This window comes from Streptomyces sp. NPDC024555, from assembly GCF_055559335.1.
In genome coordinates this window covers 1-57,671 of sequence record NZ_JBVHKV010000002.1, presented here as the reverse complement: position 1 = coordinate 57,671, position 57,671 = coordinate 1, and the positions used below count along the sequence as shown (strand labels likewise).

Annotated in this window: 47 protein-coding genes (1 of these 47 running past the window's edge); 32 read left to right on the top strand and 15 right to left on the bottom strand. The window is 73.0% G+C overall.

Annotated elements, in window-relative coordinates:
* The 10 genes from ACZ4FH_RS02890 to ACZ4FH_RS02845 all read left to right on the top strand — a co-directional run.
* Positions 1-1,098, top strand: the 3' portion of a protein-coding gene (locus ACZ4FH_RS02890; protein WP_467301805.1) for an aldehyde dehydrogenase family protein. The gene continues 348 nt to the left of window position 1, outside the view; 1,098 of the gene's 1,446 nt are visible here — the last part of the coding sequence; its start codon lies off the left edge, out of view; it ends in the stop codon at positions 1,096-1,098.
* Positions 1,099-1,461: 363 nt separating this feature from the next.
* Positions 1,462-2,733 carry a 3-phosphoshikimate 1-carboxyvinyltransferase gene (gene aroA, locus ACZ4FH_RS02885; RefSeq protein WP_467301804.1) on the top strand — a complete coding sequence of 424 codons (1,272 nt, stop codon included), beginning with the start codon at positions 1,462-1,464 and terminating at the stop codon, positions 2,731-2,733.
* A gap of 11 nt (positions 2,734-2,744) precedes the next feature.
* The gene (locus ACZ4FH_RS02880) at positions 2,745-3,239 is read left to right on the top strand and encodes a nucleotidyltransferase domain-containing protein (protein WP_467301802.1); all 495 of its coding nucleotides are present in this window, start codon (positions 2,745-2,747) and stop codon (positions 3,237-3,239) included.
* Between the two features lie 92 nt (positions 3,240-3,331).
* Positions 3,332-4,117 carry a hypothetical protein gene (locus ACZ4FH_RS02875; protein WP_467301801.1) on the top strand — a complete coding sequence of 262 codons (786 nt, stop codon included), beginning with the start codon at positions 3,332-3,334 and terminating at the stop codon, positions 4,115-4,117.
* 82 nt (positions 4,118-4,199) lie between these two features.
* Positions 4,200-5,453: a 1-deoxy-D-xylulose-5-phosphate reductoisomerase gene (gene dxr / locus ACZ4FH_RS02870; protein WP_467301800.1), complete on the top strand. Its 1,254-nt coding sequence runs from the start codon at positions 4,200-4,202 to the stop codon at positions 5,451-5,453.
* Entirely contained in the window at positions 5,450-6,760 is a 1,311-nt protein-coding gene (locus ACZ4FH_RS02865) for a M50 family metallopeptidase (protein ID WP_467301798.1), read from the top strand. The genes dxr and ACZ4FH_RS02865 overlap by 4 nt, the downstream gene beginning before the upstream one ends.
* Before the next feature lie 192 nt (positions 6,761-6,952).
* On the top strand, positions 6,953-8,107 hold the full coding sequence (gene ispG, locus ACZ4FH_RS02860) for a flavodoxin-dependent (E)-4-hydroxy-3-methylbut-2-enyl-diphosphate synthase (protein ID WP_383644081.1): 1,155 nt from the start codon (positions 6,953-6,955) through the stop codon (positions 8,105-8,107).
* A gap of 159 nt (positions 8,108-8,266) precedes the next feature.
* Positions 8,267-9,109: a GNAT family N-acetyltransferase gene (locus tag ACZ4FH_RS02855; RefSeq protein WP_467302409.1), complete on the top strand. Its 843-nt coding sequence runs from the start codon at positions 8,267-8,269 to the stop codon at positions 9,107-9,109.
* Between the two features lie 49 nt (positions 9,110-9,158).
* Positions 9,159-9,722 carry a GNAT family N-acetyltransferase gene (locus ACZ4FH_RS02850; protein ID WP_467301797.1) on the top strand — a complete coding sequence of 188 codons (564 nt, stop codon included), beginning with the start codon at positions 9,159-9,161 and terminating at the stop codon, positions 9,720-9,722.
* A gap of 96 nt (positions 9,723-9,818) precedes the next feature.
* Positions 9,819-11,519 carry a proline--tRNA ligase gene (locus ACZ4FH_RS02845; RefSeq protein WP_467301795.1) on the top strand — a complete coding sequence of 567 codons (1,701 nt, stop codon included), beginning with the start codon at positions 9,819-9,821 and terminating at the stop codon, positions 11,517-11,519.
* Positions 11,520-11,590: 71 nt separating this feature from the next.
* Here ACZ4FH_RS02845 and ACZ4FH_RS02840 read toward each other — a convergent pair whose 3' ends face one another.
* The 3 genes from ACZ4FH_RS02840 to ACZ4FH_RS02830 are packed head-to-tail and all read right to left on the bottom strand — an operon-like array spanning position 11,591 to position 13,607.
* On the bottom strand, positions 11,591-12,529 hold the full coding sequence (locus ACZ4FH_RS02840) for an aminoglycoside phosphotransferase family protein (protein WP_467301793.1): 939 nt from the start codon (positions 12,527-12,529) through the stop codon (positions 11,591-11,593).
* A gap of 29 nt (positions 12,530-12,558) precedes the next feature.
* Positions 12,559-13,086, bottom strand: a complete 528-nt coding sequence (locus ACZ4FH_RS02835) for a ferritin-like domain-containing protein (protein WP_467301791.1) — start codon at positions 13,084-13,086, stop codon at positions 12,559-12,561.
* On the bottom strand, positions 13,083-13,607 hold the full coding sequence (locus ACZ4FH_RS02830; RefSeq protein WP_467301789.1) for a hypothetical protein: 525 nt from the start codon (positions 13,605-13,607) through the stop codon (positions 13,083-13,085). Before ACZ4FH_RS02830 ends, ACZ4FH_RS02835 begins: the two co-directional genes overlap by 4 nt.
* Before the next feature lie 177 nt (positions 13,608-13,784).
* On the opposite strand from ACZ4FH_RS02830, the gene rimP reads away from it, so the two are divergent.
* The 9 genes from rimP to ACZ4FH_RS02785 all read left to right on the top strand — a co-directional run bounded on the left by rimP (position 13,785) and on the right by ACZ4FH_RS02785 (position 25,479).
* On the top strand, positions 13,785-14,282 hold the full coding sequence (gene rimP / locus ACZ4FH_RS02825; protein ID WP_467301788.1) for a ribosome maturation factor RimP: 498 nt from the start codon (positions 13,785-13,787) through the stop codon (positions 14,280-14,282).
* Positions 14,283-14,284: 2 nt separating this feature from the next.
* Positions 14,285-15,325 (top strand): transcription termination factor NusA, encoded by a 1,041-nt coding sequence (gene nusA / locus ACZ4FH_RS02820; RefSeq protein ID WP_147971225.1) that lies wholly within the window; start codon positions 14,285-14,287, stop codon positions 15,323-15,325.
* Positions 15,326-15,423: 98 nt separating this feature from the next.
* The gene (locus tag ACZ4FH_RS02815; protein ID WP_450680688.1) at positions 15,424-15,702 is read left to right on the top strand and encodes a YlxR family protein; all 279 of its coding nucleotides are present in this window, start codon (positions 15,424-15,426) and stop codon (positions 15,700-15,702) included.
* A gap of 147 nt (positions 15,703-15,849) precedes the next feature.
* Positions 15,850-18,915, top strand: coding sequence for a translation initiation factor IF-2 (infB, locus tag ACZ4FH_RS02810; protein WP_467301785.1), 3,066 nt, complete (start codon positions 15,850-15,852; stop codon positions 18,913-18,915).
* 137 nt (positions 18,916-19,052) lie between these two features.
* The gene (locus ACZ4FH_RS02805; RefSeq protein WP_383644054.1) at positions 19,053-19,349 is read left to right on the top strand and encodes a DUF503 domain-containing protein; all 297 of its coding nucleotides are present in this window, start codon (positions 19,053-19,055) and stop codon (positions 19,347-19,349) included.
* Between the two features lie 22 nt (positions 19,350-19,371).
* A complete protein-coding gene (rbfA, locus tag ACZ4FH_RS02800) occupies positions 19,372-19,824 on the top strand; it encodes a 30S ribosome-binding factor RbfA (protein ID WP_383644051.1) in 453 nt (150 codons plus the stop codon).
* Positions 19,821-20,717, top strand: coding sequence for a tRNA pseudouridine(55) synthase TruB (gene truB / locus ACZ4FH_RS02795; RefSeq protein ID WP_467301783.1), 897 nt, complete (start codon positions 19,821-19,823; stop codon positions 20,715-20,717). The genes rbfA and truB overlap by 4 nt, the downstream gene beginning before the upstream one ends.
* Positions 20,718-20,846: 129 nt before the next feature.
* A complete protein-coding gene (locus tag ACZ4FH_RS02790; protein WP_467301782.1) occupies positions 20,847-24,482 on the top strand; it encodes a trypsin-like peptidase domain-containing protein in 3,636 nt (1,211 codons plus the stop codon).
* Between the two features lie 43 nt (positions 24,483-24,525).
* The gene (locus ACZ4FH_RS02785) at positions 24,526-25,479 is read left to right on the top strand and encodes a bifunctional riboflavin kinase/FAD synthetase (RefSeq protein WP_383644042.1); all 954 of its coding nucleotides are present in this window, start codon (positions 24,526-24,528) and stop codon (positions 25,477-25,479) included.
* A 55-nt stretch (positions 25,480-25,534) separates the two neighbouring features.
* Here ACZ4FH_RS02785 and ACZ4FH_RS02780 read toward each other — a convergent pair whose 3' ends face one another.
* The 8 genes from ACZ4FH_RS02780 to eccE all read right to left on the bottom strand — a co-directional run bounded on the left by ACZ4FH_RS02780 (position 25,535) and on the right by eccE (position 37,157).
* Positions 25,535-26,539: an oligopeptide/dipeptide ABC transporter ATP-binding protein gene (locus ACZ4FH_RS02780; protein WP_467301781.1), complete on the bottom strand. Its 1,005-nt coding sequence runs from the start codon at positions 26,537-26,539 to the stop codon at positions 25,535-25,537.
* Positions 26,536-27,558, bottom strand: a complete 1,023-nt coding sequence (locus tag ACZ4FH_RS02775; protein ID WP_467301779.1) for an ABC transporter ATP-binding protein — start codon at positions 27,556-27,558, stop codon at positions 26,536-26,538. Before ACZ4FH_RS02775 ends, ACZ4FH_RS02780 begins: the two co-directional genes overlap by 4 nt.
* On the bottom strand, positions 27,555-28,523 hold the full coding sequence (locus ACZ4FH_RS02770; protein ID WP_467301778.1) for an ABC transporter permease: 969 nt from the start codon (positions 28,521-28,523) through the stop codon (positions 27,555-27,557). Before ACZ4FH_RS02770 ends, ACZ4FH_RS02775 begins: the two co-directional genes overlap by 4 nt.
* Positions 28,520-29,605: an ABC transporter permease gene (locus ACZ4FH_RS02765; RefSeq protein WP_467301777.1), complete on the bottom strand. Its 1,086-nt coding sequence runs from the start codon at positions 29,603-29,605 to the stop codon at positions 28,520-28,522. The genes ACZ4FH_RS02770 and ACZ4FH_RS02765 overlap by 4 nt, the downstream gene beginning before the upstream one ends.
* A gap of 113 nt (positions 29,606-29,718) precedes the next feature.
* Positions 29,719-31,599 (bottom strand): ABC transporter substrate-binding protein, encoded by a 1,881-nt coding sequence (locus tag ACZ4FH_RS02760; protein WP_467301776.1) that lies wholly within the window; start codon positions 31,597-31,599, stop codon positions 29,719-29,721.
* 197 nt (positions 31,600-31,796) lie between these two features.
* On the bottom strand, positions 31,797-34,784 hold the full coding sequence (locus ACZ4FH_RS02755) for an SCO5717 family growth-regulating ATPase (protein ID WP_467301774.1): 2,988 nt from the start codon (positions 34,782-34,784) through the stop codon (positions 31,797-31,799).
* A gap of 343 nt (positions 34,785-35,127) precedes the next feature.
* Positions 35,128-35,844, bottom strand: coding sequence for a hypothetical protein (locus ACZ4FH_RS02750; protein WP_467301773.1), 717 nt, complete (start codon positions 35,842-35,844; stop codon positions 35,128-35,130).
* Positions 35,844-37,157 (bottom strand): type VII secretion protein EccE, encoded by a 1,314-nt coding sequence (gene eccE / locus ACZ4FH_RS02745; protein ID WP_467301772.1) that lies wholly within the window; start codon positions 37,155-37,157, stop codon positions 35,844-35,846. Before eccE ends, ACZ4FH_RS02750 begins: the two co-directional genes overlap by 1 nt.
* Positions 37,158-37,362: 205 nt before the next feature.
* Between eccE and eccB the strand changes: the two genes are divergently transcribed.
* The 4 genes from eccB to ACZ4FH_RS02725 all read left to right on the top strand — a co-directional run bounded on the left by eccB (position 37,363) and on the right by ACZ4FH_RS02725 (position 40,973).
* Entirely contained in the window at positions 37,363-38,880 is a 1,518-nt protein-coding gene (gene eccB, locus ACZ4FH_RS02740) for a type VII secretion protein EccB (protein ID WP_467301771.1), read from the top strand.
* 41 nt (positions 38,881-38,921) lie between these two features.
* Entirely contained in the window at positions 38,922-40,133 is a 1,212-nt protein-coding gene (mycP, locus tag ACZ4FH_RS02735; protein ID WP_467301770.1) for a type VII secretion-associated serine protease mycosin, read from the top strand.
* 130 nt (positions 40,134-40,263) lie between these two features.
* A complete protein-coding gene (locus tag ACZ4FH_RS02730; protein WP_467301769.1) occupies positions 40,264-40,617 on the top strand; it encodes a hypothetical protein in 354 nt (117 codons plus the stop codon).
* Positions 40,618-40,667: 50 nt separating this feature from the next.
* Positions 40,668-40,973: a WXG100 family type VII secretion target gene (locus tag ACZ4FH_RS02725; protein ID WP_383644011.1), complete on the top strand. Its 306-nt coding sequence runs from the start codon at positions 40,668-40,670 to the stop codon at positions 40,971-40,973.
* Positions 40,974-41,049: 76 nt separating this feature from the next.
* Here the strand turns inward: ACZ4FH_RS02725 and ACZ4FH_RS02720 are convergent, their stop codons facing one another.
* Both ACZ4FH_RS02720 and eccCa read right to left on the bottom strand, forming a co-directional pair.
* Positions 41,050-41,283, bottom strand: coding sequence for a DUF397 domain-containing protein (locus tag ACZ4FH_RS02720; protein ID WP_383644008.1), 234 nt, complete (start codon positions 41,281-41,283; stop codon positions 41,050-41,052).
* A 131-nt stretch (positions 41,284-41,414) separates the two neighbouring features.
* Positions 41,415-45,359, bottom strand: a complete 3,945-nt coding sequence (gene eccCa, locus ACZ4FH_RS02715; RefSeq protein WP_467301766.1) for a type VII secretion protein EccCa — start codon at positions 45,357-45,359, stop codon at positions 41,415-41,417.
* Between the two features lie 179 nt (positions 45,360-45,538).
* Between eccCa and eccD the strand changes: the two genes are divergently transcribed.
* The 6 genes from eccD to ACZ4FH_RS02685 all read left to right on the top strand — a co-directional run bounded on the left by eccD (position 45,539) and on the right by ACZ4FH_RS02685 (position 52,644).
* Entirely contained in the window at positions 45,539-47,029 is a 1,491-nt protein-coding gene (gene eccD, locus ACZ4FH_RS02710; protein WP_467301765.1) for a type VII secretion integral membrane protein EccD, read from the top strand.
* A gap of 176 nt (positions 47,030-47,205) precedes the next feature.
* Positions 47,206-47,496, top strand: a complete 291-nt coding sequence (rpsO, locus tag ACZ4FH_RS02705) for a 30S ribosomal protein S15 (protein WP_018551846.1) — start codon at positions 47,206-47,208, stop codon at positions 47,494-47,496.
* A gap of 270 nt (positions 47,497-47,766) precedes the next feature.
* Positions 47,767-49,980 carry a polyribonucleotide nucleotidyltransferase gene (locus tag ACZ4FH_RS02700; RefSeq protein ID WP_467302407.1) on the top strand — a complete coding sequence of 738 codons (2,214 nt, stop codon included), beginning with the start codon at positions 47,767-47,769 and terminating at the stop codon, positions 49,978-49,980.
* Positions 49,977-51,356 carry a M16 family metallopeptidase gene (locus ACZ4FH_RS02695; protein WP_467301761.1) on the top strand — a complete coding sequence of 460 codons (1,380 nt, stop codon included), beginning with the start codon at positions 49,977-49,979 and terminating at the stop codon, positions 51,354-51,356. The genes ACZ4FH_RS02700 and ACZ4FH_RS02695 overlap by 4 nt, the downstream gene beginning before the upstream one ends.
* 46 nt (positions 51,357-51,402) lie before the next feature.
* Positions 51,403-52,155, top strand: coding sequence for a 4-hydroxy-tetrahydrodipicolinate reductase (gene dapB / locus ACZ4FH_RS02690; protein WP_467301760.1), 753 nt, complete (start codon positions 51,403-51,405; stop codon positions 52,153-52,155).
* Positions 52,156-52,167: 12 nt separating this feature from the next.
* Complete coding sequence (locus tag ACZ4FH_RS02685; RefSeq protein ID WP_467301759.1) at positions 52,168-52,644, top strand: hypothetical protein; 477 nt, start codon at positions 52,168-52,170, stop codon at positions 52,642-52,644.
* An 82-nt stretch (positions 52,645-52,726) separates the two neighbouring features.
* Here the strand turns inward: ACZ4FH_RS02685 and ACZ4FH_RS02680 are convergent, their stop codons facing one another.
* Together ACZ4FH_RS02680 and ACZ4FH_RS02675 are read right to left on the bottom strand one after the other, a co-directional pair.
* Positions 52,727-53,278 carry a hypothetical protein gene (locus tag ACZ4FH_RS02680; protein ID WP_467301758.1) on the bottom strand — a complete coding sequence of 184 codons (552 nt, stop codon included), beginning with the start codon at positions 53,276-53,278 and terminating at the stop codon, positions 52,727-52,729.
* Between the two features lie 94 nt (positions 53,279-53,372).
* Positions 53,373-53,612: a hypothetical protein gene (locus ACZ4FH_RS02675; protein WP_467301756.1), complete on the bottom strand. Its 240-nt coding sequence runs from the start codon at positions 53,610-53,612 to the stop codon at positions 53,373-53,375.
* A 188-nt stretch (positions 53,613-53,800) separates the two neighbouring features.
* On the opposite strand from ACZ4FH_RS02675, the gene thyX reads away from it, so the two are divergent.
* The 3 genes from thyX to ACZ4FH_RS02660 all read left to right on the top strand — a co-directional run bounded on the left by thyX (position 53,801) and on the right by ACZ4FH_RS02660 (position 57,407).
* On the top strand, positions 53,801-54,538 hold the full coding sequence (gene thyX / locus ACZ4FH_RS02670; RefSeq protein ID WP_467301754.1) for an FAD-dependent thymidylate synthase: 738 nt from the start codon (positions 53,801-53,803) through the stop codon (positions 54,536-54,538).
* A 152-nt stretch (positions 54,539-54,690) separates the two neighbouring features.
* Entirely contained in the window at positions 54,691-55,590 is a 900-nt protein-coding gene (dapA, locus tag ACZ4FH_RS02665; protein WP_383643982.1) for a 4-hydroxy-tetrahydrodipicolinate synthase, read from the top strand.
* A gap of 131 nt (positions 55,591-55,721) precedes the next feature.
* Positions 55,722-57,407, top strand: a complete 1,686-nt coding sequence (locus ACZ4FH_RS02660) for a ribonuclease J (protein WP_383643979.1) — start codon at positions 55,722-55,724, stop codon at positions 57,405-57,407.
* Positions 57,408-57,671: the final 264 nt, after the last annotated feature.

Sequence of the window (57,671 nt, the reverse complement as noted above, 5' to 3'; positions counted from 1 at the left end):
CGCTTCAACAGCGGCGACGCCCAGCGTCTGGACACCGACGCCGGAGGCACCGGCCGGCTCGGTCTGACCCGCCGCTTCCCGCGCGGCACGGTCCTCGGGATCGCGCCGTTCAACTTCCCGCTCAACCTGAGCGCCCACAAGGTCGCCCCGGCCATCGCCGTCGGCGCCCCGATCATCCTCAAGCCCGCCCCGGCCACCCCGATCTCCTCGCTGATCCTGGGCGAGCTGCTGGCCGAGACCGACCTCCCGGCCGGCTCCTGGTCGGTCCTCACGGTCCCCAACGACCGGATGCCCGCCCTCGTCCAGGACGAGCGGCTGCCCGTGATCTCCTTCACCGGCTCCGCCCCGGTCGGCTACGCGATCATGGACTCGGTGCCCCGCAAGCACGTCACCCTGGAACTCGGCGGCAACGGCGCCGCCGTCGTCCTCGGCGACTACGCCTCCGACGCGGACCTCGACTGGGCCGCCACCCGCATCGCCACCTTCTCCAACTACCAGGGCGGCCAGTCCTGCATCTCGGTGCAGCGCGTCATCGCCGACGCCGCCGTCTACGACCGGCTGCTGCCCCGGATCGTCGCGGCCGTCGAGGCCCAGGTCACCGGCGACCCCTCGGACGCCGCCACCGACGTCGGCCCGCTGGTCGACGAGAAGGCCGCCCAGCGCGTCGAGTCCTGGGTCGACGAGGCCGTCCGGGCCGGCGCCGAACTCCTCGCGGGCGGTACGCGCGACGGGGCGACGTACGCCCCGACCGTCCTCGCCGGACTCCCCGACGACGTCACCCTCGCCCACGAGGAGGTCTTCGGCCCGGTCCTCTCGGTGCGGAAGACCGACGGCGAGGACGAGGCCTTCGCCGCCGTGAACTCCTCCAAGTACGGCCTCCAGGCAGGCGTGTTCACCCACGACATCCAGGCCGCCTTCCGCGCCCACCGCGCCCTGGAGGTCGGCGGCGTGATCATCGGCGACGTCCCCTCCTACCGCGCCGACCAGATGCCGTACGGCGGCGCCAAGCAGTCCGGCGTCGGCCGCGAGGGCGTCCGCTTCGCCATGGACGACTACACCTACGAGCGCGTCCTGGTCCTCACCGGCCTCGCCCTCTAGGTCCTGTCGTCACACTGCCGTCGTCGCCCGAAGGGCGGCCCTGCGGGGTCAGGTGCGTGCTCTCGGTGTGCCGGGTGCGGGTCCTCGTACCGGACGTACTCGGGCCTGTGCCCGGTGCGGCGAGAGCGCGTGCATGGCCCCGCGGGGCAGGCGGCAGTGTGACGGCAGGGCCTAGGAGCACCCCAGGCCCTGCCGGCCGCCGCACGCTTCCGCCCGGACAGTGAGACGGCGGCGGCGGACGGCAGGGGAGCGGCCCGAACCCGGAACTGTGCGGGGGTTCGGGCCGCTCCGGTGCCCGGCCGGGGCGTCCACCCGATGGACGCGCGCCGCCGCCGCGCGCCCCGCACGGCAGGATGGACGCCCGTGACCGTCATCCATGTCCCCGGTTCCAAGTCCGTCACCGCGCGCGCCCTCTTCCTGGCCGCCGCCGCGCACGGCACCACCACCCTCGTACGCCCGCTGGCCTCCGACGACACCGAAGGCTTCGCCGAGGGCCTCGGGGCACTCGGCTACCAGGTGGAGCGCGGGCCGGACGGCTGGCGGCTGACCGGCCGTCCGTCCGGGCCCTCCGCCGCCGAGGCCGACGTCTACTGCCGGGACGGGGCGACCACCGCCCGGTTCCTGCCGACCCTGGCCGCCGCGGGCGAACGCGGCAGCTTCCGCTTCGACGCCTCGGCCCAGATGCGCCGCCGCCCGCTCGGCCCGCTCACCGAGGCGCTCCGCGCCCTCGGCGTCGACCTCCGCCACGAGGAGGCGGAAGGCCACCACCCGCTGCGCATCGAGGCCGCCGGGATCAAGGGCGGCGCGCTCACCCTGGACGCCGGCCAGTCCAGCCAGTACCTCACCGCGCTGCTGATGCTCGGGCCGCTGACCGAGAACGGCCTCACGATCACCGTCACCGATCTGGTGTCCGCCCCGTACATCGAGATCACCCTCGCGATGATGCGGGACTTCGGCGTCGAGGTCGCCCGGAGCGGCCCCGGCGGCACCGTCTTCACCGTGCCGCCCGGCGGCTACCGGGCCACCACCTACGCCGTCGAACCGGATGCCTCCACCGCCAGTTACTTCTTCGCGGCGGCGGCCCTCGCGGGCGGCGAGGTCACCGTGCCCGGCCTCGGAGAGGGGGCCCTCCAGGGCGATCTGGCCTTCGTCGACGTGCTGCGGCGGATGGGCGCGGACGTCCGGACGACCGCCGGGGGCACGACGGTCCGCTCCACCGGCCGCCTCGACGGCCTCACCGTCAACATGCGCGACATCTCCGACACCATGCCGACCCTCGCCGCGATCGCCCCCTTCGCCTCCGGACCGGTCCGCATCGAGGACGTCGGCAACACCCGGGTCAAGGAGTGCGACCGGCTGGAGGCGTGTGCGGACAACCTCCGGCGCATGGGCATCACCGTCACCACCGGCCCCGACTGGATCGAGATCCTGCCCGGCACCCCGGCGCCCGCCCGGATCGAGACCCACGGCGACCACCGCATCGTCATGTCCTTCGCCGTCACCGCGCTGCGCACGCCGGGCGTCACGTACGACGACCCCGGCTGCGTCCGCAAGACCTTCCCCGGCTTCCACGACGCCTTCGCCGCCTTCGCCGGGCGGCTGGAGCGGGAGACCCCGCGGGGCACGGGAGGATAGGCTCCGGACCCATGATGTCCGCGTCCGAAGTGCTGTCCGTACTCGCTCTGTTGGAGGAGGCCGGTACGGAGGTGGCGCTGGCCGGCGGCTGGGGGGTCGACGCCCTCGTCGGCGAGGAGACCCGCGCGCACGGCGACCTCGACCTGCTGCACCGGCGGGAGCAGGAACCGGCCGTCGTGGCCGCGCTCGCCGCCGCCGGGTACACCGAGACGCTGGACCAGCGTCCCGTGCGCTTCGTCATGAGCCGCCCCGACGGCGCCTCGGTCGATCTGCACCCGCTCCGCTTCGCCGCCGACGGCTCGGCCGTCCAGTCCTCGTTCGACCCGGAGAAGCCGTTCGCCTACCCGGCGGACTGCTTCGTCGGCGGCACGGTCGGCGGGCGCGGGGTGCGCTGCATCTCGGCCGCCCGGCAGGCCGACTTCCACCGCGGCTACGAGCCGCGCCCGCAGGACCTGCACGACACGGCCCTGCTGCGGGACAGGTGCGGTGTGACGACGCACTTCTGAGACCGCGCGGCCCGGCGGACCCCGGACCGCGGACATCCAGCACAATCGACCGTCGGCCGGCGGCGCGAGCGCGGGCGCCGGAGGATCAGGAAATGGGGACAGGCATGCACGGGGTGAGGAACCAGCGGGTCCGGTGGCGCCGGACGGCGGCCGTCGGGATCGCCGTCGCGACGGTGCTCGGGGCGTCGGCCTGCGGCAGCGACAAGGACGAGGACGCCGGGGCGGCCAAGGACGCCAAGGCGTCCGCCCCGGCCACCGGGACCCCGGCGCCGACGGACGGCGCGCCCGACGAGGCCCGGCTGACGGCGGCCTCCCTGACCGACGGCCAGAAGATCGGCCGCTACACGGCCTCCGAGTACATCCTCGACGGCCCGCTCGGCGACGGCTACACCGCGTCCCCCGCCGTCTGCCAGCCGCTCGTCAGCCTCGCCGCCGAGGCCGCCGACCCGGACCCCGCCGCACAGGTCCAGCGCAAGGTCGACATCCCGGACGAGATGCTCGGTCTCACCGTCGACGTCACCCTGCGCGGCTACGGCGGCGACGGGGCGGCCACCGTGATGAAGTCCCTCGACAAGGCGGGGAAGGACTGCGCCGGCGGATTCACCGAACAGCGCGCGGTCGCCTCCGCGAAGTACCTGAAGGTCGAACCGGCCGAGGCCCCCGCCTTCGCCTCCGAGGCCGACGAGGCGAAGGCGTACCGCTTCACGATCCTCGACGTGAAGGGGAAGGCCACGCTCTACGAGTACCTCACGGTGGTCCGCTCCGGCTCCACGACCCTCGCCTTCCGCGGGGAGATCACCGGCACCCGGGACATCGGCGGGGTGCCCCCGGAGATCATGACCGCGGCCTGGACCGCGTTCCGTTCGGCGAAGGGCTGAGGACACCGTGAGCGAACCGTCCCGACGCGGCGCCGGGGGCGCCCTGTCCGCGCACACAGCCGATGCGGCAACAATGGGGGGCATGAGCGACAGCCCCGCCCCCCTCGCCGACCCGCACCTCCGCTTCGACACCGCGGAGGGCCGCCGGGATCTCGTCGTCCTCGGCTCCACCGGATCCGTCGGAACGCAGGCCGTCGACCTGGTCCTGCGCAACCCCGACCGCTTCCGCGTCACCGCGCTCTCCGCCGCGGGCGGACGCGTCGCCCTCCTCGCCGAACAGGCCCGCCGCCTGCGGGTGCGCACGGTCGCGGTCGCCTCCGCCGACGCGGTGCCCGCCCTGCGCGAGGCGCTGGCGAAGGAGTACGGCACGGGCGAACAGCCCCCCGAGATCCTCGCCGGACCCGACGCCGCCGCCGAACTGGCCGCGAGCGACTGCCACACCGTGCTCAACGGCATCACCGGCTCCATCGGCCTCGCGCCGACCCTGGCCGCGCTGAAGGCGGGCCGCACCCTGGCGCTCGCCAACAAGGAATCGCTCATCGTCGGCGGACCCCTGGTCAAGGCGCTCGCCGCGCCCGGCCAGATCATCCCCGTCGACTCCGAGCACGCCGCCCTCTTCCAGGCGCTCGCCGCCGGCACCCGCGCCGATGTGCGCAAGCTCGTCGTCACCGCCTCCGGCGGACCCTTCCGGGGCCGTACCCGCGACGAACTCTCCGGCGTCACCCGGGAACAGGCGCTCGCCCACCCGACCTGGGCCATGGGCCCGGTCATCACGATCAACTCGGCGACCCTGGTCAACAAGGGCCTGGAGGTCATCGAGGCGCACCTCCTCTACGACATCCCCTTCGAGCGGATCGAGGTCGTCGTCCACCCCCAGTCGTACGTGCACTCCATGGTCGAGTTCACCGACGGCTCGACCCTCGCCCAGGCCACCCCGCCCGATATGAGCGGCCCCATCGCGATCGGACTGGGCTGGCCGCAGCGGGTGCCCGACGCCGCCCCCGCCTTCGACTGGACCAAGGCCTCCACCTGGGAGTTCTTCCCGCTGGACACGGAGGCCTTCCCGTCCGTCGGGCTCGCCCGGCACGTGGGAGCCCTGGGCGGCACCGCGCCCGCCGTGTTCAACGCGGCGAACGAGGAGTGCGTGACCGCGTTCCTGGACGGGCGGCTGGCGTTCAACGGGATCATGGACACGGTCACCGCCGTCGTCGAGGAACACGGCACACCGGCGGCGGGAACCTCACTGACGGTCGCGGACGTCCTTGAGGCGGAGGCCTGGGCGCGGACCCGGGCCAGGGAACTCTCGGCCGAGGCCACCGCGGAGGCGCGCGCATGAGCACGACGACGATCCTGCTGACGATCCTCGGCATCGCGGTCTTCGCCTTCGGCCTGCTCTTCTCCATCGCCTGGCACGAACTCGGCCACCTCTCCACGGCCAAGCTCTTCGGCATTCGCGTCCCCCAGTACATGGTCGGCTTCGGCCCGACGATCTGGTCGCGGAAGAAGGGCGACACGGAGTACGGCATCAAGGCCATCCCGGCCGGCGGCTACATCCGCATGATCGGGATGTTCCCGCCGGGCCCGGACGGCCGGCTGGAGGCCCGCTCCACCTCGCCGTGGCGCGGCATGATCGAGGACGCCCGCTCCGCCGCCTTCGAGGAACTGGAACCGGGCGACGAGACCCGCCTCTTCTACACGCGCAAACCGTGGAAGCGCGTCATCGTGATGTTCGCCGGACCCTTCATGAACCTGGTCCTGGCCGTGGCGATCTTCCTCGGCGTCGCCATGACCTTCGGCTTCCAGACCCAGACGACCGATGTCGCCGGGGTCCAGAAGTGCGTGATCGCGCAGAGCGAGAAGCGTGAGACCTGCAAGGCCTCCGACCCGGTCTCGCCCGCCCAGGCCGCCGGGCTCAAGGTGGGCGACAAGATCGTCGCCTTCAACGGCGAGAAGGTCGACGAGTGGTCCACGCTCTCCGACCGGATCCGCGACACGATCGGCCCCGCCACCATCACCGTGCAGCGCGACGGGCAGGAGCAGACCCTGCACGCCGTACTGAAGCGGAACGCGGTGGCGAAGAAGGACTCCGACGGCGAGGTGATCCCCGGGAAGTTCGTCGACGCCGGCTACCTCGGCTTCGCGGCCAAGACGGAGATCCTCCCGCTCACCTTCGGCGAGTCCGTCGTCCGCATGGGCGACATGATCGAGAACGGCGTGGACTCGATCATCGCCCTGCCCTCCAAGATCCCGGACCTCTGGGACGCGGCCTTCAGCGACGGCGAGCGCGCGGCGGACTCCCCGGTGGGCGTCGTCGGCGCCGCCCGGATCGGCGGCGAGGTGATGACGCTGGACGTCCCGGCGCAGAACCAGATCGCGATGATGCTGTTCCTGCTGGCCGGCTTCAACCTCTCGCTGTTCCTCTTCAACATGCTGCCGCTTCTCCCGCTGGACGGCGGACACATCGCGGGCGCCCTCTGGGAGGCGCTGCGCCGCAACCTTGCCAAGGTCTTCCGGCGCCCCGACCCGGGCCCGTTCGACGTGGCCAAGCTGATGCCGGTCGCCTATGTCGTCGCCGGGGTGTTCATCTGCTTCACCCTGCTCGTCCTGGTCGCCGACGTCGTCAATCCGGTCAAGATCTCCTGACCGCTCCCGGACGCGCCGCGCGAGTCCCCGTGCACCCCGAGTGACGGGTGGTGCGCGCGGTGCGTCCGGGCCGCTGATTTTTCCCGGGCTCCCGGACGCGGTGTGCTCCGGGCCGCACGGGGTGACGTAACCTCGAAGGCCGGAGCCCGCCGATCTCGGGACCTTGATCCACACCTTGGGGATGCTCAGCGCATGACTGCGATTTCTCTCGGAATGCCCGACGTTCCGACCAAGCTCGCCGACCGGAGGGTCAGCCGCAAGATCCAGGTCGGCTCCGTGGCGGTCGGCGGGGACGCACCGGTCTCGGTGCAGTCGATGACCACGACGCGCACCTCGGACATCGGCGCCACCCTCCAGCAGATCGCCGAACTGACCGCCTCGGGCTGTCAGATCGTGCGCGTGGCCTGTCCGACCCAGGACGACGCGGACGCCCTGGCGACCATCGCCGCGAAGTCCCAGATCCCGGTGATCGCGGACATCCACTTCCAGCCGAAGTACGTGTTCGCCGCGATCGACGCCGGCTGCGCGGCCGTCCGCGTCAACCCGGGCAACATCAAGCAGTTCGACGACAAGGTCAAGGAGATCGCGCGCGCGGCCAAGGACGCCGGCACGCCGATCCGCATCGGCGTCAACGCCGGATCGCTGGACGCCCGTCTCCTCCAGAAGTACGGCAAGGCCACCCCCGAGGCCCTGGTCGAGTCCGCGCTCTGGGAGGCGTCGCTCTTCGAGGAGCACGACTTCCACGACATCAAGATCTCGGTCAAGCACAACGACCCGGTCGTCATGGTCAACGCCTACCGCCAGCTCGCCGCCCGGTGCGACTACCCCCTGCACCTCGGCGTCACCGAGGCCGGCCCCGCCTTCCAGGGCACCATCAAGTCCGCCGTCGCCTTCGGCGCCCTGCTCAGCGAGGGCATCGGCGACACCATCCGGGTCTCCCTCTCCGCCCCGCCCGCGGAGGAGGTCAAGGTCGGCATCCAGATCCTGGAGTCGCTCAACCTTCGCCAGCGCCGCCTGGAGATCGTCTCCTGCCCCTCCTGCGGCCGCGCCCAGGTGGACGTCTACAAGCTCGCCGACCAGGTCAGCGCCGGCCTCGAAGGCATGGAGGTGCCGCTGCGCGTCGCCGTCATGGGCTGTGTCGTCAACGGCCCCGGCGAGGCCCGCGAGGCCGACCTCGGTGTCGCCTCCGGCAACGGCAAGGGCCAGATCTTCGTCAAGGGCGAGGTCATCAAGACCGTCCCCGAGTCGAAGATCGTCGAGACCCTCATCGAAGAGGCCATGAAGATCGCCGAGCAGATGGAGAAGGACGGCATCGCCTCCGGCGAGCCCGAGGTCTCCATCAGCTGACCCCGTGTCCCTCCCGACCGCGCCCCGCCGGAGCACCGCTCCGCGCGGGGCGCCGTCCGTGAGCGGGGCCGGCGGCCGATCCCGGCCACGAGCGGCGGTCCACAGCCTCTGCGGGTACAGTGCGGAAATCAGCAGACCGTATGGTGAGGCCCCCTCGTGTTGACGCAGACCACCACCCGGGTCCTCGAACCCAGCGACCTCGGCGCCGCCCTCGCGGTGCTGGAGAGCGACCCCGTAGCCAACGCCTTCGTGACCTCCCGGGTCCAGATCGCCGGCCTCGACCCCTGGCGCCTCGGCGGCGAGATGTGGGGCTGGTACGCCGACGGGCACCTGCGCTCCCTCTGCTACTCCGGCGCCAATCTCGTCCCCATCTGCGCCACCCCCGAGGCCGTCCGCGCCTTCGCCGACCGCGCCCGCCGGGCCGGCCGCCGCTGCTCCTCGATCGTCGGTCCCGCCGAGCCCACCGCCCAGCTCTGGCGGCTGCTGGAGCCGGGCTGGGGCCCCGCCCGCGAGGTCCGCGCCAACCAGCCGCTCATGGTCACCGAGAGCCCTTCCGCCGAGATCGCCCCCGACCCGCTGGTGCGCCGCGTCCGCAAGGACGAGATGGAGGTGCTCATGCCGGCCTGCGTCGCCATGTTCACCGAGGAGGTCGGCATCTCCCCGCTCGCCGGTGACGGCGGCCTGCTCTACCAGGCCCGGGTCGCCGAGCTGATCGGAGCCGGCCGCTCCTTCGCCCGGATCGACGACGGCAAGGTCGTCTTCAAGGCGGAGATCGGCGCCACCACCCCGCAGGCCTGCCAGATCCAGGGCGTCTGGGTCGCCCCGGAGTTCCGCGGCCGGGGCCACTCCGAGACCGGCATGGCCGCCGTCCTGCGCTACGCGCTCGCCGATGTCGCCCCGGTCGTCAGCCTGTACGTCAACGACTTCAACACCCCCGCCCGCAAGGCGTACCGCCGCATCGGCTTCCGGGAGACCGGCGCCTTCATGAGCGTCCTGTTCTGACCCGCCCGGACCGTACCCGGCGCCGCGCCGCGGACAGTAGGGTCGGTTCATGGCAGCACTTCCCGGGGGAGGCCCCCGCACTCCCGGCGTCCGGATCGCACCGATCGATCTCGCCGCACGCGTGGACGAGGCGCTCGCCGTGCAGGCCGTCGCCTTCGGACTCGGACCCGACGAGGTCAACGTCCGCCGCCACATCGTGCTCCGGCACCTGGAGCACCCGCAGGCACGCGCGCTCGGCGCGCTGACCCCCGCCGGCGACCTGGCCGGCTTCGTCTACGGCATGCCCAACGAACGCGGCCACTGGTGGTCCACCGTCGTCGAGCCGTATCTGCGCGCCACCGGCTCGGCCGGCTGGCTCGACGACGCCTTCGTCATCACCGAACTGCACGTCCACCCCGACCACCAGAACCGGGGCATCGGCCGCGCGCTGATCACCACCGTCACCGACGGCGTGGACGAGCCCCGCTCCATCCTCTCCGCCATCGACACGGACAGCCCCGCCCGCGGCCTGTACCACTCGCTCGGCTACCGCGACCTGGCCCGGCAGGTGTTCTTCCCCAGCGCCCCGCTGCCGTACGCGGTCATGGGAGCGCCGCTTCCGCTGGCCCGGTGAGGGGCCGTCCGGGACCTGCCGGGACGAATCGATTTCCGCCCGCCGCCGCTGCCCGGCTAACCTCCTGCACATCACCCTTCCGAGCAGGAGTTCATCATGGCCCAGGTCCAGCGCATGTCCCGATTGATGATCAAGACACTGCGCGACGACCCGGCGGACGCCGAGACGCTCAACCACAAGCTCCTCGTCCGCGCCGGTTACGTACGCCGCACCGCGGCCGGCATCTGGTCCTGGCTGCCGCTCGGCAAGAAGGTGCTGGAGAACATCACCCGCGTCGTCCGCGAGGAGATGGACGCCATCGGCGGCCAGGAGGTGCTGCTCCCCGCCCTGCTGCCCAAGGAGGCGTACGAGGCGAGCGGACGGTACGACGAGTACGGCGACCTGCTGTTCCGCCTCAAGGACCGCAAGGGCGCCGACTACCTCCTCGGCCCCACGCACGAGGAGATCTTCACCCAGGTCGTCAAGGACATGTGCTCGTCCTACAAGGACCTGCCCGTCATCCTGTACCAGATCCAGACGAAGTACCGCGACGAGGCCCGCCCCCGCGCCGGTGTGCTGCGCGGCCGCGAGTTCCAGATGAAGGACTCGTACTCCTTCGACACCAGCGACGAGGGCCTGGCCGAGGCCTACCAGCTGCACCGCGCCGCCTACATCCGGATCTTCGAGCGCCTCGGCCTCGACCACCGGATCGTCTCCGCCGTCTCCGGCGCCATGGGCGGTTCCGCGTCCGAGGAGTTCCTGGCCCCCGCCCCGGCCGGCGAGGACACCTTCGTCGACTGCCCGAACTGCGACTACGCGGCGAACACCGAGGCCGTCACCTTCGTCGCCACCGAGGTGGACGGTTCGGCGACCGGCCCCGTCGAGGAGCTGGACACCCCCGACACCCCGACCATCGAGACCCTCGCCGCCCACCTCGGCGTCCCGGCCTCCGCCACGCTGAAGAACCTCCTGGTCAAGGTCGACGGCGAGATCGTCGCCGTGGGCGTCCCCGGCGACCGCGAGGTCGACCTCGGCAAGCTGGGCGAGCACCTGGCCCCCGCCGTCGTCGAACTCGTCACGGCCGAGGACTTCGTGGGCCGCCCCGACCTGGTCCGCGGCTACGTCGGCCCCCAGGGCCTGGAGAAGGTCCGCTACATCGCCGACCCCCGGGTCGCCGCCGGCACCGCCTGGATCACCGGCGCCAACAAGGACGGCAAGCACGCGAAGAACGTCGTCGCGGGCCGCGACTTCGAGGTCGACGACTACCTCGACGTCGTGGTCGTCGAGGCGGGCGACCCCTGCCCCAAGTGCGGCACCGGCCTCCAGGTGGACCGCGCCATCGAGATCGGCCACATCTTCCAGCTCGGCCGCAAGTACGCCGACATCTTCTCCCTCGACGTCCTCGGCCAGCAGGGCAAGCCGGTCCGCGTCACGATGGGCTCGTACGGCATCGGCGTCTCGCGCGCGGTGGCCGCCCTCGCCGAGCAGACCGCCGACGACAAGGGCCTGTGCTGGCCCCGCGAGGTCGCCCCGGCCGATGTGCACGTCGTCGCCGCCGGCAAGGCGCTCCAGACCGAGCTGGCCCTCGACGTCTCCGAGAAGCTGGGCGCCGCCGGTCTGCGGGTCCTGGTCGACGACCGCCCCGGCATCTCGCCCGGCGTGAAGTTCACCGACTCCGAGCTGATCGGCGTCCCCCAGATCCTGGTCGCCGGCCGCCGCTCGGCCGAGGGCGTCCTGGAGCTGAAGGACCGCCGCACCGGCGAGCGCGAGGAACTGACGGTCGAGGAGGCCATCGCCCGCCTGACCGCGCGCGACTGATCCCGCCGTACGCCGAAGGGCCCCGCACGGACGACCGTGCGGGGCCCTTCGGGTGTACGGGAGAGGTCCGGCTACAGCCAGCCGGCGAACTCCAGCGTCACCTCGCCCTCCTCGCGGCGGCCCGCGGCCAGCGCCCGGGTGCCGGACTCGACCGCGCGGAACAGCGTCCAGCCGTACAGCCGGTCCTGGTCCACGTCCAGGGAGTCGGCGAGCTTCCGGATCCGGCGCCGCGCGGTCCCCGCTCCACTGGGCGAGGCGATCAGGTCCTCGACCCGGTCCCGCACCAGCCGCGCCAGATCGTAGGCGCGTTCCCCGACGACCGGCTCCGGGCCGACCGTCAGCCAGGGCGCGCGTTCGCCCGAGAGCACCTTGCTCTGGCGGAAGTTGCCGTGCAGCAGCAGCGTCTCGGGGGAGTGCGCGACCAGTTCCTCGCGGGCCGCGAGCGCCGCCGCGACCATGTCCGCGAGCGCGGGATCGGCCTCGGCGGCCTCCCGCATCGGCGCGGTCCTGCGCCCGGTCCGCTCGGCGACCGTCTCGAAGCCGTGCCCGGCGGGCGGTTCCACCCAGAGCCGCCGCACCGTTCCGGCGGCCTCCAGCAGCGCCTTGGCCTCCGGCAGCGAGCGCAGCGACATCTCGGGGTGCAGCCGCTCCAGCAGCAGCGCCCCGCCGGCCTCCCGCCCGGTGGCCGCGGGCTCCTCGCCGGGCCCCGGGAGGAGCATCACCGAGCCCCAGCCGTTCCAGTGCGCCAGCGCCGCCCGTTCGCACTCCGGCGCCGCCCCCGAGGGGGCGAGCTTGAGCGCCGCGGGGGTGCCGTCGGCCGCCCGGACCAGCAGGACCAGGCTGGAGCGTCCGCCGGGCGCGGCGACCCGTTCCACGGTCAGCTCCCGTCCGCCGGCCGCCAGGGCCCGCGCGGTCAGTTCCGGAAGCCGTGCGAGCCAGTCCCCGGCGGCCGTATCCCCGTACGACTCGCCGAGCGCTCGCACCAGACGCTGCGGCGGTTCAAAACCCATACGTGCCGTGTTCCCTTTCAGAGCCTTCTTCAGTGCGTCGCGCCGTCCCGGGCCTTCGCATCGGACCCGGCCCGGGTGCCGGGCCCGGCCGCCTTCCTCTCCGCCGTCCCGTCCTTCAGGGACCCGTCCGGGGCCCGCTCGGCGAGCCCGGGAAAGGCTACGCCGCCGCCCCGCCAGCGCACGGCGCGCACCGCGGCCTCCCGCAGGGCGTCCGCCGCCGACCGCCGCAGCGGCCCCCGGGAGGCCCGTACGAGGTCGGAGTAGACATCGGCCACCCCGTCCTCCAGCGCGGCGGCGAGCCGGACGGCCGAGGCCGCGTCCGGTACCGCGAAGGGCAGAGCGTACGCGGCGGCCGCCGCCACCGGTTCACCGCCCAGGTCCCGGACCGTGCGCACCAGCGCGTCGCGCCGGGCCCGGTGGGCGTGGTGCGCGGCGGTCGCCTCCGGGCGGCGGGCCGGTGCCACCCGGGCCCCGGCGACCCCGTAGCCGTACACGGCGGCGTGCTCGGCCGCCAGCGCCGCCTGGGCGGCCCGCAGCGTCCCGTCGTCCTCGCTCATCCCTCGGTCTCCTTCGCCAGCGCGGTCAGCAGATAGGCGTGGGCGGAGGCCGCGGCGGCGACCGAGGCGAGGAGCCGGGCCAGTTCCGGCGGGGCCTTCATCAGCGCCTCGGTGTGCGTGGCCGCGGCCTGCCGCTCCGCGGCGGCCAGTTCCCGTACGGCCGCCGCGGCGGTCGTGGTGCCCGGCCGGGTCCGCACCATGGAGAGCGAGGCCCCGGTGCCCTGCCCGAGCGCGACGAGATGGGCGCGCACCGCGTCGCGCAGCGGCGCGAGACCGGACGCGGTCGCCGGATGGGCCTCGATCACGCTGTCGTACCGGGCCAGCAGTGTGGTGCCGACCTGCCGTGCCGCCGTCCGCAGGGTGGTCTCCGTGCGCGCCGCCGAGACCCGGTCGGCGGAGGTCCCGGTGCCCGCGCGGGCACCGTCCCCGTCATCGCCGCCGCAGCCGGCCAGCACCGCCCCCGTGGCCACCGCTCCCGCGGCGGTGAGGGCCCCCCTGCGCGTCGTCCCCGTGCGCCGCACTTGTTCTCCTTCGGGCTTGAACCTGTTGTGACTGGATCTGTCCTGAAGTGATCACCGCAGGCGAGCGTACCCGCGCCCGGCGGGCAGGCGGACGGCAACACCCCTTGCGACCGGATACCCTTTGACCTGACACGCGACGATCCCCACAACAGCACACGCGGCCGAGGAGTCACCCGGATGAGCACCACCCAGAGCGAGAGGCTGCGCGGGCTGGTCGAACCGCTCGTCAGCGCCGACCAGCTGGATCTGGAAGAGATCGAAGTGTCCCGGGCCGGCCGCCGCCGGGTCCTGCGGATCATCGTGGACTCCGACGAGGGCGTGGAGCTCGACACCTGCGCGGATCTGAGCCGCGCGATCTCGGCCCGGCTGGACGAGACCGACGTGATGGGCGAGGACGAGTACGTCCTGGAGGTCAGCTCCCCGGGCGCCGACCGCCCGCTGACCGAGCACCGCCACTACGTCCGTGCCACCGGCCGGCTGGTCAGACTCGTCCCGCGCGAGGGCGCCGAGCTGGTCGCCCGGGTGCTGGACGTCGACGAGGAGGGCCTCGATCTGGAGGTCCCCGGCGTCAAGGGCCGCAAGCCCACCTCCCGCCGGATGGCCTTCGACGACATCGCCAGGGCGCGCGTGGAACTGGAATTCAACCGCAAGGACAAGAAGGAAGAGGAGGCGTAGCCGTGGACATCGATGTGAAGCTTCTGAAGGGCTTGGCGCAGGACAAGGAGATCCCGTTCGACGTGCTCGTCGAGGCGATCGAGTCGGCCCTCCTCATCGCGTACCACCGCACCGACGGCAGCCACCGCCGGGCGCGGGTCGAGCTGGACGAGCGCGGCCATGTGACCGTGTGGGCCAAGGAGGACCCGGCCGATCTGGAGGAGGGCCAGGAGCCCAAGGAGTTCGACGACACCCCGTCGGGCTTCGGCCGGATCGCCGCGACCACCGCCAAGCAGGTCATCCTGCAGCGGCTGCGCGACGCGGAGGACGACCGGACCTTCGGCGAGTACGCCGGCCACGAGGGCGATGTCGTCACCGGCGTCGTCCAGCAGGGCAAGGACCCGAAGAACGTCCTGGTCGACATCGGCAAGCTGGAGGCCATCCTCCCCGTCCAGGAGCAGGTGCCGGGCGAGGAGTACACCCACGGCCTGCGGCTGCGCACCTATGTCGTCCGGGTCGCCAAGGGCGTCCGCGGTCCGTCCGTGACGCTGTCGCGGACCCACCCCAACCTGGTGAAGAAGCTCTTCGCGCTGGAGGTCCCGGAGATCGCCGACGGTTCCGTCGAGATCTGCGCGATCGCCCGCGAGGCCGGCCACCGCACCAAGATCGCGGTCCGCTCCACCCGCTCCGGGCTCAACGCCAAGGGCGCCTGCATCGGCCCGATGGGCGGCCGGGTCCGCAATGTGATGGCCGAGCTGCACGGCGAGAAGATCGACATCGTCGACTGGTCGGACGACCCGGCGGAGATGGTCGCCAACGCGCTTTCACCCGCACGGGTGAGCGAGGTCGAGGTCGTTGACCTCGGGGCCCGCTCCGCCCGGGTGACCGTGCCGGACTACCAGCTCTCGCTGGCGATCGGCAAGGAGGGCCAGAACGCCCGGCTCGCCGCCCGGCTGACCGGCTGGCGCATCGACATCCGCCCCGACACCGAGACGGACGCCGAGCGCGACGTCGCGGACCGGGAGCGGGCCGAGCGGGCCCGGGAGCGTTCCGAGCGCCGCTGAGGGAATAGATCTCGACGGCGCGCCGCTGAGATCACGACAACATCCGTTCGATTTTTGCCCCAAAGGGGTGAGGTCGATGCGGGGAGGTAGACTTAACCGTGTCTGGCCGGACGCACGCCCGCGCTTGCCCCGAGCGAACCTGTGTGGGATGCCGGGAGCGAGCGGGCAAGAGTGAGCTGCTGCGCATCGTGGCGGACGGGGACGTCTGTGTCCCCGATCCACGCGGTACGCTGCCCGGCCGGGGTGCGTATGTGCACCCCGTCTCCGTCTGTCTGGACCTGGCGGTTCGCCGCCGGGCATTCCCCCGGGCCTTCAAGGCCAAGGGGCCGTTCGACCCCACTGCGGTGCAGAGGTTCGTCGAGCGGGTGACACCGTAGGAAATGAACGGCACGGGACCCCGTGCGGTCAGGTACCTCGCGAGTTGGAAGTAGGTCGAGATTGCGATGAGCACTCGATGAGTACGCGATGAGTACGCCCATGAAGTAGCGACGGTCCGGCGGTAACCCGGACCTAAAAGGAGCGAAGTGGCTAAGGTCCGGGTATACGAACTCGCCAAGGAGTTCGGTGTGGAGAGCAAGGTCGTCATGGCCAAGCTCCAGGAACTCGGTGAATTCGTCCGTTCGGCGTCCTCGACGATCGAGGCGCCGGTTGTACGCAAGTTGACTGACGCACTGCAGGGGCCCGGCGGCAACGCCGGCAAGCCCGCTGCCAAGCCGGGCGCGCCTCGCAAGGCCGCCCCCGCCAAGCCCGCGGCGCCGTCTCCGGCCGCCGCGGCACGTCCCGCTGCCCCGAAGCCCGGCGCCCCGGCCCCCAAGCCGGCCGCCGCCGAGGCCCCGCGCAGCACCCCCGCCCCGTCGGCGGGTCCGCGACCGGGCCCGAAGCCGGCGCCCCGGCCCGGCCCGGCCACCCCGGTGCCCGCGGCCGAGTTCTCGGCCCCGGCTCCGGCCCCGGCCCAGCCTTCGGCCCCGCAGCCGCAGGCACCGCGCCCCGCCGGCGCCACCCCGGGACCCCGTCCCGCGGGCGGCTCGGCGCGTCCCGGTCCGGCCGGCGGCCAGCGCGACGGCGGCCGCGGCGGCGAGCGCCCCGCGCGTCCCGCCGGCCAGGGCGCCCCGCGCCCCGGCGCACGTCCGGCGGGTCCCCGTCCGGGCAACAACCCCTTCACCTCCGGCGGCTCGACGGGCATGGCCCGTCCGCAGGCGCCCCGTCCCGGCGGCGCCCCGCGTCCCGGCGGCGGCCAGGAGCGTCCGGGCGCCCCGCGTCCGCAGGGCGGCCCCGGTGGCGCCCCGCGCCCGCAGGGCCAGGGCCAGGGCGGCGCACGCCCGACCCCCGGCGGCATGCCGCGTCCGCAGGCGCCCCGTCCCGGCGGCGCCCCCGGTGGTAACCGTCCGAACCCGGGCATGATGCCGCAGCGTCCCGCTGCCGGTCCCCGTCCGGGCCCCGGCGGCCGTGGTCCCGGTGGCGGCGGCGGTCGTCCCGGCGGCGCGGGCCGTCCCGGTGGCGGTGGCTTCGCGGGCCGTCCGGCCGGTCCCGGCGGCGGTGGCGGCGGCTTCGCCGGCCGTCCCGGCGGCGGCGGTGGCGGCGCGGGCCGTCCCGGTGGTGGCGGTGGCTTCGGCGGCCGTCCCGGTTTCGGTGGCCGTCCCGGCGGTCCCGGTGGCCGCGGTGGCACGCAGGGCGCCTTCGGCCGTCCCGGCGGTCCCGCGCGTCGCGGTCGCAAGTCGAAGCGGCAGAGGCGCCAGGAGTACGAGGCCATGCAGGCCCCGTCGGTGGGCGGCGTCATGCTGCCCCGTGGCAACGGGCAGGCCGTCCGGCTGTCGCGCGGTGCCTCGCTGACCGACTTCGCGGAGAAGATCAACGCCAACCCGGCGTCGCTCGTCGCCGTGATGATGAACCTCGGCGAGATGGTGACCGCCACGCAGTCGGTCTCCGACGACACGCTGAAGCTCCTCGCGGACGAGATGAACTACGTCCTGGAGATCGTCAGCCCGGAGGAGGAGGACCGCGAGCTGCTCGAGTCCTTCGACATCGAGTTCGGCGAGGACGAGGGCGGCGAAGAGGCCCTGGTCTCCCGTCCGCCGGTCGTGACCGTCATGGGTCACGTCGACCACGGTAAGACCCGACTGCTGGACGCGATCCGCAAGACGAACGTCATCGCGGGCGAGGCCGGCGGCATCACGCAGCACATCGGTGCCTACCAGGTCTCCGCCGAGGTCAACGGCGAGGACCGTCGGATCACCTTCATCGACACCCCGGGTCACGAGGCGTTCACCGCCATGCGTGCCCGTGGTGCGAAGTCCACCGACATCGCGATCCTCGTGGTGGCGGCGAACGACGGTGTGATGCCCCAGACGATCGAGGCGCTGAACCACGCCAAGGCGGCCGACGTGCCGATCGTGGTCGCGGTCAACAAGATCGACGTCGAGGGCGCCGACCCGACCAAGGTGCGCGGTCAGCTCACCGAGTTCGGTCTGGTGGCCGAGGAGTACGGCGGCGACACGATGTTCGTCGACATCTCCGCCAAGCAGGGTCTGCACATCGACCAGCTGCTGGAGGCCGTCGTCCTCACCGCCGACGCCTCGCTCGACCTGCGGGCCAACCCGGAGCAGGACGCGCAGGGCATCGCGATCGAGTCCCACCTCGACCGCGGCCGCGGTGCGGTCTCGACCGTCCTCGTCCAGCGCGGCACGCTGCGCATCGGCGACACGATGGTGGTCGGCGACGCGTACGGCCGAGTCCGGGCGATGCTCGACGACAACGGCAACAACGTCGAGGAAGCGGGTCCCTCGACCCCCGTCCTCGTGCTCGGTCTCACCAACGTCCCGGGCGCCGGCGACAACTTCCTGGTGGTCGACGAGGACCGTACGGCCCGTCAGATCGCCGAGAAGCGTGCCGCCCGCGAGCGCAACGCCAACTTCGCCCGCAAGGGCGTCCGGTTCTCCCTGGAGAACCTGGACGAGGCGCTCAAGGCCGGTCTGGTCCAGGAGCTCAACCTCATCATCAAGGGCGACGCGTCCGGTTCGGTGGAGGCTCTCGAGTCCTCGCTGCTCCAGCTCGACGTCGGTGAAGAGGTCGACATCCGGGTCCTGCACCGCGGTGTGGGTGCGGTCACCGAGTCGGACATCGACCTGGCGACCGGCTCCGACGCCATCGTGATCGGCTTCAACGTGCGCGCCGCAGGGCGTGCGCAGCAGATGGCCGACCGCGAGGGTGTGGACGTCCGCTACTACTCGGTCATCTACCAGGCGATCGAGGAGATCGAGGCGGCCCTCAAGGGCATGCTCAAGCCGGAGTACGAAGAGGTCGAGCTCGGCACGGCGGAGATCCGCGAGATCTTCCGCTCGTCCAAGCTGGGCAACATCGCCGGTGTGCTGGTCCGCTCCGGAGAGGTCAAGCGCAACACCAAGGCGCGCCTGCTGCGCGATGGCAAGGTCATCGCGGAGAACCTCACCATCTCCGGTCTGCGCCGCTTCAAGGACGACGTCACCGAGATCCGCGAAGGCTTCGAGGGCGGTATCAACCTCGGCAACTTCAACGACATCAAGATCGACGACGTCATCGCGACGTACGAGATGCGCGAGAAGCCGCGAGGCTGACCCGTACCTCAACAGTCGGGGCCGGTCGACGGGACGTATTTCCGTCGATCGGCCCCGGCCGTTCCGTGTACGGTTCTGATGTCCCTGCCATCGACCGGCGGGGCGCGAACCCGAACCGGCGGGACATCCGGACACACATGTATGTGGGGACACTGTCCTTCGACCTGCTTCTCGGCGACGTACGGTCGCTGAAGGAGAAGCGTTCCGTGGTCCGCCCGATCGTCGCCGAACTCCAGCGCAGATACGCGGTGAGCGTGGCGGAGACGGGCGGGCAGGACCTCCATCGCAGGGCCGAGATCGGCCTCGCCGTGGTCTCCGGGGACACCCGGCACCTCACAGACGTACTCGACCGGTGCGAGCGCCTCGTCGCCGCCCGGCCGGAAGTGGAGCTGCTGTCCGTACGACGGCGGCTGCACAGCGACGAAGACGATTGAGCAAGGCGAAGGAGACGGACCAGTGGCCGACAACGCGCGGGCTAAGAAGCTGGCGGACCTCATCCAGGAGGTGGTCGCCCAGAAACTTCAGCGCGGAATCAAGGACCCGCGCCTGGGGACGCACGTGACCATCACGGACGTCCGGGTCACCGGCGACCTGCGGGAGGCCACGGTCTTCTACACGGTCTACGGCGACGACGAGGAGCGGGCGAGCGCCGCGGCCGGTCTGCAGAGCGCCAAGGGCATCCTGCGGTCGGCGGTCGGCTCGGCGGCGGGGACGAAGTTCACCCCGACCCTCGCCTTCGTGGCGGACGCGCTGCCCGAGAACGCGCGGGCGATCGAGGACCTCCTCGACCGCGCGCGGGCCTCGGACGCCAAGGTGCGCGAGGCGTCCTCGGGCGCCACGTACGCCGGCGAGGCGGACCCGTACCGCAAGCCGGAGGACGAGAACGACGAGGACAACGCCTCCGAATGACGCAGAACACCGTGCCGGACGGACTTGTCGTGGTCGACAAGCCGTCCGGCTTCACTTCGCACGACGTCGTCGCCAAGATGCGCGGGATCGCCCGGACCCGGCGGGTCGGCCACGCCGGCACGCTGGACCCGATGGCGACCGGTGTGCTCGTGCTCGGCGTCGAGAGGGCGACCAAGCTCCTGGGCCATCTCGCGCTGACCGAGAAGGAGTACCTCGGTACGATCCGGCTCGGCCAGAACACGATCACGGACGACGCGGAGGGCGAGATCATCTCGTCCGCCGACGCCTCCGGGGTGACGCGCGAGGCCATCGACGCGGGGGTGGCCGCGCTGACCGGCGCCATCATGCAGGTGCCGTCCAAGGTCAGCGCCATCAAGATCGACGGCAAGCGGTCCTACGCGCGGGTGCGCGGGGGCGAGGAGTTCGAGATCCCGGCCCGGCCGGTGACCATCTCCTCCTTCCGGGTCTACGACGTCCGCGAGGCCGTCGCCGAGGACGGCACACCCGTGACCGACCTGGTCGTCTCGGTGGTCTGCTCCTCCGGTACGTACATCAGGGCGATCGCCCGCGACCTCGGGGCCTCGCTGGGCGTGGGCGGGCATCTGACCGCCCTGCGGCGGACCCGGGTCGGCCCGTACGGGCTGGACGTCGCGCGCACGCTCGACCAGCACCAGGAGGAGCTGGTCGTGATGCCGGTGGCGGAGGCCGCCGACTCGGCGTTCCCGCGCTGGGACGTCGACGAGAAGCGGGCGAAGCTCCTGCTGAACGGGGTGCGGCTCGACATGCCCGCGTACCCGCCCGGCCCGGTCGCGGTCTTCGGACCCGACGGCCGCTTCCTCGTCCTCGTCGAGGAGCAGAAGGGCAAGGCCAAGAGCCTCGCCGTCTTCGCCTGACCCCGTGTCCGGCAAACCCCTCCGATTCACTCCAACGGGCAGGCGCTCGGAGTGAATCGGAGGGGCAAACGGGGCGCTTTCGATACGAGTGGTTCTCGCGCGGAACCGGGCCGACCTACCGTCGGAACCATGGGATGCGGGGACCGGGCGACACTGGTACGACTGTGCGATCCGGCGGGCCGGCCACGGGGGACCGGCTTCGTCGCGGACGACCGGGGCACGGTGGTCACCAGCCATGAGGCGGTCGACGGTCTGCCCCATCTCCTTCTGCACGGCACCGAGGGCCGCAGCTGCCGCGTCGACGCCCTGGACATCACCGCGCTCCCCGGACTGGACCTCGCCCTGCTGCCCACCGGCGGCCCCGACGTCCTGGGCGTACGGCCGCTGCCGATCGCGTGCCGGGAGCGGATCGAGCCCGGCAGCTATGTGACCATCGCCGCGCACGGCTGGCGCGAGGCCCGGGTGCTGGGCACCGCCTCCGTCGACTACACCGCGCGCGGCTCCGCCCACCGGATCGCACACGCGCTGGAACTGGCCCTCGGCACGGACGGCAGCGATGCGCTCCGGCTCGGTGGAACGGCCGTCGGCGGACCCGTCCTCGACCCGGAGAGCGGCGCCGTCATCGCCGTGCTCGGCACCGCCCTGCGCGCCGGACACGCCGCCGCCGGCTGCGCGGTGCCCCTGGCCGGACCCGGCCGCGAGGGACCGCTGGCCGACCTGTTGCGGCGCAACGCCACGGGCGTCCCGGGCTACGGACGCGATCTGAACGCGGCCGGGGCGCTCCAGCTCACCGCCATGTCGGTGGGCTCCGCCGACACCCCCGCCACCTGCTCCGACCCCGTGGAGCGCCCCGAGACCCTCGCCGAGTTCGAGGCCTTCGCGGCGGCCGACGGCGCGGAGCCCGCCGTGCTCCTCGGACTCGTCGGCGAACCGGGCAGCGGACGCACCACGGAACTGGCCGCGCTCGCCGCCCGGCGGGCCCGCGGTCCGGTGCCCGCGCTCACGCTCTGGCTGCGCGGCGCCGACCTGCTGGCCGAGGACGACTCCGTGGCCGATGCCATCGCCCGGACGCTGCGGCAGGCCGGCCGGATCGTCACCGCCGCCGGGGCCCGGGGCGACATGGAGGGCGCGACCCCGGAGCGGATCGCCCGGCTCGCAGCGGAGGCCGGTGCCCCGCTGCTCGTGCTGCTGGACGCCCCCGAGGAGATGCCGCCCGTCCTGGCGCACCGGCTGGACGCCTGGACCGCCGGCACCGTCGACTGGCTGCGCGCGCACGGGGCCCGGCTCGTCGTCGCCTGCCGGCCGGAGCACTGGGAGACGGCCGGGGCGCTCTGCCCGCCCGGCGCGCTGCACCGCCCGGCCCGCCCCGCCCGCCGGCTGCCCCCGGCGGTCCGGATCGGCGACTTCACCCCGGCCCAGGCCGAACGGGCCCGCGAGCGGTACGGACTGGCCCCCGACGCCCTCGCCCCCGGCCACGACCGCCACCCCCTCACCCTGCGCCTCCTCGCCGAGGTGCGCGGCGCCCTGCCCGCGGACACCCCCGGGCGCCCCGGCACCGAGGAGGTCTTCGCCGCCCATCTGGACCTGATGTGCCTGCGCGTCGCCGTCCGGATCGCCGCCCAGTGGCACCCCGCGCCCGGCGGTGCGGAGGTGCGGCGCCTCGCGGCCCGGGTCGCCGGACAGGTCCACGAGGCGGCCCGCCGCTGTCTGGGCCCCGGCCAGGGCGAACTGGGCCGCACGGCCTTCGAGGAGGTCTTCCCGTGGCGCTCGGGCTGGGCCTCCGCCGTGCTCACCGAAGGACTGCTGGTGCCCGCCGGAGCCGGGTACCGCTTCGCCCACGAGGAACTGGGCGACTGGGTCCAGGGCGCGCACCTGGACGTGGACGCGGCGCTGCGCGCCCTGGTGCACCGCTGGCACACCGGGGGAGCGGAGCAGCCCGGCGGCCGGGTCCCGCAGCCCCGCCGGCCCGGCGTCCGGGCCGCGGCGGAGCCCACCGCCCCCACCGGACCCGCCGATCCGCACACCCTGCCGGTGCCCCGTCACCGGATCGGCCCCGTCGTCCAGGCGCTGCTGCTGCTCGGCAGGCGCCAGGGCCCGGCCGCGCTCGCGCACCGGCTGGCCGATCTGATCGAGGCCCTGGACCGGCTCACGGCGGGGGAGGGCGACGGCCCCGACGACGGGGAGCCGGCCGGGGAGCGCCCCCCCGTCGCCGACGCCCGGTGGTGGGCCGTGCACCTGCTCTCCGAGACCCTGCTGCGAGTGCCCGACGCCCGGCCCCACCTCGGTGTGCTGCGCGTCCTGACCGGGCGTATCGTCCACAGCTCGACCGAGGCGGGCGGCACCGGGCCGCGTGGCGCGTACGCCGGGTTCGGGCCGTGGTTCTGGCGGCGGCTGCGGCTGCCCGAGGCCGACCGTATGGACCTGTTCCGACGGCTGGTGCCCGCCGACGGACCACCGCGCGCGGACGGCGAGGGCACCCGGTTCCTGGACGCCGTGGCGCGGCGGCTCGCCGCCCATCCGCGTACCCTCCAGCCCCTGCTCTGCGCCTGGTTCTCCGACGAGCAGCCGCTCGCGGCCGAGGACGGCGCGGGCGTCCGGCCCACCGTCGCGGAGGCCGCCCAGGCACTGCTGCACGCCCGCCGCGACCTCGCCGTGGACGAACTGGCCGACGCCCTCGTCGAGGCCGCCCATCCGCGCGCCGACGAACTGCTCGCCGCCCTGGCCGAGGACGAACCCGAGGCGCTCTGCCGGGCCGTCGAGCGCTGGTCCCGCGACGACGACCACAGGGCCCGCCGGAGCGCCGCGGCCTCCTGCGCCGCGCTGCTCGCCCCGCGCCTGACCCGCGACCCCGACCGCGTCCTGCTGCGCCGCGCCGCGCTCGCCCTGCTGGCCCGTCCCGCCGACGCCGATCTGCACGGACCCCTGCTCGCCCTGCTCGTCGCCGATCCGCAGACCAGGGACCGCTGTCTGCCGCAGGCGCTGCGGTCCTTCGCGGCCGGCGGGCCGGGCCTGACGACCGCCGCGCTCGCCGTCGCCCTGCCCACCCACCCGGAGCCGGTGCTGGCCGCCTACCGGGAGCGGCTCACCCGTCCGGGCGAGGACGCCGGGGACGTGCTCCGGGCGCTCGCCGGGACCGAGTCCCCGGCCCTCGTCCTGCACGCCGCCGGGCTCGTCCGCGCCTACGCCGACAGCCACCCGGACGACACCGCGCACACCGCCGCCTATCTCGAACACCGGCTGGAGCACGGGCCCGCCGCACGCGCCCTGCTGCTGCCGCTCCTCACCGGACTGCTGCGGGAGCGGCCCGTCGCGCCGCCGGTCCGGGGCGCGCTGGCCGCCGTCCTCGCCTCGCCCGGCAGCCCCGCCTCCCAGCAGACCCGCGACGAACTGCTGGAGGTGCTGCTGGACTTCGAGCAGCGCCCCGAGCACCGGGAGCCGGCCGTGCTGGACGCGCTGCTCCGGGCCGCCGCGGCCGGCTGCGCGGGCCGCGCCCCCGCCCGCACCAGGGCCCTGGTCCACCGCACCGGGATGCTGCTCGTCCGTACGCCCGAGGGGGCCGCCCTCTTCGACCGCCGGCTGGTCGCGCTCGCCCGCGCCGTGCCCGGATTCGGCGCCCTGGTCATCGGCTGGCTCTCCGAGGCCCCGCAGGAATGGGCGGCGCTCGTCGGACCCAGCGCACGGCGCACCCTGGAGGCGCTGGGAGCGCCGATGACCATGCCGATGCAGGCCGCAGGGCGTGAGCATGGCAGTCTTAGACCTGCGTAAGACATACACCCACGTACACAGGTTCGGGCGAGGAGCGGTCAGAGTGCAACGCTGGCGTGGCTTGGAGGACATCCCCCAGGACTGGGGACGCAGCGTCGTCACCATCGGGTCCTACGACGGGGTGCACCGCGGGCACCAGCTCATCATCGGCCGGGCCGTCGAGCGCGCCCGCGAGCTGGGCGTGCCGGCGGTCGTCGTCACCTTCGACCCGCACCCCAGCGAGGTCGTCCGGCCCGGCAGCCACCCCCCGCTGCTCGCCCCGCACCACCGCCGCGCCGAGCTGATGGCGGAGCTGGGCGTGGACGCGGTGCTGATCCTGCCGTTCACCACCGAGTTCTCCCGGCTCTCCCCGGCCGACTTCATCGTGAAGGTGCTCGTCGACAAGCTGCACGCCACGCTGGTCATCGAGGGCCCCAACTTCCGCTTCGGCCACAAGGCCGCGGGCAATGTCGAGCTGCTCGCCGAGCTGGGCGCCACCTACGACTACCGCGTCGAGGTCATCGACCTGCGGGTGCGCGGCGAGGCGGGCGGCGGCGAGCCGTTCTCCTCCACCCTGACCCGGCGCCTGGTCGCCGAGGGCGACGTGGCCGGGGCCGCCGAGATCCTCGGCCGCCCGCACCGCGTCGAGGGCATCGTGGTGCGCGGGGCGCAGCGCGGCCGCGAGCTGGGCTTCCCCACGGCCAATGTGGAGACCCTGCCGCACACCGCGATCCCCGCCGACGGCGTGTACGCGGGCTGGCTGCACGTGGACGGCGAGGCGATGCCCGCCGCGATCTCGGTCGGCACCAACCCGCAGTTCGACGGCACGGAGCGCACGGTCGAGGCGTACGCGATCGACCGTGTCGGTCTCGACCTGTACGGGCTGCACGTCGCCGTGGACTTCCTGGCCTATGTGCGCGGCATGCTCAAGTTCGACTCGATCGACGATCTGCTCGTGGCGATGGCCGCGGACGTGAAGCGGTGCAGCGAGCTGATCGCCGCCCACGACCGGGACTGAACGCGGGAACGGGCGGCCCCTTCGTGAAGGGGCCGCCCGTCGCCGTACCGGCACCTCAGTCGTCGGGCTCCGTCTCCGCCGTGCCCGCGTTCGCCCAGTGGCAGGCCACCTGGGTCGTCCCGCCGCCGGACAGCACCGGCAGGTCCTTCGTCCGGCAGGCGTCCGCCACCCCCGCGCGCGCGGCCTCGCCCGAGGCGAGGACCTGGCAGCGGACGTGGAAGCGGCAGCCGCCCGGCACCTTCGACGGGTCCGGCGGCTCGCCGGTCAGCACCACCGGATCGCCCTCCGCCTCCGGCAGCACCGACAGCAGCGCCTGGGTGTACGGATGCCGGGGCGCCGTGAGGATCTGCTCGACGGGACCCGTCTCCACGATCCGGCCCAGATACATCACCGCCACCCGGTCCGCGATGTTCCACGCCAGACCGAGATCGTGCGTGACCACCAGCGCGGACAGGCCCAGTTCGTCCCTGAGCCGCAGCATCAGCGCCAGGATCTCGCCGCGCACGGAGGCGTCCAGCGAGGCCACCGGCTCGTCCGCCACGATCAGCTCGGGCTCCAGCACCAGCGCCCCGGCGATCACGACGCGCTGGCGCTGACCGCCCGACAGCTCGTGCGGGTAGCGCAGCAGGAAACGCTCCGGCGGACGCAGCCCGGCCCGGGACAGGGCCTCGGTGACCGCCTGGTGCTCGTCGCCCCGGTAGCCGTGGATGCGCAGGCCCTCGGCGACCGCGTCGTACACCGTGTGCCGGGGGTTGAGCGAACCGCTGGGGTCCTGGAGGACCAGCTGGACCCGTTTGCGGTAGGCCTTCAGCGCGCGGCTGCCGTAGTCGAGCGGTCTGCCGTCGAACGTGACCCGTCCGGCGGTCGGCGGGACCAGCCCGAGCAGCGAGCGGGCCAGCGTGGTCTTGCCGCATCCGGACTCGCCGACCAGGGCGACGATCTCACCGGGCGCGATGTCCAGATCGACCCCGTCCACGGCGCGTGCCAGGCCGGCACCGTGCCGGCCGGGGAAGGCGACCCGCAGATCGCGCGCGCTGAGCAGGTCCGTGGGGGTGGTCATGATGTGCTCCTTGCTTCCTCGGCGCCCTCGGCGGCCCCGGCCTCCCGGGGACCCACCAGCAGACAGGCGGCCTCCCGGCCGGGACCCGCCACGCGCAGCACCTGGTCCTGGGTGGCGCAGGCCTCCGTCGCCGACGGGCAGCGCGGGTGGAAGGTGCAGCCGGCGGGCAGGGCGGCCGGGTCGGGCGGATCACCGGGCAGCCCCTGCGGGGCGAACCGCGAGGCGGGGTCCCCGATCCGGGGGAAGGCGCCCGACAGCGCCCGGCTGTACGGGTGGACGGCGCGGGCGTAGACCTCGGAGGCCGGTCCCTGTTCGACGACCCGGCCCGCGTACATCACCGCGAGCCGGTCGCAGGTGTCCGAGAGCACCGCCAGATCGTGGCTGATCATGATCAGTCCGAGGTCCTGCTCGGCGACGAGCTGTTCGATCAGCCGCAGGATCTGGGCCTGGATCATCACGTCGAGGGCCGTCGTCGGTTCGTCGGCGATGATCAGTTCGGGGCCGCAGGCGAGCGCCATCGCGATCATGACGCGCTGCCGCTGCCCGCCGGACAGCTCGTGCGGATAGGCGTCCACCCGGGCGGCGGGCAGGCCCACCTGCTCCAGCAGCTCACCGGCCCGTTCCCGGGCGGCCGTCTGGGTCGTCCTCGTGTGCAGCAGGATCGGTTCGGCGATCTGGTCTCCGATGCGGTGCACCGCGTTGAGCGAGTGCATGGCGCCCTGGAAGACGATCGAGGCGCCGGCCCAGCGCACGGCCCTGACCTGGCCCCACTTCATGGCGAGGACGTCCTCGCCGTTCAGCAGGATCTCGCCGGTGACCTCGGCGCCCGCGGGCAGCAGCCGCAGCAGCGCGAGGGCCAGCGTCGACTTCCCGCAGCCGGACTCGCCGGCGATGCCGAGCTTGCGGCCCGCCTCGACCTCCAGGTCCACCCCCCGCACGGCCCGCGCCCCGCCGGGGTACGTCACCGTCAGGTCGCGGACCCGCAGCAGCGGGGTCTTGCGGATGCTCGTCGTGCTCAACGGGCCACCCCCAGCTTCGGATTGAGGACGGACTCGATGGCGCGGCCGCACAGCGTGAACGCCAGGGCGACCAGGGCGATGGCGATGCCGGGCGGCGCCAGGTACCACCAGTCGCCCGCGCTCACCGCACCCGCCTCCCGGGCGTCCTGGAGCATGCCGCCCCAGGAGGTGATGGTCGGGTCGCCGAGCCCCAGGAAGGCCAGGGTGGCCTCGGTCAGGATCGCTCCGGAGATCGCCAGCGTGGTCTGGGCGAGGACCAGCGGCATCACGTTCGGCAGCACGTGCCGCAGCATGATGTGTCCGTGTCCGCCGCCCAGCGCGCGGGCCCGCTCGATGTAGGGGCGGGACTCCACCGCCAGCGTCTGGGCGCGCACCAGCCGGGCCGTGGTCGGCCAGGTCGTGACGCCGATCGCGATGATCACCGTCCACAGCGAGCGGTCCATGACCGCCGCGAGGGCGACCGCCAGGACCAGCGTCGGCATCACCAGGAACCAGTCGGTGACCCGCATCAGGACCGTCGCGTACCAGCCGCGGAAGTGGCCCGCGACGATGCCCACGACGGTGCCGATGGCCACGCACAGGAACGCCGCGAGCAGACCCACGGTCAGCGAGACCCTGGCGCCCCATACCAGCAGGGCCAGCACGCTGCGGCCGAACTGGTCGGTACCGAGCGGGTATGCGGCGCTGGGCGCCTCCAGCAGTCCGCCCGACGCCTTGGTGACGCTCTGCGCGTCACCGCCGGCCAGGACGGGCGCGAGCAGGGCGATCACCGCGATCAGCACCAGCCCGGCGAGACCCCAGAGGCCGCCCCGGTGGCTGCGGTACGCGGTCCAGAAGCGGGCCAGGGAACGGCGCTTGCGGGCGCGTGCCAGCGCACGCGGGCTCTTGGCCGTCGCGCTCTCGCGCTCTTCGGGCGTCGGGGCCTCGGCGTCCGGGGTGGACGCGGGCACGGATTCGGTCGTCATCGGCCCACCCGGGGATCGAGCAGCGGATACAGCACATCGGCCAGGGTGTTCGCCAGGATCACCGCGGTGGCGAAGAAGAAGAACAGCGCCTGCACGAGCGGCAGGTCGGGGGTGCTCAGTCCGGTGTAGAAGAGCCCGCCCAGACCCGGCCAGGAGAACACGGTCTCCACCAGGATCTGACCCGCCACCACATGTCCGAGGTTCACGAACATCAGGGTGAAGGTCGGCAGCATCGCGTTCGGCACCGCGTGCCGACGGCGGACCAGATCGTCCCGGAGCCCCTTGGCGCGGGCGGTCGTCAGATAGTCGCTGCCCATCTCGTCGAGCAGCGAGGAACGCATCACCAGGAGCGTCTGCGCGTAGCCGACCGCGACGAGGGTGACCACCGGGAGGACCATGTGGTGCGCCACGTCGATCGCGTACGCGAACCCGGTCGCGCCGTCGCTCGACGCCATGCCGCCGGTGGGGAAGATCCCCGGGATCGGACCGACGCCCACCGAGAAGACGATGATGAGCAGCAGCCCCAGCCAGAACGAGGGCACCGAGTAGAGGGTCAGCGCCAGCGCGGTGTGGAACCGGTCGCTGTTCGACCCGTTGCGCCAGGCGGTCCGGGTGCCCAGCCAGAGGCCGAGCGCGCTGTAGAGCACGTACGCCGTTCCGGTGAGCAGCAGCGTCGCGGGCAGCCGTTCGACGATCTTGTCCATCACCGGCGCGTGGTACGCGAACGACGTGCCGAAGTCGCCGGTCAGCGCGTCGCGGATGTAGTCGACGAACTGCTTGCCCATGGGCTGGTCGAGACCGAGCTGGTGCCGCATGGCGTCCATCTGCTCGGCGGACGTGGGGCGTCCGCCGGTCATCTGCTTCACCGGGTCGCTCGGAATGAGCCGGAAGAGGAAGAAGCTCGTGACCAGAACGGCGAAGAGCGAGATGATCGCGCCGCCGATCTTGGCCGCCGCGTACTTCAGATAGGCCTGGGTGTCGCGCGCCCGTGGACCGCGCGCGGCCGGGGGCCCGGCGGTCGCCGGACCTTCCGCGTCCGCGCCCGCCGGCTTCACGAGCGCCGGAGTGCTGTCAGCTGTCATGGGGAACTCTCGTTACTCGTGCTGCGCCTGGAGGACGCCGGTGGGGTCCGGCCGTCCGGACCCCACCGGTCTTCCTCTGGTTCCGTCCGCGGTCGGTGCCGCGGCGCGTCGGACTACTCGCGGTCGTCCGCGGTGGTGCGCCGGCGCCTCGCGAAGAGGAAGCCGCCGCCCGCGAGGACCAGGACCACCACGACGACGCCGATCACGACGCCCGTGGAGGAACCGGAGTCGCTGCCGCCGTCGCCGTCACCGGCACCGTCCGCGGGAACCGCCGACCACCAGCTCCAGTACCCGTCCTGGCCGTAGATGTTGCCGGCCGCCTCGGGCATGGTCGTGATCGACTTGATCTGGTCGGTGCGGTAGGCCTCGACCGCGTTCGGGTACGCGATGACGCTCATGTACCCGGAGTCGTACAGCCAGGACTGCATCTCCTTGACGAGGTCCGCCCGCTTGGCCGGGTCGTACTCGGCGAGCTGCTTCTTGTACAGGCCGTCGTACGTCTTGTCGCAGATGAAGTTGTCCGTGGCCGCGCTCGCCGCCTTCTTGGCGGGCAGGGCGGCGCAGGTGTGGATGCCGAGGACGAAGTCCGGGTCCGGGTTGACGGACCAGCCGTCGAAGGCGAGGTCGTACTCGCCCGCGTACCACGGCACGGAGACGTCGTCGAGGCAGTCGACCTTGAGGCCGATGCCGAGCTTGCCCCACCACTCCTTGAGGTACTTGCCGATGGCCTTGTCGTTCGGGTCGGTCGCATGGCACAGGATGCGCAGATCGAGGGGCTTGCCGTCCTTGCCGACGCGCTTGTCACCCTTGAGCTTGTAACCCGCCTGGTCCAGCAGCTGCCCCGCCTTGGCGGGGTCGTAGGCCAGCGCCTGGTCGGCGGAGGGCTGCCAGTAGTACGCCGGGAAGCGCGGCGGGATGTAGCCCTGGCCCTCGACGGCATGGCCCCGGAACACCCGGTCGATGATCGTCTTGCGGTCGATCGACAGGAAGAGCGCCTGACGGACCTTCTGGTCGAGCAGCGCCTTGTTGCCGTTGCCGAACTTCTTGCCGTCCTTGGTCTGCGCGCCCGGGTTGGTGGCCAGCGCGAAGAAGCGGCGGCCGGGGCCCTCGTTGACCTTGACGTTCTTCTCGCTCTTCAGCGAGTCCGCCTGGGCGGGAGTGAGCGCGGGCGAACCGGCGACGAAGGAGACCTCACCCGTGCGGAGCGCGGCCACGGCGGCGTCCTGGTCCTTGTACGTCTTGAAGACCAGCTCGTCGAACTTGGGCTTGCCGCGCCAGAAGTCCGGGTTGGCCTTCAGCTTCACGTACTGGTCGACCTTGTAGCCGGTCAGGATGAAGGGGCCGTTGCCGACGACCGGGAAGTCCGTGTCGTTGTTGAACTTCGAGAAGTCGGTGACCTTCTCCCAGACGTGCTTGGGCACGATCGGGACGTCGAGCGCGGCCATGGTGGCCTGCGGCTCCTTGAGCTCGATGACCAGCTGCGTGGGGCTGGGCGCCGTGACCTTCTTGAAGTTGGACACGAAGCTGCCGTTGGCCTGCGCGGCGGCGTCGTCCGTCATCATCTTGTTGAACGTCCACGCCGCGTCCTCGGCGGTGGCCTGCTGCCCGTCCGACCACTTCGAATCGGGCCGAATGGTGTACGTCCACGTCAGCTTGTCGGCCGACGGCTCCCACTTCGTGGCGAGCCCCGGGACCGCGTGGTTGTCCTTGGGGTCGTAGTTCGTCAGGAAGTCGTACATGAGCCGGGAGATGCTGGTGCTCAGCAGCTTCTGGGCGAGGAACGGGCTCAGGGAGTCGATGCTCTGGGCGACCGCGACGGTCAGCGTCTTGCCGGACCCGGCGTCGGCGGCCTGCGCCTGCTGGGGGGCGGACCCGAGGGGAACGCCCGGGACGACGGACGCGGCCGCGAGCGCGAGGGCGGCGGCACCGGAGGCCAGAAGAATGCGCAGACGTGAACGTGGCTGGGCTGAGGGCGGTGGAACTCTTACGACCATGGTCAGGGACCTCGCGTCAGGACTCGCACGGAGAAGGCGGGTTGATCTGTGGTTCGCCAGCTGGTGAAGCGAAGGTTTATCAGCGGTGGTCGAGCCGCGTCAACGGTCCCCGAAACGGCGTGTGGTCTGCGGTAATGCCATGAGGGTCCCCTTCGCGAATGCGAGGAGGACCCTCATTGGTTCAGACCTCTGACGCCTTACTGCTGAGGCGCTGACGGCGGCTGGGGCGGCTGCTGCTGCCAGCCGGCGGGCGGCACCGGACCCTGGAGCTCGGGAGGCGTCGGCCCGCCCGGCTGACCAGGCTGTCCCCCGAACTGCGGGGGCTGCGGCTGCCCCGCCGGACCGGCCGCGGACTGCGCCTGGGAGGGCGGCGTCTGCTGCCAGTTCTGCCCGGCCCCGGGGGCCGGCTGCTGCGCCGGATAGGGCTGCTGCGGCTGTCCGCCCCACTGACCGGGCTGCTGCGGCGGGTACGGCTGCTGGGGCTGACCGGGCTGCTGGGGTACGTAGGGCTGCCGGCCCGGCACCTGCTGGCCCGGCGGCAGCGGCTGACCGGGCATCGGCGGCGCGTACTGCGGCGGCGGGCCGCTGCCGTCCGAGGTCCACAGCCCCTGCTGCTGCTGGGCGCGCGCGAAGTCCTCGGCGACCAGGGCGGAGAGGTTGAAGTACGCCTCCCGGGTCTTCGGACGCATCATGTCCAGGTCGACCTCGGCGCCCGCCGACAGATGCTCGTCGAACGGCACGACGACCACGCCGCGGCAGCGCGTCTGGAAGTGCTGGACGATATCGTCCACCTTGATCATCTTGCCGGTCTCGCGGACACCCGAGATGACCGTCAGGGAACGCGAGACCAGCTCCGCGTACCCGTGCGCCGAGAGCCAGTCCAGCGTGGTCGAGGCGCTCGACGCGCCGTCCACGGACGGTGTCGAGATGATGATCAGCTGGTCGGCGAGGTCGAGCACCCCGCGCATCGCGCTGTAGAGCAGACCGGTGCCCGAGTCCGTGAGGATGATCGGGTACTGCTTGCCCAGCACGTCGATCGCGCGCCGGTAGTCCTCGTCGTTGAACGTCGTCGAGACCGCCGGGTCCACGTCGTTGGCGATGATCTCCAGACCGGAGGGCGCCTGCGAGGTGAACCGCCGGATGTCCATGTACGAGTTGAGGTGCGGGATCGCCTGGACCAGGTCGCGGATGGTCGCACCGGTCTCGCGCCGCACCCGCCGCCCCAGCGTGCCCGCGTCCGGGTTGGCGTCGATGGCGAGGATCTTGTCCTGCCGCTCGGTGGCCAGCGTGGCGCCGAGCGCGGTGGTGGTCGTGGTCTTGCCCACGCCGCCCTTGAGGCTGATCACCGCGATCCGGTAGCAGGAGAGCACCGGGGTGCGGATGAGGTCCAGCTTGCGCTGCCGCTCCTGCTCCTCCTTCTTGCCGCCCAGCTTGAACCGCGAGGCGCCCGAGGGATTACGGCTGCTCTTCGCCTTCTGCTTGCCCCGGACCAGCCGGTCCGACGACAGCTCGACAGCGGCCGTGTAACCGATCGGCGCGCCCGGCATCGACCGCTCGCGCTGGTCGTGCGTGACCGGCGTCGGCCAGGCGTTCCCGGTCCGGGGGTCGGCGGGCGGGGCCCCCGGCACCGGCTGCTGGCCGGGCGCGGCCTGGGCCTGCTGGCCCGGCACCGGACCCGCCTGGCCCGGCTGACCGGCCGGCAGCCCCTGCGGGTGCGCGGGCTGCTGCGGAAGCGGGGCGGGCAGGTTCGGTGCGGGGGCCGGTGCGGGCAGCTGCGGGGCGGGCGGCTGCGCCTGCTGGGGGAAGCCGTACCCGCCCTGCGGACTCTGAGGTGCCTGAGGTGCCTGAGGTGCCTGAGGTGCCTGGGGCGCGGGCAGGGCCGTGCCCTGCTGCGCCGGCCACTGGGGCGCCTGCGGCGCGGGCGGCTGCGGGGCCTGGGGCGCCTGCGGTGCGGGCTGCTGGGGGATCGGGGCCGGGAGCGCGGCGTTCGGCTGCGGCTGCTGGGGCGGCGTCTGCGGCGCCGGGGTTTGCGGCGCCGGGGTCTGCTGAGGGGGCGTCTGCTGGGGGAAGCCGTAGCCCCCCTGAGGCGCGGCCGGGTCCGGCGGCTGCGGGGCCTGTGCGGCGGCCGGCTGCGGGAAGCCGTAACCCCCCTGGTCGGCGGGGACGGCCGGGGCCGGTGCGGCGGGCGCCTGCGGCGGCCAGTGCGAGGCGGGCTGGGGCGCGGCCGGCTGCTGCTGCGCCGCCGGCTGGAACGCGGGCGGCAGCGGCGGCAGCCCGCCGGGCGGCGGACCCGGCGTCCACGGAACCGGCGCGGCGTCCTGCGGCGCCGGGGCACCCGGCAGATCGAGCGCGGCCGGGGCCGGGGCCGGAGGTACGGCGTCCGAGGGCTCGGGGGCCTGCGCGGGAAGGCCGGGGACGGCCTGCGGAAGGCCGCCGGAGGGGGCGTCGTCCCCGTCCTCGGCGGACGCGCCCGCCTCCGCGTCGGACGACGGCACGGCGTCGTTCGGTTCGGCGGCGAAGTCGGCGGCGAAGGGTGCGGCGTCGGACGGCACGGCGTCTGCGGGGACCTCGTCGGACGGGGCCTCGTCGGAGGAGAGGGAGGTGGAGGGGGCGGACGCGGCGGAGTCGTGGTCCTCGTCGTCCGTGCCGTCGTTCGCGGCCGCCGGGGCGTCCCCGGCCTCCGCCGGCTCGTCCGTGCCGGCGTCGTGCGCCTCGTCGGAGGGGCCGGACGCGTCCGCGGCGGCACCGGACCCGCCGCCGGCGGCAGCCGCCTCCAGCTCCGCGATCTCCCGCTTCAGCGCGGCGGAGGAGAACCGCATCGTCGCCCCGCTCTCCACGTCGCCGCTCCCGAAGGCGTCGGAAGCACCGCCGGTGTCCCCCGCGCCCGGCGGCGGGAAGGCCGAGGCGTCGGCGGCGGGCACCGGGGGCGCCGGCGTCCAGTCGGGTTCGAAGCCGCCCCCCGGCGGCAGTCCGGGCAGCGACACCGGTGCGCCGCCGGGCGGCGGCGGGGGTGCCAGGGGCATGCCCGCACCGCCCGAGGAGTCACCCGGCGCGTTCTGCGTGTACCAGGCGGGCGGGGTGTAGTCGATGGTGAACTCACCCGTCAGCTCGGCGGGCTCCGCGTCGGACGACTCGTCGACGGGCTTGTCCCAGCCCCCGCGGATTCCGTCCCGATCGCCGTTCACTGTTGCCTCCTGGTGTGGTCGAGCACCCTTGTGCCGTGGTGGGTGGGGGCGACCGTTTCCGCAACGCGAGCCGCCCGGCTCTCCCCCCGGGGACGCGACACCTACCCGCAGGTTCTTCTGCCGCGCCCGGACCCACCCTAATCGTCATCGGCCTCGCTACGGCAGGCCGTACGGCCCCGCGAACACCGTCCCCTCCGTCAGGTACGGACCTCAAGTGGACTGAGCGCAGCGGAAAGTGAAGGGAAAAGCGCTCAAACATGCACATCTGCGGGGGGAAATCCACCCCATTCATTCACGAAGCGGTGCCGCGGGGACTTGTCGGACACCTTCCGGGGAGAGCCGGTCAATCCACCCGGCGTGCGCCGCCCAGCAGACCGCTCTCCGCGTCGGTCGGCCGGGTCATCACGAACCGCCGGTCCCGCCGGGTGCACCACAGGGTGACCCCGTCCGCCATCGTCGACAGGGCCCGCACCTCCTCCGCGCCGAGCAGCATCAGCCGCCCGATCGCGCCCGCCTCGTCCGGGGAGACCCGCTGCACCCCGACCAGCGACGCCTTCTCCATCAGCCCGGCGGCCACCGGACTCGGATACGGCACCAGCGTCACCACCGACTGCCAGGGCGCCGACGCCACTCGCCCGCGCGGGGGCCGCGTGCCGCAGTCCCGCACCACGACGACCGGCGCACCGGCGGACGCCCCGAGCGGCGGCACCCGGCCCACCTCGTGCAGCGCGATGCCGTGGTCCCCACCGCCCACCGCGCGCACCAGCCCCGCCCAGGCCGGTGCCCGGCCCGTCTCGACGACGACGCGGGCCCCGGTCGCCACCGTGCGCAGGGCCAGCACCTGCGCGGTCCACAGCCCGCCGACCAGGGTGACGTCGTACGGCGTCGGCCGGAACAGCCCGAGCACGGCGGGACCGCCGTCACCGTCGACCCCGATCACCACCCCGTCGTCGCCCACCGGAAGCGCCAGCGACGCCAGCTGCTCCGGCCGGACCGAGTGCCGGGGGCGCGGGGGCGCGAACCGCCCGAACACCGGCCGCCCCCGCCCGCGCACCGCCATCAGCGGGTCCCTCCCAGCGGCAGCGTGGCCAGCAGACCCGGCAGCTGGTCGCGGTCGAGCCGCACCAGCGAGGCCCGCGCCCCGCGCGCCGCCCGTTCCAACGCGTGCCGGGCCGTGAGCAGTTCGCGCTCGTTCTCGCCGCCGACCCGGACATGGCCGGTGAGCGCGGTCTCCTGCCGTTCGCCGTGCGCCAGCGTCAGCGCGAACGTGGTGGCGCGGGCCGGGACCGAGGTGAGCAGGGCGACCAGCTCCGGCAGCGCGGCCCGTCCGCCGCCCGGCTCCGGCCAGCGGCGCACCCAGTAGGTGGTGTGCGGGCGGCCGTCGCAGCTCCAGGTCCGCGAGGTCTCCCGGGTGCGCCGGACCCCCGCCCCGTCCCGCGCGGCCCGTGCCGTCACCGCCGGATCCGCGCCCAGCGAGAGGGTGAGCGCCGCGCCCAGCTCCGGTTCCGTCAGCACCGTCGCGTCGAGCCCGGCCCCGCTCAGCCGCCCGGCCAGCTGGTCCGCCGCGCGCACCACGCACCGCTGCGCCCCGACGAGACCGCCGCCCCGGGCCCGTACCGCCTCCGGGCAGAGCTCCGGGGCGAGCCGCAGCGCGATCCAGGTGATCCGCACCGCCGGAGCACCCGAATCCGCTTGTAGGAGCGCGTAGTTGCGGGCGGCCACCGAATCCTCCGGGAGCCCCGGCGCGGGCGCCGGCCGGGTGTGCTGGACGATCTGCGCGGACTCCAGCCGGATGCCGTCCACGTCGAGCGCGTCCCGTACCAGCTCCAGGGGCAGCGGCCGGGCAGAGCGGCCGGGGCGCAGCGCCGTGCCGTCCGCCCCGACGCGCAGGACCGCCGTCAGACAGGTGCCGTCGCCGATCATGCCCACCGGACGCCGCTCGCTGCCGCCGAACGCGTAGGTCCGCAGCGCCGGTTCGCACTCGGAGAGAGGGGCCGGGACCGCTCCGCCGCCCCCGTCCGCCACCGGCGGGGTACGGGCCGCGCGGACACGCGCCCGGAAGGCCAGCACCGTACGCAGCAGCGCGGGAAGGGAACGGCGCCGCCGGCGCACCAGCGCGAGCACCGCGAGCAGTCCGGCGAGCACCGAGGCGGGGGCCAGCAGCAGCGGGTCCACGACATAGGCGCACAGCAGCAACGCCCCGGCCAGCTCGCACAGGACCAGCTGGTGCAGCCGCAACGGCCGCCGGAAGCCCACCCGTTCACCCGGCCGGGTGATGCCCGTCCCGGCGCCGGGGACCGGGACACCGTCCGCGTCCGCCCCGGAGGGCCGGGCGCCCGGGGCCGGAACCGTTCGCGTCGCGGAAGCCCTCATCGCGGCACCCCCGTTCGTCCGCCCCCGAAGAGAGCCCGTGCACGTACTCCCGCCGAACCGTCCGACGGGGCCCATCACCCTACCCGGCCCCCAACTCCGGGGGGACCGACAGGCATAGTAGGGGTCCGGTCAGGCAGCGGGGGCCCGGCACGGGACGCCGGCCGGGGCGCTCCCCGCTGCCGTGCGGACGGACGGGGGCGGATCCATGACATCGCGGCGCGACGAGCTGAACGCGTACACCTTCGCGAAGCGGCGCGTGGTGGCGGCCTTTCTGCGGCCCTCTCCCACCGGCTCCGACGAAGGGGCCCCGCGCCCCCTGCGCGCCGTCCTGCCCGGACTGGTCGCCGGTGCGCTGATCCTCGCCGGATTCGGCGCGTACGGGATGTTCCGCCCGGCCGCGCCCCGCGACTGGGACCGCCCCGGCGCCAAGGTCGTCGTCGGCAAGACGTCGACCACTCGCTACGTCGTGCTCACCACCGGCCGGGGCGCGGACCGCAGGACCCTGCTGCACCCCGTGCTGAACCTCGCCTCGGCCCGGCTGCTGCTGGACCCGAGGCAGTACGGAGTCGTCCAGGTCGACGACTCCGTCCTGGACGCCGGCGACCCGGCGCGCGGTCCCGTCCTCGGCATTCCCTACGCCCCCGACCGGCTGCCGGAACCCGAGGACGCCGGCACCGCCAAGCGCTGGGCGGTCTGTGTGCAGCCGGGTGGCGGGGGCGGCTCCGTGCAGAAGGCCGCGTTCGTCCTCGCGGCGCGCGACCGGGACCTGACCGAGGGGGCCGGCCGGCTCACCGGCGGCCAGGTCCTCTATGTCCGGGGCCAGGACGGCACCCGCTACCTCGTGGACGCCCGCGGCACCAAGTACCGCGTCGACGAGACCCCCGAGGACCGGGGCCACCTCACCGACGCCCTCGTCGGCAGCGCCCCACCGCAGCCCGTCACCGACGACTGGCTGGCCACCCTGCACGACGGCAGCCCCCTCGCCTTCCCGGACATCCCCGGCGAGACCGGCGCCCCGGCGCACATCGAGGGGCACCTGTCCGCGCGCGAGAACCGCGTCGGCACGGTCCTGCGCACCAGGAACGGGGAGGGCACGGCGTACTACGTCGTCCTCGACCGCGAGGTCCGGCCGGTCTCCGAGTTCACCGCCTGGCTGCTCATCAACGCGCCGCGTGCCGCCGTCCTCGACCTGGCGGGCGAGGCACGTCCCGCGGGGCTCCAGGACTTCGTCCCCGCGACCGAGCCCTTCGAGGACCCGGCCCTGCGCTGGCCCGCGCACCGGGCCGTCCGCGTCAACAGCACCGACACGGGATCCGCCGCGCGCGACACCGTGTGCAGCGTGCTGCGCTCCACCGACGGCTCCGGCCGCACGACCCTCAGCACCTGGGCGGGCACCGCCTATCCCGCCGCCGTCGGAACCGGCGGCACCAGCACCTACGTCACCCCGGGGAGCGGGCTCCTCTACACCCCGGTCCGCGAGGGCCGGACGGGCCCGGACGGCTCACTCTTCCTGGTGACGGACACCGGACTGCGGTACGCGGTCCGGGCGAACGGCGACGGCGGCACCACGCGCCCCGGCACCCGGCCGGTGCCCGGCGAGGCGCAGACCCGGCTGGGATACGGGAAGACGGTCCCCGTCCCGGTGCCGCACGCCTGGTCGGAATTCCTGGCCCGGGGACCGGGGCTCGACACGGAGAGCGCCCGCAGGCCCCAGGGCTCCTGACGGGCGGCACCGGCACCGGAACGGACGGGGGAGAGGACACGATGCGACACCGGACGGGGGCGCTGCCGGCGGCGGCCGCCGCCCTGGCCCTGCTCGCGGCACCGCAGGCCGCGTACGCCGCCGCGGACCCCGGACCGCACCTGGACGGCGGCGGGGAGTGCGCCTTCCCGATGCGGGAGCAGTTCGAGGGGCGCCCCTGGCCGCTCCAGCGCGTGCTGCTCGACGCCCTGTGGAAGGACACCCGAGGCAAGGGCGTCCGCGTCGCCGTCGTCGACACCGGCGTGGACACCACCAATCCGCAGCTCACCGCCGCCGTGGACCGGTCCGCCGGCATCGACTACACCGGCACCGGGGGCGACGGGACGCTCGACGAGTCCGGCCACGGCACCAAGGTCGCGGGCATCATCGCCGCCCGCCCCCGCGCGGGCACGGGCTTCGTCGGCCTGGCCCCCGAGGCCACCGTCATCCCGGTCCGCCAGAACGACGGCCGGCACAGCGGCAGGGACAGCACCATGGCCGCCGGGATCGACCACGCGGTCGCCGAGGGCGCCGGGGTCATCAACATCTCCCAGGACACCTCCCGGCCGCTGACCGAGGACTCCGCGCTCGGCCGCGCGGTGGCCCGCGCCGTCGCCGAGGACGTCGTCGTGGTCGCGTCGGCGGGCAACGACGGCGCGGACGGCCGGTCCCGGACCACCTATCCGGCCGCCTTCCCCGGCGTCCTCGCCGTCGCCGCCTCCGACCGCGACGACGAACGGGCCGCCTTCTCCCAGCCGGGCGACTTCGTGGACGTCGCCGCCCCCGGCGTCGACATCGTCTCCACCGTCCCCGGCAACGGCCAGTGCACCGACAACGGCACCAGCTTCTCCGCGCCCTACGTCAGCGGCGTCGCCGCCCTCCTGCGCGCCAAGTACCCCGACTGGACCGCGCCGCAGATCGCCGCCCGCATCGAACAGACGGCGCAGCGCCCCGTCAACGGCCGTGACCCCTTCGTCGGATGGGGTGTAGTCGACCCGGTCCGCGCACTGTCCGGCGACGCTGCCCCGCAGGACGCGCCGCACCCCGGCCCCGCACCCGCCGGGGCCCTCGCACCCGAGCCCGCGCGGCTGTCGGCGGACGGACCCGAGCGGCGGCGCACCAAGCGCTACGCGGCCTACGCGCTGTCCGCGGCCGTGGTGCTGGTCGGCGCGGTGGCCGGCACCGCGACCGTCGCCCGAGACCTCCGGCGCCGCCGCTCCCCGCGCCCCCGCTGACCGCCGGAGGGACCGGAGCGCGACCGGCGGCCGGCCGGGGAGCGGCACCGAAGTGGCTAGGGTGAGCGCCTGGTTCAGCCCCCACACCCCCGTCACCGCGCCCTCCGGCGCCCTCGGAGAGGACCTCCGCATGACCAGCCCCGCGGGTGGTTTCGCCCTCGCCGACGACCCGCTCGTCCAGGCCAGGAACCGCATCGTCGACACCGCCGAGGCCGTCTCCCGGCAGTCCAGGGAACTGGCGGACATCCTCGCCACGGCCGGAGCCGGCTGGACCGGCGTCGGCGCCTCCGGCTTCACCTCGGCCCAGCTCGCGCTCAACGAGGACCACGACCGGATCCGCCGCCTCCTCAACGTGCTCCTCCACGCGGTCGCGAGCACCAAGAACCTCAGCAACGCCACCGACGAGGAGGTCCGCGCGGCCTTCGGAGCCGTCGGGGAACAGGCCCCGGCCGCACGCGGCGGCTCCGGCCTCGACGGCATCTGACCCCGCCCGCCGGACGGCCGGGCCGTCCCTTCCACCGCAGAGGAACACCCATGGGCCACGACCCGCACACCAAGGTCCGCTACGAGAGCGTCCAGGAGATGGCCAACCGCATCCGCGCGGTCTCCCGGAACATCTGCCACGACCTGGAGGAGATGGACACCGCCCTCAAGGTCGTCACCGACACCTGGGACGGCGAGGCGCACGCGGCGTACGTCACCCTCCAGAACGACTACCGCGGCAGGGCCGACCACATGAGGAACCGTCTGGAGCACATCGCGCGGATCGTCGAGAACGGCAAGGACCACTACCGCGCCACCGACCTCAAGGCCTCGGGCCTGTTCACCGAGGCGTACTGAACCACCCCGCCGCGCACCGGCGGAAGGAGAAGGAGGGGGCGCTTCCCCCGGACGCGCCCCCTTCACCGCCGCACGGCTACGTCAGGTCGAACTCGCCGTCCCGGGCGCCCAGGACGAACGCGCGCCACTCGGCCTCCGTGTAGCGCAGCACCGTGTCCGGGTCCAGCGACGAGCGCATCGCCACCGCTCCGCCCGGCAGATGCGCGATCTCCACGCGCTCCTCCTCCTGCTCGGTCCCCGGGGCGCTCAGCCATTCCACCCCCGAGATGTCCAGTGCGTACAGCTCGTCCTTCTCCGCCTGTGTGCCCATGGTCAAGGGTCCTCTCCGTACGTGGCTCTGCACGGCACCGTACAGGCCCCGACACCGCCCCTGGACACGGCCGGGGAACAGCGTGTACGTGTGCTTCCGTGCCTCCCCCGCGCGCCCCCCCCGGGCACGGGTCAGGGACGCTCGGCCAGCCATCCGGTCTGCACCAGCCGGCCGCCGCCGCGCCGTCCGACGAGATACCCGCGCCCCGGCGGCAGCGGACGCGCGCGCACCGACCCGACGAGATCGCCCTCGCCCGGATCGCCGGAGAGCACCAGCCCCTGCGCCCCCAACTCCCCGGCGCGCTGCAGGAACGGCTCGTACAGCCCCCGCGAGGCCCCCGCCGAGGTCCGCGCGACGACGAAGCGCACCCCGGCGTCCCGGGCGAACGGCAGATACTCCGCCAGCGGCGCCAGCGGACTGCCCGAGGCCGTCGCGACCAGGTCGTAGTCGTCCACCACCACGAAGATCCGGGGGCCCGACCACCAGCTGCGCTCGCGCAACTGCCGCGGTGTCACGTCCGCCGGGGGCTGGCGCCGCGCGAACACCCGGGCCAGCGCCTCCATATGGGTGCGCAGCGCGTCCGCCGTCGGCGCGTACTCCAGCAGATGGGTCTCCGGCAGCGCCCCCATCAGCCCGCGCCGGTAGTCACCGACGACGAGCCGCGCCTCCTCGGGGGAGTACCGCTCGGCCAGCTGCTTGACGACCAGCCGCAGCAGATTCGTCTTCCCCGACTCGCCCTCGCCGAACACCAGCAGGAACGGATCGCTGTCGAAGTCCACGAAGACCGGCTCCAGATCCGACTCCGCGACACCGAGGGCGATGCCCCGGTCCGGGAACTCGAAGCCCTTCGGCAGCCGTTCGGCGGGCAGCCGGTGCGGCAGCAGCCGTACGGCGGGGGCCGGATCGCCCGTCCAGTGCGCGCGGACCCGGTCCACCAGAGCGGCCGTGCCCTCGTCCGGATCCGCGGTGTCGCGGACCGCGTCGATCACCGGCAGCGCCGCCATGAAGTGCAGCTTCTCCGCGATCTGGCCGCGCCCCGGCACCCCGGCCGGCACCCGCGCGGCGACCTTCCGGTCGAACTCGGAGTCCAGGGCGTCGCCCAGCCGCAGTTCGAGTCGCCCCAGCACCTGGTCCTTCAGCGCCGCCCGGACGTCCGGATACCGCGCGGCCGACAGCACCACGTGCACGCCGTAGCCCAGACCCCGCGCCGCGATGTCCGTGACCACCTGCTCCAGCGCCTCGTGCTCGGCACGGAACGCGCCCCAGCCGTCGACGACCAGGAAGACATCGCCCCACGCGTCGTCCGGCAGCCTCCCGGCAGCCCGCTCGCGCCGGTACGCCGCCATCGAGCCGATGCCCCGGGCCCGGAACAGCTCCTCCCGGCGGCCGAGCACCCCCGCCACCTCCGCCACGGTCCGCCGCACCCGCTCCGGGTCCAGGCGCGAGGCGATCTGCCCCACGTGCGGCAGACCCGCCAGCGCGGACAGCCCGTCCCCGCCGAAGTCGAGCCCGTAGAACTGCGCCTCCCGGGGCGTGTGCGTCAGCGCGAACGACGCCACCAGCGTCCGCAGCAGCGTCGACTTCCCCGACCGGGGCCCGCCGACCACCAGCAGATGCCCCGCCGCCCCCGAGAAGTCCTGGTACAGCACCTCCCGCCGCTGCTCGAACGGCTTGTCGACCAGCCCCAGCGGAACCGTCAGCCCACCGGGCCTGCTGTACCCCGTCGCGGTGAAACCCCGCCCCTCCTGCGGACCCAACCCCGGCAGCACCTGGTCCAGCGGCACCGAACGGTCCAGCGGCGGCAGCCACACCCGGTGCGCCGGCACCCCCTGCCCCTCCAGCCTCCGCACCACCACGGAGAGCACGCTCTCGCGCGCGGACTCCGCACGCCCCGGCGGCGGCACGGCGACCGCACCCGGCTCCGCCTCGGCCACCGGCACCGGCAGCGCCCGGAACACCGCCGCCCGCCGCGCCACCGGCCCGGCGTCCCCCGCCGGAACCCCCGCGCGGTACGCCCCCGACACGTACGCCGCCTTGAAGCGGACCATCTCCCGCGTACCGGAGAGGAGATACCCCGAGCCCGGCACCGACGGAAGGTGGAAGGCGTCCGCCACCCCCAGCGCCGCCCGCGACTCCGCCGCCGAGAAGGTCCGCAGCCCGATCCGGTACGAGAGATAGGTGTCCAGACCGCGCAGCGAGCCCTCCTCCAGCCGCTGCGACGCCAGCAGCAGATGCACCCCCAGCGACCGTCCGATCCGGCCGATCTGCAGGAACATGTCGATGAAGTCCGGCCGGGCGGCCAGCAGTTCCGAGAACTCGTCGATGACCAGGACCAGCGAGGCCAGCGGCTCCAGCGGCGCCCCCGCCGCCCGCGCCCGCTCGTAGTCGTGGATCCCGGAGTAGTCGCCCGCCGCGCGCAGCAGTTCCTGGCGCCGCCGCAGCTCGCCCCGGATCGTGTCGCCCATCCGGTCCACCAGGGACAGATCGTCGGCCAGATTGGTGATGACGGCGGCCACGTGCGGCAGCCGCGCCATCCCGCTGAACGTCGCCCCGCCCTTGAAGTCGGCGAGGACGAAGTTCAGCGTCTCCGAGGGATGCGTGACCGCCAGCCCCAGCACCAGCGTCCGCAGCAGCTCCGACTTCCCCGACCCCGTCGCCCCCACGCACAGCCCGTGCGGCCCCATACCGTCCTGCGCCGCCTCCTTGAGGTCCAGCAGCACCGGCAGCCCGTCCTCGCCGACCCCGATCGGCACCCGCAGCCGCTCGGAGGCCGGACGCGGCCGCCAGGTGCGGGCCACGTCCACCGCGCCCGCGTCCCCCAGCCCCAGCAGCTCGGTGAAGTCCAGATCGGACAGGAGCGGTTCGTCCTCCCGCCCGCCGCCCAGCCGCAGCGGCGCGAGCTGCCGGGCCAGCGCCTCGGCCGCCACCGGCGACAGACCGTCCGGCACCCCCGCGACCGCCTCCCCGCCGGCCGGCTCCACCCGCAGCAGCCCCGGACCGACCCGCACCGTCAACCCGCCCCGCACCGGCACGGGTTCACCCCGCACCACCTCCAGGACCGTCACCCCCTGAAGCCCCTCCGGAGCCCCCAGCAGCGAATCCGGCGCCGCCCGGCCCCCGTCCACCACCACCACGACATGCGGCTGCTCCGCCGCCTGCCCGCCGTCCCGGCCGAACCGGGGCCGCCCCTCCAGCCGGCCGGCCAGCAGCTCCTCCAGCGCCGCCGTGTCCGCCCCGAACAACCGCCGCGTCCCCGCCCCGTCGCCCGGCCCCGGCGCCTGCGCGTGCGGCAGCCACTTCGTCCAGTCCCAGTGCTCCACCGCGCCCGGCGCCGCCACCACCCCGACCACCAGATCGTCCGGCGCGTGCGCCGTCACCAATTGCGCCACCACCGCCCGCACCACCGAACGCGCCTGCTCCACCGGCCCCGCGAACGCCACCCGATGGACCTCCCGCACCGGGAACACCACCGGCAGCCCCTCCTGCCGGCCGTGCACCGCCGCGAACCGGCGCAGCGCCCCCGCGCACACCGGCTCGGGATCCTCCGCCGGACCGGGCTCCGGCACCGACAGCGGCGTCGCCAGCGGCTGCGGCCCCAGCCCGACCCGCACCAGCCCGAAGTCCGCGTCCCCGGACCGCCGTTCCCACACCCGGGTCCCCTCGGCCACCACCGACCACAACTGGTCGGGCGCCGGATGCAGATACCACTGGGTGTCGCGCTGGGCGCGCGCCGTGCGCCGCACCTCGCGCCGCACGCGCGCCAGATAGGCGAGATAGTCGCGCCGGGCCTCGGCCATGTGCCCCTGCGCACCCCGCCGGTACCGGACCACCTGCGCCGCCGCCAGCCCGGCCGTCGACACCAGCATCAGCACACCCATGATCCGCATGAACGGCGGAGCCTGCGGCGAGAAGAAGAACACCACCGACGCACCCATGCCGAGCACCGGCAGCAACTGGAGCAGCAGCCCCTCGCTCCGGCCCCGCGGCAGCACCGGAGGGGCCTTCAGATCCAGGGGCTCCGCCGGGAGCCGCGGCGGCAGGGCCCGCGGCGGACGTTTCACGACGATCTGGCCCACCGGTACAACCACCCCATCCGTGCCGCGCGCCGGAGGGCCGGGGCGGACCCGCACCGGCGCCCCCGTGGCTGCCGCCGCCCCATGAACCGGCCTCCGCGCGACCGTGATCCTACTGGCCGGACCCTCCCGGTAGGGTGGCGCGCGCAACCGCCGAAGCGGACCGCAGGGGGAACAGACAGGTGAGTACGACCGCGGGGAGCGGCTTCTGCCGCGTCACAGTCGTGGCACCCGACAGCAGGATCGACGTCGCACTGCCGGAGGACCTCGCCGTCGCCGACGTCGGCCCGGAGATACTGCGGCTCACCGGCCGCGCCCAGGCCGTCGCCACCCCCACGGGCTACCACCTCGTCCGCCGGGACGGCACCGTCCTCGACGGCGCCCGCACCCTCGCCGAGCAACAGGTCCTGGACGGCGAGATCCTCACCTTCCGCCCCTTCGCCGCCTCGCTGCCGCCCGCCGTGTTCGACGACGTCTCCGACGCCGTCGCCTCGGCCGTCGGCCGCGACCGCCACCTGTGGAGCGACGAACTGCTGCGCGGCGCCGGAGCGGCGGGCGCCGCCCTGCTGCTCCTGCTGATGACCGTCGCCCTCTGGTACGCCGACCCGGTCCACCACGACACGCACGGCCTGCCCGCCGTCGCCGCCGCGACCTCCGGAACGCTCCTCACCGCCTTCGCCGCCGTCCGCGCCCGCGTCTACGCGGACCGGCTCACCGCCGTCGCCCTCGGCCTCGGCGCGCTGCCCCTCCTGCTCCTCGCCGGCTCCGGCGTCATCGGCCCCGACGCCGGACAGGGCCCCGGACGGCTCCAGCTCCTGCTCGGCTGCGTCGCCGTCCTGGTCGCCTCCGTGGTGCTGGTCGCGGTCACCCCGGGCGGGGACGCCCCGTTCGTCGCCGCCGCCCTGCTCTCCACCGCGGGCACCCTCGCCGCCTTCGCCGCGATCCTCACCGAGTCCACCGCCGCCTCGGCCGCCGCCGTCTGCGCCCCCACGGCCATCGGCCTCATCGCCTTCCTCCCCGGCCTCTCCGCCCGCTTCGCCCGGCTCCCCATCGACGCCGCCCCGCCGCGCACCCCGCCCACCGGCCACGCCGACCCCTTCGCCGACCCGCTCACCGGCCCGGACGGCCCGCACGCAGCCGCCCCCGTCGACGCCCGGACCGTCGCCGAGCGCGCCCGGCGCGGCCACGAACTGCTCCTCGGCCTCGTCGGCGGCTGCGCCGCCCTGGCCGTCGCGTCCGCCGCCGTCCTCGGCTTCTCCGGCTCCACCTGGGGCCGGCTGCTCGCCCTGGCCACCGGTCTCGCCCTGCTCCTGCGGGCCCGGCTCTTCCGCTACACCTCCCAGGTGGTCTGCGTCCTGGCCGCCGGGACCGGCGCGGTCGCCGCACTCGTCCTCGGCCTGGCGCTGAACCCGCCCGAGGACCTGGTGACGGGGCTCACCCGCTACGGCGAACGCGGCGACCTCGATCTGCGTACCCTCGGGATCTGCGCGGCGGTCGCCGCCGGCGCGGTCCTGCTCACCGCCGTCGGGCTGATCGTCCCGCGCGCCGGGCTCTCCCCGTTCTGGGGCCGGATCCTGGACCTCGCCGAGAGTGTGCTCCTGCTCTCCCTGGTCCCGCTCTGCCTGGCCGTCCTCGACGTGTACGCCCGCGCCCGGGACCTCACCGGCCGATAACCCCGTCGGGGTCGGCTGCGAACGACTGGTAGTCTGGCTGTGGCCGTTTGTGTACGCGTTCCCGGTCGTTTCTGGGAACTGCGCCCATCGGACCTTCGCTCCCGAGTCACCCAAGCCCCCCTGAGAACCAGACCAGGGGCACTCGTGGGCGCTTCGAACACCAAGAGGAGTACCGCGTGCCGCTCGACGCCGCTACGAAGAAGCAGATCATGACCGAGTTCGCGCAGAAGGAGGGCGACACCGGTTCCCCCGAGGTTCAGGTCGCCATGCTCTCGCGCCGCATCTCGGACCTGACGGAGCACCTCAAGACGCACAAGCACGACCACCACTCCCGTCGTGGTCTGCTGATCCTGGTCGGCCAGCGTCGCCGCCTCCTGCAGTACCTGGCCAAGAAGGACATCCAGCGCTTCCGTGCGCTCGTCGACCGCCTCGGCATCCGCCGCGGTGCGGCCGGCGGCGCCAAGTAAGGACGCTGTGAAAGGGAGCGGTTCCCACATCCAGGGGGCCGCTCCCTTTGCCGTACGTGCGCTACCGGGGACAACCTCAGTAACCTGGACGTACGACAACGCACGAGGAGAAGCGCGCCGTCGCCGCCGCCGGTCCTCGGTAGTGGCCCCCGGGACCATGCCCGGGAGCTTCGATCGAAGACCGGCCCCGCACCCAGGGTGCGCTTCTCCGCACCGCCCCGCGCCACACGGGCGCCGGGGCGAAAGACGACGAGTATGGAGAAATCACTAGTGGAGAACGAGACCCACTACGCCGAGGCCGTTATCGACAACGGGACCTTCGGCACCCGCACCATCCGCTTCGAGACGGGCCGCCTGGCCAAGCAGGCCGCCGGCTCCGCCGTCGCGTACCTGGACGACGACACCATGGTGCTGTCGGCCACCACCGCTTCCAAGCGGCCCAAGGACCAGCTCGACTTCTTCCCCCTCACGGTGGACGTCGAGGAGCGGCAGTACGCCGCCGGCAAGATCCCCGGCTCCTTCTTCCGCCGCGAGGGACGCCCCTCCGAGGACGCGATCCTCACCTGCCGCCTGATCGACCGCCCGCTGCGCCCGTCCTTCAAGAAGGGCCTGCGCAACGAGATCCAGATCGTCGAGACGGTCATGGCGCTCAACCCCGATCACCTGTACGACGTGATCGCGATCAACGCCGCGTCCTGCTCCACGCAGCTCGCCGGCCTGCCCTTCTCCGGCCCGATCGGCGGCACCCGTGTCGCGCTGATCAAGGGCCAGTGGGTCGCCTTCCCGACGCACACCGAGCTCGAGGACGCCGTCTTCGACATGGTCGTCGCGGGCCGCGTCCTGGAGGACGGCGACGTCGCGATCATGATGGTCGAGGCCGAGGCCACCGAGAAGACCATCCAGCTCGTCAAGGACGGCGCCGAGGCCCCGACCGAAGAGGTCGTCGCCGCCGGTCTGGAAGCCGCGAAGCCCTTCATCAAGGTGCTCTGCAAGGCCCAGTCCGACCTCGCAGCCAAGGCCGCCAAGCCCACCGGCGAGTTCCCGGTCTTCCTGGACTACCAGGACGACGTCCTGGAGGCCCTCACCAAGGCCGTCAGCACCGAGCTGGCCAAGGCGCTCACCATCGCCGGCAAGCAGGAGCGCGAGGCGGAGCTGGACCGCATCAAGGAGATCGCGGGCGAGAAGCTCCTCCCGGAGTTCGAGGGCCGCGAGAAGGAGATCTCCGGTGCCTACCGCGCGCTGACCAAGAAGCTGGTCCGCGAGCGCGTCATCAAGGACAAGGTCCGCATCGACGGCCGCGGCGTCACGGACATCCGTACGCTCGCCGCCGAGGTCGAGGCCATCCCGCGCGTGCACGGCTCGGCGCTCTTCGAGCGTGGCGAGACCCAGATCCTGGGCGTCACCACCCTCAACATGCTCCGGATGGAGCAGCAGCTGGACACCCTTTCCCCGGTGACCCGCAAGCGCTACATGCACAACTACAACTTCCCGCCGTACTCGGTCGGCGAGACCGGCCGCGTGGGCTCGCCCAAGCGCCGCGAGATCGGCCACGGCGCGCTCGCCGAGCGCGCCATCGTGCCGGTGCTGCCCTCGCGCGAGGAGTTCCCCTACGCGATCCGCCAGGTCTCCGAGGCGCTGGGCTCCAACGGCTCGACGTCCATGGGCTCGGTCTGCGCCTCCACCATGTCCCTGCTGAACGCCGGTGTGCCCCTCAAGGCCGCCGTCGCCGGCATCGCCATGGGTCTGATCTCGCAGGAGATCGACGGCAAGACCCACTACGTCGCCCTGACCGACATCCTCGGCGCCGAGGACGCGTTCGGCGACATGGACTTCAAGGTCGCCGGTACGAAGCAGTTCGTCACCGCGCTCCAGCTCGACACCAAGCTCGACGGCATCCCCGCCTCGGTCCTGGCCGCCGCGCTGAAGCAGGCCCGCGACGCCCGCCTCCACATCCTCGACGTGATGAACGAGGCCATCGACGTCCCGGACGAGATGTCCCCGAACGCCCCGCGGATCATCACCGTCAAGATCCCGGTGGACAAGATCGGTGAGGTCATCGGCCCCAAGGGCAAGATGATCAACCAGATCCAGGAGGACACCGGCGCCGACATCACGATCGAGGACGACGGCACCATCTACATCGGTGCCCAGCAGGGCTCGCAGGCCGAGGCCGCCCGCGCCACGATCAACGCGATCGCCAACCCGACCATGCCGGAGGTCGGCGAGCGCTACCTGGGTACGGTCGTCAAGACCACCACCTTCGGTGCGTTCGTCTCCCTGATGCCCGGCAAGGACGGTCTGCTGCACATCTCGCAGATCCGCAAGCTGGCCGGCGGCAAGCGCGTGGAGAACGTCGAGGACGTGCTCGGTGTCGGTGCCAAGGTCCAGGTCGAGATCGCCGAGATCGACTCCCGCGGCAAGCTCTCCCTCATCCCCGTCATCGAGGGCGAAGAGGACGAGAAGAAGGACGACGCCGCCAAGTGACGTCCCGTAGTTCCGCGACGACGGCCCGCCCCTCCTCGGAGGGGCGGGCCGTCGCCCGTACCCAAACGCTTCTCAAGGGCAGCAACGGCATCGGCACGGTCCGCCGCACGGTCCTCCCCGGCGGCCTGCGCATCGTCACCGAGACCCTGCCCTCCGTACGCTCCGCCACCTTCGGCATCTGGGCCAACGTCGGATCGCGCGACGAGACCCCGACGCTGAACGGCGCGACGCACTACCTCGAACACCTCCTCTTCAAGGGCACCGCCCGGCGCACCGCCCTCGACATCTCCGCCGCGATCGACGCGGTCGGCGGCGAGATGAACGCCTTCACGGCGAAGGAGTACACCTGCTACTACGCGCGGGTCCTCGACACGGACCTGCCGCTGGCCATCGATGTCGTCTGCGACATGCTGACCGGCTCCCTGATCGCCTCCGAGGACGTCGACGCCGAACGCGGCGTCATCCTGGAGGAGATCGCCATGACGGAGGACGACCCCGGCGACTGCGTGCACGACCTGTTCGCGCACACCATGCTCGGCGACACCCCGCTCGGCCGCCCCGTCCTCGGCACCGTCGACACGATCAACGCCCTGAACCGGGGCCAGATCGCCCGCTTCTACAAGAAGCACTACGACCCCACGCACCTGGTCGTCGCCGCCGCCGGCAACGTCGACCACGCCACCGTCGTTCGCCAGGTCCGCAAGGCCTTCGAACGGGCCGGGGCGCTCTCCCGCACCGACGCCGTGCCCATGGTGCCCCGCCAGGGCACCCGCGCCCTGCGCACCGCGGGCCGCGTCGAGGTGCTCGGCCGCAAGACCGAGCAGGCCCACGTCGTCCTCGGCATGCCCGGCCTGGCCCGCACCGACGAGCGCCGCTGGGCGCTCGGCGTCCTCAACACCGCCCTCGGCGGCGGCATGAGCTCCCGCCTCTTCCAGGAGGTACGGGAGAAGCGCGGCCTCGCCTACAGCGTCTACTCGTACACCTCGGGCTTCGCCGACTGCGGGCTCTTCGGCGTGTACGCGGGCTGCCGCCCCAGCCAGGTCCACGACGTCCTCAAGATCTGCCGCGACGAACTGGACCGGGTGGCCTCGGACGGCCTGAGCGACGAGGAGATCCGCCGCGCCATCGGCCAGCTCTCCGGCTCCACCGTCCTCGGCCTGGAGGACACCGGCGCGCTGATGAACCGCATCGGCAAGAGCGAGCTGTGCTGGGGCGAGCAGATGTCCGTCGACGACATGCTGGCCCGCATCGCCCAGGTGACCCCCGACGACGTCCGCTCGGTGGCGGGCGAGCTCCTCGGACACCGCCCCTCGCTCTCCGTCATCGGCCCCCTCAAGGACAAGCAGGCCGACCGCCTCCACGAGTCGGTCGCCTAGGCACCGTCTTCCGCCACCCCTCACCCGTCACCCGAAAGAAGCAAGCATGAGCAAGCTGCGCGTGGCCGTCCTCGGCGCCCGGGGCCGCATCGGTTCCGAAGCGGTACGAGCGGTCGAGGCCGCCGACGACATGGAGCTGGTGGCCGCCCTCGGCCGAGGCGACTCACTGGACGTCCTGACGGACGCCGGTGCCCAGGTCGTCGTCGAGCTGACCACCCCCTCCTCGGTGATGGAGAACCTGGAGTTCTGCACCCGGCACGGCATCCACGCCGTGGTCGGCACCACCGGCTGGACCGACGAACGGCTCGCGCAGCTGCACACCTGGCTCTCCGGCTCGCCCGGCACCGGCGTGCTCATCGCGCCGAACTTCTCCATCGGCGCCGTCCTCACCATGAAGTTCGCCCAGCAGGCCGCCCGCTACTTCGAATCCGTCGAGGTCATCGAGCTGCACCACCCGAACAAGGCCGACGCCCCCTCCGGCACCGCCGCGCGCACCGCCCAGCTGATCGCCGAGGCCCGCGCCGAGGCCGGCTGCGCCCCCGCGCCGGACGCCACCGCCACGGCGCTGGACGGGGCACGCGGCGCGGACGTCGACGGGATCCCCGTCCACTCCGTACGCCTGCGCGGCCTGCTGGCCCACCAGGAGGTGCTCCTCGGCGGCGAGGGCGAGACCCTCACCATCCGGCACGACTCCCTGCACCACAGCAGCTTCATGCCGGGCATCCTGCTCGGCGCACGCCGTGTGGTGACCACTCCGGGCCTCACCTTCGGCCTGGAACACTTCCTCGACCTGAACTGACTGAGCCCCGCCATGCGCGCAAAGATCACGTACATCGTCACGGCCGCCGTCCTGGTCTTCTACTTCGTCCTGGTCGGCAGCCGCGGGGTGCTGCTCATCGAGCACGGCACCCTGATCACGGTGACCTTCGGGGTCGCCGTGCTGATCCTTCCGGTGATCGGCCTCTGGTTCCTCTGGAAGAACACGCAGTTCGTCCGGCGGGCCAACGCCCTGGCCGCCGAGCTGGACGCCGAGGGCGGCCTCCCGGTGGACGACCTGGCGCGTACCCCGAGCGGCCGGATCGACCGGGACTCCGCCGACGCGGCGTTCGTCCGCCGCAAGGAGGAGGCCGAGGACGCGCCGGACGACTGGCGGTGCTGGTTCCGCCTCGCCGTCGCCTACCAGGACGCCCGGGACACTCCCAGGGCCCGCAAGGCCATGCAGCGGGCCATCGCCCTGCACGCCCGCGCGGCGGCCCCTCCGGCGCGTTCCACACCGTCCGGCGCCTGAGCAGCACGCGGGACGGCCGCCCTGCCGCGGGAATCCCCGTGGCAGGACGGCCGTCCCGCGTCGTTCTTTGTGTCTCCGGGACTCAGGGGCGCCGGTACTCCTCGCCCCAGGCCTCGATCGTGTCCGCGGCCCGGTCGAACGCCTCGCCCCGCGCGAGGAAGTCCGCGTTGGAGTCGGTGAGCAGCGGCGGCACCGCGTCCCCGCCCTTGCGCACGACGATCAGGGCCTGGCCCTGCACGGTACGGGGGAAGCCGAGCCACTTCACGGGCTGCTGCACGGTGCGCACGGCGGAGGCGCGGTTCCACGGCACCGTCGTGGTCATGAAGAAGCCGACCCGGCGGACCCCGTGCCGGCTCACCCACGCACCCATCCGCAGCATCCGCAGCGCGCAGATGATCACCGCGAGGGCGAGCGCGAGGCAGGCTCCCGCCCCGGGCACCGCCCCGGCGAACGCCGTGATCATCGCGGCGAACAGGATGAACGAGGCCAGCAGCAGCAGGACGGCCGCCGACGCGACCCGCCAGGGGCCGAGACGGTACGGGCGCCGCCAGCTGTCGTGGTCGTCGAACGGCAGCGCGGCGTCCTCGGCGCTCGCGTCAAACGCGCGGTCGGCCGTCAGGAAGGGCAGGGGCACGACTGATCCTCACTCACAAGCACGCTCGATTGCTGTGCCCGGTGAGGCTACCGAGGAGGCTACCGGCCGGACCACCCCAGGGGGGCCGTACGAGTCACCGTCCGTGCGCGGCCTCGGTCTGCTGGGCCTGCTGCGGGGACTGCCCGGGGGACAGGGCCGGCAGCCCCAGCAGCAGCGATCCGACGAGTCCGGCGACCACGACGAGGCCCATCAGGGCCCGCCCGGCCTTCTCGGAGACGGAGGCCCGCTCGCGCGGGGGCGGAGTGACGTTACTGCGGAAGCGGTCGGCCTCGGCGACGAACGAGAACGGGACGGACTCCCGTCGGCGGAACATGGGGTGACTCTCCTGGGAACGTTGTTTCGGGTGCTACTGCACAGTCAGACGCACGGGAGGTCCGATCGGTGCCCGGATGTGACGGATTGGCCGAAGAAATCCCGGGGCGGGTGGTGACGGACGGCGTTGTCAGTGGCGGCCCGTAGAGTGGGCGCCGCCCGAGCGACGCCATTGGAAGGACCCCGCCGGTGACCGAGACCCCCGAATCCGCACAGCCCAGTTTCCGCAGTGATGTCACCGTCGAGCTGGTGAAATCCGCCGCCGGCGACGCCGACGTGCTGTTCGCCGCCCGTGTGTCCACGGCCGGTGAGCAGTCCCTCGAAGAGATCACCAAGGACCCTGAGCGCTCCAAGGGGCTCATCAACTACCTCATGCGGGACCGGCACGGCAGCCCGTTCGAGCACAACTCGATGACCTTCTTCATCAGCGCCCCGATCTTCGTGTTCCGCGAGTTCATGCGGCACCGCGTCGGCTGGTCCTACAACGAGGAATCGGGCCGCTACCGGGAGCTCCAGCCGGTCTTCTACGTCCCGGGGGAGTCCCGCAAGCTCGTCCAGCAGGGCCGCCCCGGAAAGTACGAGTTCGTCGAGGGCACCGCCGAGCAGCACGCGCTCACGAGCAAGTCCATGGAGGACTCCTACCGCCGCTCCTACGAGGCGTACCAGGAGATGCTGGCCGCCGGAGTGGCCCGCGAGGTGGCCCGCGCGGTGCTCCCGGTCGGCCTCTTCTCCTCCATGTACGCCACGTGCAACGCCCGCTCGCTGATGCACTTCCTCGGCCTGCGCACCCAACACGAGCTGGCGAAGGTGCCGTCGTTCCCGCAGCGCGAGATCGAGATGGTCGGCGAGCAGATGGAGGCCCACTGGGCGCGGCTCATGCCGCTCACCCATGCAGCCTTCAACAAAAACGGACGCGTGGCCCCGTAGGCGGTGTCCGTATTGCGGCGTTTCGTGAAGTTCATCTAGGCTGATCAAACGGACCCGGCACTGCTTGAACCCCCGAGCAGGCAGTGCCGGGCTCCTCTTGCTTGTCCCCCCGAGGGGGCACCGCGCGTCGAGCAACGAGTAGCGTGTTACCCATGGCTCCGATCTCCACTCCGCAGACCCCCTTCGGGCGGGTCCTCACCGCTATGGTCTCGCCCTTCACGGCGGACGGCGCTCTCGACCTCGACGGCGCCCAGCGGCTCGCCACCCATCTGGTGGACGCAGGCAACGACGGCCTGATCATCAACGGCACCACCGGCGAGTCCCCGACCACCAGCGACGCGGAGAAAGAGCAGCTCGTACGAGCCGTGCTGGAGGCGGTGGGGGACCGGGCGCACATCGTCGCCGGCATCGGCACCAACGACACCCGCCACAGCGTCGAGCTGGCCCGCACCGCCGAGCGCATCGGCGCCCACGGCCTCCTCGCGGTCACCCCGTACTACAACAAGCCGCCCCAGGAAGGCCTGCTCCGGCACTTCACGGCGATCGCCGACTCCACCGGCCTCCCGGTGATGCTGTACGACATCCCCGGCCGCAGCGGTGTGCCGATCGACACCGAGACGATCGTCCGGCTCGCCGAGCACCCCCGCATCGTGGCCAACAAGGACGCCAAGGGCGACCTCGGCCGCGCCAGCTGGGCCATCGCACAGTCGGGCCTCGCCTGGTACTCGGGCGACGACATGCTGAACCTCCCGCTCCTCTCGGTCGGCGCGGTCGGCCTCGTCTCCGTCGTCGGCCATGTCGTCACCCCCGATCTGCGCGCCCTCGTCGAGGCCCACCTCGGCGGCGACGTCCAGAAGGCGACCGAGATCCACCAGAAGCTGCTGCCGGTCTTCACCGGCATGTTCCGCACCCAGGGCGTGATCACCACCAAGGCCGCCCTCACCCTCCAGGGCCTCCCGGCGGGCCCCCTGCGCCTCCCCCTGGTGGAACTCACCGCACAGGAAACGGCGCAGCTCAAGATCGACCTGGCCGCCGGTGGGGTACAGCTGTAACCACGGACTTCACAACTGAATACGCGAGGAACGCTCGCAACGGAGCAGTACCCAAGACAACAGCAAGTGCACGAATGACATGCGCGCCACGTGCCCAAGCGGTACGTGGCGCGCGTGGTAAGGAGAGTCTTTTGAGTCATCCGCACCCTGAACTCGGTACCCCGCCGAAGCTCCCGAAGGGAGCCCTGCGGGTCACCCCTCTCGGCGGCCTCGGCGAGATCGGCCGCAACATGACGGTCTTCGAGTACGGCGGACGCCTGCTCGTCGTCGACTGCGGCGTCCTCTTCCCCGAGGAGGAGCAGCCGGGCATCGACCTGATCCTTCCGGACTTCACCACCATCCGGGACCGCCTCGACGACATCGAGGGCATCGTCCTCACGCACGGCCACGAGGACCACATCGGCGGCGTCCCGTTCCTGCTGCGCCTGAAGCCGGACATCCCGCTCATCGGCTCCAAGCTGACCCTGGCGCTCATCGAGGCCAAGCTCCAGGAGCACCGGATCCGGCCCTACACCCTTGAGGTCGCGGAGGGCCGCCGCGAGCGCATCGGAGTCTTCGACTGCGAGTTCATCGCGGTCAACCACTCCATCCCGGACGCTCTCGCGGTCGCGATCCGCACCCCCGCGGGCATGGCCGTCGCCACCGGCGACTTCAAGATGGACCAGCTCCCGCTGGACGGCCGCCTCACCGACCTGCACGCGTTCGCCCGGCTGAGCGAGGAGGGCATCGACCTGCTGCTCTCCGACTCGACGAACGCGGAGGTCCCGGGCTTCGTCCCGCCGGAGCGGGACATCCAGAACGTCCTGCGGAATGTGTTCGCCAATGCGCAGAAGCGCATCATCGTGGCGAGCTTCGCCAGCCACGTCCACCGCATCCAGCAGATCCTGGACACGGCCCACGAGTACGGCCGCCGGGTCGCCTTCGTCGGCCGCTCGATGGTCCGCAACATGGGCATCGCCCGTGATCTCGGCTATCTGAGGGTCCCGGCGGGACTCGTCGTCGACGTGAAGACCCTCGACGACCTGCCGGACGACGAGGTCGTGCTCGTCTGTACGGGTTCGCAGGGCGAGCCGATGGCCGCACTGTCCCGGATGGCCAACCGCGATCACCAGATCCGCATCGTGCAGGGCGACACGGTGATCCTGGCGTCGTCGCTGATCCCCGGCAACGAGAACGCCGTCTACCGCGTGATCAACGGCCTCACCCGCTGGGGCGCCAACGTCGTTCACAAGGGCAACGCCAAGGTCCACGTCTCGGGTCACGCCTCGGCGGGCGAGCTGCTGTACTTCTACAACATCTGCCGGCCCAAGAACCTGATGCCGGTGCACGGCGAGTGGCGCCATCTCCGGGCCAACGCCGAACTGGGAGCGCTCACGGGCGTCCCGAAGGACCACATCGTCATCGCCGAGGACGGCGTCGTCGTCGACCTGATCGACGGCAAGGCCAAGATCGTCGGCAAGGTCCAGGCCGGTTATGTGTACGTGGACGGGCTCTCGGTCGGCGATGTCACCGAGACCTCCCTCAAGGACCGCCGCATCCTCGGCGACGAAGGCATCATCTCCGTCTTCATCGTGGTCGACAGCACCTCGGGCAAGATCGTCGGCGGCCCGCACATCCAGGCACGCGGTTCCGGGATCGACGACGGCGCGTTCGGCGCCGTCGTGCCGAAGATCCAGGAAGCACTCGACAAGTCCGCCCAGGACGGAGTCGTCGAGCCGCACCAGCTCCAGCAGCTGGTCCGCCGCACGGTGGGCAAGTGGGTCTCCGACACCTACCGCCGGCGCCCGATGATCCTCCCCGTCGTCGTCGAGGTCTGACCTCCCGATCGGCGCGAACTACGGAGCGGGGCCCCCGATTTGCATCGGGGCGCTCCGCTCCAGTACGTTTACGTCTCCGCCTCAACGGGAAGCCCGGCGCACATCTGTGTGCCGCGAGCCCCGCGAAGGGGTGGAAATTCCGACTCAGAACTTCTGATAAAGTCGGGTCCGCCGGAAAGGGAAACGCGAAAGCGAAGAACTGGAAAGCGAAAAACGCTTGACCCGCTTCGACCGGGAATCGGACACGAAAGAGTCTGATAGAGT

What these genes read in the sequence shown, in the direction of transcription:
- ACZ4FH_RS02880 (WP_467301802.1), top strand. Translation starts at nt 2,745, where the DNA reads ATGATGTCCGCGTCCGAAGTGCTGTCCGTACTCGCTCTGTTGGAGGAG.
- ACZ4FH_RS02875 (WP_467301801.1), top strand. Translation starts at nt 3,332, where the DNA reads ATGGGGACAGGCATGCACGGGGTGAGGAACCAGCGGGTCCGGTGGCGC.
- dxr (WP_467301800.1), top strand. Translation starts at nt 4,200, where the DNA reads ATGAGCGACAGCCCCGCCCCCCTCGCCGACCCGCACCTCCGCTTCGAC.
- ACZ4FH_RS02865 (WP_467301798.1), top strand. Translation starts at nt 5,450, where the DNA reads ATGAGCACGACGACGATCCTGCTGACGATCCTCGGCATCGCGGTCTTC.
- ispG (WP_383644081.1), top strand. Translation starts at nt 6,953, where the DNA reads ATGACTGCGATTTCTCTCGGAATGCCCGACGTTCCGACCAAGCTCGCC.
- ACZ4FH_RS02850 (WP_467301797.1), top strand. Translation starts at nt 9,159, where the DNA reads ATGGCAGCACTTCCCGGGGGAGGCCCCCGCACTCCCGGCGTCCGGATC.
- ACZ4FH_RS02845 (WP_467301795.1), top strand. Translation starts at nt 9,819, where the DNA reads ATGGCCCAGGTCCAGCGCATGTCCCGATTGATGATCAAGACACTGCGC.
- ACZ4FH_RS02840 (WP_467301793.1), bottom strand. Translation starts at nt 12,529, where the DNA reads ATGGGTTTTGAACCGCCGCAGCGTCTGGTGCGAGCGCTCGGCGAGTCG.
- ACZ4FH_RS02835 (WP_467301791.1), bottom strand. Translation starts at nt 13,086, where the DNA reads ATGAGCGAGGACGACGGGACGCTGCGGGCCGCCCAGGCGGCGCTGGCG.
- rimP (WP_467301788.1), top strand. Translation starts at nt 13,785, where the DNA reads ATGAGCACCACCCAGAGCGAGAGGCTGCGCGGGCTGGTCGAACCGCTC.
- ACZ4FH_RS02805 (WP_383644054.1), top strand. Translation starts at nt 19,053, where the DNA reads ATGTATGTGGGGACACTGTCCTTCGACCTGCTTCTCGGCGACGTACGG.
- truB (WP_467301783.1), top strand. Translation starts at nt 19,821, where the DNA reads ATGACGCAGAACACCGTGCCGGACGGACTTGTCGTGGTCGACAAGCCG.
- ACZ4FH_RS02790 (WP_467301782.1), top strand. Translation starts at nt 20,847, where the DNA reads ATGGGATGCGGGGACCGGGCGACACTGGTACGACTGTGCGATCCGGCG.
- ACZ4FH_RS02780 (WP_467301781.1), bottom strand. Translation starts at nt 26,539, where the DNA reads ATGACCACCCCCACGGACCTGCTCAGCGCGCGCGATCTGCGGGTCGCC.
- ACZ4FH_RS02770 (WP_467301778.1), bottom strand. Translation starts at nt 28,523, where the DNA reads ATGACGACCGAATCCGTGCCCGCGTCCACCCCGGACGCCGAGGCCCCG.
- ACZ4FH_RS02765 (WP_467301777.1), bottom strand. Translation starts at nt 29,605, where the DNA reads ATGACAGCTGACAGCACTCCGGCGCTCGTGAAGCCGGCGGGCGCGGAC.
- ACZ4FH_RS02760 (WP_467301776.1), bottom strand. Translation starts at nt 31,599, where the DNA reads ATGGTCGTAAGAGTTCCACCGCCCTCAGCCCAGCCACGTTCACGTCTG.
- ACZ4FH_RS02750 (WP_467301773.1), bottom strand. Translation starts at nt 35,844, where the DNA reads ATGGCGGTGCGCGGGCGGGGGCGGCCGGTGTTCGGGCGGTTCGCGCCC.
- eccE (WP_467301772.1), bottom strand. Translation starts at nt 37,157, where the DNA reads ATGAGGGCTTCCGCGACGCGAACGGTTCCGGCCCCGGGCGCCCGGCCC.
- eccB (WP_467301771.1), top strand. Translation starts at nt 37,363, where the DNA reads ATGACATCGCGGCGCGACGAGCTGAACGCGTACACCTTCGCGAAGCGG.
- mycP (WP_467301770.1), top strand. Translation starts at nt 38,922, where the DNA reads ATGCGACACCGGACGGGGGCGCTGCCGGCGGCGGCCGCCGCCCTGGCC.
- ACZ4FH_RS02730 (WP_467301769.1), top strand. Translation starts at nt 40,264, where the DNA reads ATGACCAGCCCCGCGGGTGGTTTCGCCCTCGCCGACGACCCGCTCGTC.
- ACZ4FH_RS02725 (WP_383644011.1), top strand. Translation starts at nt 40,668, where the DNA reads ATGGGCCACGACCCGCACACCAAGGTCCGCTACGAGAGCGTCCAGGAG.
- ACZ4FH_RS02720 (WP_383644008.1), bottom strand. Translation starts at nt 41,283, where the DNA reads ATGGGCACACAGGCGGAGAAGGACGAGCTGTACGCACTGGACATCTCG.
- dapB (WP_467301760.1), top strand. Translation starts at nt 51,403, where the DNA reads ATGAGCAAGCTGCGCGTGGCCGTCCTCGGCGCCCGGGGCCGCATCGGT.
- ACZ4FH_RS02685 (WP_467301759.1), top strand. Translation starts at nt 52,168, where the DNA reads ATGCGCGCAAAGATCACGTACATCGTCACGGCCGCCGTCCTGGTCTTC.
- ACZ4FH_RS02675 (WP_467301756.1), bottom strand. Translation starts at nt 53,612, where the DNA reads ATGTTCCGCCGACGGGAGTCCGTCCCGTTCTCGTTCGTCGCCGAGGCC.
- dapA (WP_383643982.1), top strand. Translation starts at nt 54,691, where the DNA reads ATGGCTCCGATCTCCACTCCGCAGACCCCCTTCGGGCGGGTCCTCACC.